Annotated in this window: 53 protein-coding genes, 1 other RNA gene and 1 pseudogene (1 of these 55 only partly in view); 33 read left to right on the forward strand and 22 right to left on the reverse strand. The window is 59.7% G+C overall.

What is annotated here, in order from left to right; all coding sequences use genetic code 11:
* Positions 1-7: 7 nt before the first annotated feature.
* From ACYZUD_RS25100 to ACYZUD_RS25115, 4 genes are read right to left on the reverse strand one after another with little or no spacing between them, the layout of a single operon-like run.
* Entirely contained in the window at positions 8-745 is a 738-nt protein-coding gene (locus tag ACYZUD_RS25100; RefSeq protein WP_462020623.1) for an amino acid ABC transporter ATP-binding protein, read from the reverse strand.
* Entirely contained in the window at positions 732-1,382 is a 651-nt protein-coding gene (locus ACYZUD_RS25105; protein ID WP_462020624.1) for an amino acid ABC transporter permease, read from the reverse strand. Before ACYZUD_RS25105 ends, ACYZUD_RS25100 begins: the two co-directional genes overlap by 14 nt.
* Positions 1,379-2,059: an amino acid ABC transporter permease gene (locus ACYZUD_RS25110; protein ID WP_462020625.1), complete on the reverse strand. Its 681-nt coding sequence runs from the start codon at positions 2,057-2,059 to the stop codon at positions 1,379-1,381. Before ACYZUD_RS25110 ends, ACYZUD_RS25105 begins: the two co-directional genes overlap by 4 nt.
* A gap of 21 nt (positions 2,060-2,080) precedes the next feature.
* Complete coding sequence (locus ACYZUD_RS25115; RefSeq protein WP_462020626.1) at positions 2,081-2,866, reverse strand: transporter substrate-binding domain-containing protein; 786 nt, start codon at positions 2,864-2,866, stop codon at positions 2,081-2,083.
* A 256-nt stretch (positions 2,867-3,122) separates the two neighbouring features.
* On the opposite strand from ACYZUD_RS25115, the gene ACYZUD_RS25120 reads away from it, so the two are divergent.
* The 6 genes from ACYZUD_RS25120 to ACYZUD_RS25145 all read left to right on the forward strand — a co-directional run bounded on the left by ACYZUD_RS25120 (position 3,123) and on the right by ACYZUD_RS25145 (position 9,265).
* Positions 3,123-3,830: a FadR/GntR family transcriptional regulator gene (locus ACYZUD_RS25120; RefSeq protein WP_462020627.1), complete on the forward strand. Its 708-nt coding sequence runs from the start codon at positions 3,123-3,125 to the stop codon at positions 3,828-3,830.
* Positions 3,831-3,950: 120 nt separating this feature from the next.
* Positions 3,951-4,280, forward strand: a complete 330-nt coding sequence (gene trxA, locus ACYZUD_RS25125) for a thioredoxin TrxA (protein WP_003206727.1) — start codon at positions 3,951-3,953, stop codon at positions 4,278-4,280.
* Between the two features lie 248 nt (positions 4,281-4,528).
* A complete protein-coding gene (gene rho / locus ACYZUD_RS25130) occupies positions 4,529-5,788 on the forward strand; it encodes a transcription termination factor Rho (RefSeq protein WP_007942421.1) in 1,260 nt (419 codons plus the stop codon).
* A gap of 141 nt (positions 5,789-5,929) precedes the next feature.
* Positions 5,930-7,396, forward strand: a complete 1,467-nt coding sequence (gene ubiD / locus ACYZUD_RS25135; protein WP_462020628.1) for a 4-hydroxy-3-polyprenylbenzoate decarboxylase — start codon at positions 5,930-5,932, stop codon at positions 7,394-7,396.
* Positions 7,396-8,364 (forward strand): CDP-6-deoxy-delta-3,4-glucoseen reductase, encoded by a 969-nt coding sequence (locus tag ACYZUD_RS25140; RefSeq protein ID WP_462020629.1) that lies wholly within the window; start codon positions 7,396-7,398, stop codon positions 8,362-8,364. Before ubiD ends, ACYZUD_RS25140 begins: the two co-directional genes overlap by 1 nt.
* A 232-nt stretch (positions 8,365-8,596) precedes the next feature.
* Positions 8,597-9,265, forward strand: a complete 669-nt coding sequence (locus ACYZUD_RS25145; protein ID WP_462020630.1) for a gamma-glutamylcyclotransferase — start codon at positions 8,597-8,599, stop codon at positions 9,263-9,265.
* Here the strand turns inward: ACYZUD_RS25145 and glpT are convergent.
* Positions 9,241-10,590, reverse strand: a complete 1,350-nt coding sequence (gene glpT, locus ACYZUD_RS25150) for a glycerol-3-phosphate transporter (RefSeq protein WP_462020631.1) — start codon at positions 10,588-10,590, stop codon at positions 9,241-9,243. The genes ACYZUD_RS25145 and glpT overlap by 25 nt on opposite strands.
* A 329-nt stretch (positions 10,591-10,919) precedes the next feature.
* On the opposite strand from glpT, the gene ACYZUD_RS25155 reads away from it, so the two are divergent.
* Positions 10,920-11,534, forward strand: coding sequence for an energy transducer TonB (locus ACYZUD_RS25155; RefSeq protein WP_462020632.1), 615 nt, complete (start codon positions 10,920-10,922; stop codon positions 11,532-11,534).
* Between the two features lie 45 nt (positions 11,535-11,579).
* On the opposite strand, the gene ACYZUD_RS25160 is transcribed toward ACYZUD_RS25155, so the two are convergent.
* Positions 11,580-12,557: an NADPH:quinone oxidoreductase family protein gene (locus tag ACYZUD_RS25160; RefSeq protein WP_462020633.1), complete on the reverse strand. Its 978-nt coding sequence runs from the start codon at positions 12,555-12,557 to the stop codon at positions 11,580-11,582.
* A gap of 150 nt (positions 12,558-12,707) precedes the next feature.
* Between ACYZUD_RS25160 and ACYZUD_RS25165 the strand changes: the two genes are divergently transcribed.
* Entirely contained in the window at positions 12,708-13,115 is a 408-nt protein-coding gene (locus ACYZUD_RS25165; RefSeq protein ID WP_462020634.1) for a flagellar basal body-associated protein FliL, read from the forward strand.
* A 42-nt stretch (positions 13,116-13,157) separates the two neighbouring features.
* Here ACYZUD_RS25165 and ACYZUD_RS25170 read toward each other — a convergent pair whose 3' ends face one another.
* From ACYZUD_RS25170 to ACYZUD_RS25185, 4 genes are all read right to left on the reverse strand, one after another.
* Positions 13,158-14,276: an ABC transporter permease gene (locus ACYZUD_RS25170; RefSeq protein WP_462020635.1), complete on the reverse strand. Its 1,119-nt coding sequence runs from the start codon at positions 14,274-14,276 to the stop codon at positions 13,158-13,160.
* Positions 14,276-16,999: a ribosome-associated ATPase/putative transporter RbbA gene (rbbA, locus tag ACYZUD_RS25175; protein ID WP_462020636.1), complete on the reverse strand. Its 2,724-nt coding sequence runs from the start codon at positions 16,997-16,999 to the stop codon at positions 14,276-14,278. Before rbbA ends, ACYZUD_RS25170 begins: the two co-directional genes overlap by 1 nt.
* A complete protein-coding gene (locus tag ACYZUD_RS25180) occupies positions 16,996-17,961 on the reverse strand; it encodes an HlyD family secretion protein (protein ID WP_462020637.1) in 966 nt (321 codons plus the stop codon). The genes rbbA and ACYZUD_RS25180 overlap by 4 nt, the downstream gene beginning before the upstream one ends.
* 132 nt (positions 17,962-18,093) lie before the next feature.
* Entirely contained in the window at positions 18,094-18,543 is a 450-nt protein-coding gene (locus ACYZUD_RS25185) for an EVE domain-containing protein (RefSeq protein WP_462020638.1), read from the reverse strand.
* A 201-nt stretch (positions 18,544-18,744) separates the two neighbouring features.
* Between ACYZUD_RS25185 and ACYZUD_RS25190 the strand changes: the two genes are divergently transcribed.
* Positions 18,745-18,894, forward strand: a complete 150-nt coding sequence (locus ACYZUD_RS25190) for a hypothetical protein (RefSeq protein ID WP_462020639.1) — start codon at positions 18,745-18,747, stop codon at positions 18,892-18,894.
* 34 nt (positions 18,895-18,928) lie between these two features.
* Here the strand turns inward: ACYZUD_RS25190 and ACYZUD_RS25195 are convergent, their stop codons facing one another.
* From ACYZUD_RS25195 to ACYZUD_RS25210, 4 genes are all read right to left on the reverse strand, one after another.
* Complete coding sequence (locus ACYZUD_RS25195; RefSeq protein WP_010465002.1) at positions 18,929-19,534, reverse strand: 5-formyltetrahydrofolate cyclo-ligase; 606 nt, start codon at positions 19,532-19,534, stop codon at positions 18,929-18,931.
* A gap of 86 nt (positions 19,535-19,620) precedes the next feature.
* Positions 19,621-19,799, reverse strand: a non-coding RNA gene (gene ssrS, locus ACYZUD_RS25200) — 6S RNA.
* Positions 19,800-19,829: 30 nt separating this feature from the next.
* Positions 19,830-20,147: a cell division protein ZapA gene (locus ACYZUD_RS25205; RefSeq protein WP_007942435.1), complete on the reverse strand. Its 318-nt coding sequence runs from the start codon at positions 20,145-20,147 to the stop codon at positions 19,830-19,832.
* A complete protein-coding gene (locus ACYZUD_RS25210) occupies positions 20,144-20,353 on the reverse strand; it encodes a TIGR02449 family protein (protein WP_169991256.1) in 210 nt (69 codons plus the stop codon). The genes ACYZUD_RS25205 and ACYZUD_RS25210 overlap by 4 nt, the downstream gene beginning before the upstream one ends.
* Positions 20,354-20,547: 194 nt before the next feature.
* On the opposite strand from ACYZUD_RS25210, the gene ACYZUD_RS25215 reads away from it, so the two are divergent.
* The 10 genes from ACYZUD_RS25215 to gcvP all read left to right on the forward strand — a co-directional run bounded on the left by ACYZUD_RS25215 (position 20,548) and on the right by gcvP (position 33,154).
* Positions 20,548-21,108, forward strand: a complete 561-nt coding sequence (locus tag ACYZUD_RS25215; RefSeq protein WP_462020640.1) for a YecA/YgfB family protein — start codon at positions 20,548-20,550, stop codon at positions 21,106-21,108.
* A gap of 27 nt (positions 21,109-21,135) precedes the next feature.
* Entirely contained in the window at positions 21,136-22,470 is a 1,335-nt protein-coding gene (pepP, locus tag ACYZUD_RS25220) for a Xaa-Pro aminopeptidase (protein WP_462020641.1), read from the forward strand.
* On the forward strand, positions 22,467-23,654 hold the full coding sequence (gene ubiH, locus ACYZUD_RS25225; protein WP_462020642.1) for a 2-octaprenyl-6-methoxyphenyl hydroxylase: 1,188 nt from the start codon (positions 22,467-22,469) through the stop codon (positions 23,652-23,654). The genes pepP and ubiH overlap by 4 nt, the downstream gene beginning before the upstream one ends.
* On the forward strand, positions 23,647-24,132 hold the full coding sequence (locus ACYZUD_RS25230) for a DUF4442 domain-containing protein (protein WP_462020643.1): 486 nt from the start codon (positions 23,647-23,649) through the stop codon (positions 24,130-24,132). Before ubiH ends, ACYZUD_RS25230 begins: the two co-directional genes overlap by 8 nt.
* A gap of 9 nt (positions 24,133-24,141) precedes the next feature.
* Positions 24,142-25,359, forward strand: a complete 1,218-nt coding sequence (locus ACYZUD_RS25235; protein WP_462025112.1) for a 2-octaprenyl-3-methyl-6-methoxy-1,4-benzoquinol hydroxylase — start codon at positions 24,142-24,144, stop codon at positions 25,357-25,359.
* A gap of 247 nt (positions 25,360-25,606) precedes the next feature.
* Complete coding sequence (locus ACYZUD_RS25240) at positions 25,607-26,611, forward strand: extracellular solute-binding protein (RefSeq protein ID WP_462020644.1); 1,005 nt, start codon at positions 25,607-25,609, stop codon at positions 26,609-26,611.
* A 156-nt stretch (positions 26,612-26,767) separates the two neighbouring features.
* Positions 26,768-28,384, forward strand: a complete 1,617-nt coding sequence (locus ACYZUD_RS25245; RefSeq protein ID WP_462020645.1) for an ABC transporter permease — start codon at positions 26,768-26,770, stop codon at positions 28,382-28,384.
* A gap of 156 nt (positions 28,385-28,540) precedes the next feature.
* Positions 28,541-29,623 carry a glycine cleavage system aminomethyltransferase GcvT gene (gene gcvT / locus ACYZUD_RS25250; RefSeq protein WP_462020646.1) on the forward strand — a complete coding sequence of 361 codons (1,083 nt, stop codon included), beginning with the start codon at positions 28,541-28,543 and terminating at the stop codon, positions 29,621-29,623.
* Between the two features lie 48 nt (positions 29,624-29,671).
* Positions 29,672-30,055, forward strand: coding sequence for a glycine cleavage system protein GcvH (gcvH, locus tag ACYZUD_RS25255; RefSeq protein ID WP_462020647.1), 384 nt, complete (start codon positions 29,672-29,674; stop codon positions 30,053-30,055).
* 225 nt (positions 30,056-30,280) lie between these two features.
* The gene (gcvP, locus tag ACYZUD_RS25260; protein WP_462020648.1) at positions 30,281-33,154 is read left to right on the forward strand and encodes an aminomethyl-transferring glycine dehydrogenase; all 2,874 of its coding nucleotides are present in this window, start codon (positions 30,281-30,283) and stop codon (positions 33,152-33,154) included.
* A 176-nt stretch (positions 33,155-33,330) separates the two neighbouring features.
* On the opposite strand, the gene ACYZUD_RS25265 is transcribed toward gcvP, so the two are convergent.
* From ACYZUD_RS25265 to ACYZUD_RS25275, 3 genes are all read right to left on the reverse strand, one after another.
* On the reverse strand, positions 33,331-33,648 hold the full coding sequence (locus ACYZUD_RS25265) for a DUF2388 domain-containing protein (protein WP_462020649.1): 318 nt from the start codon (positions 33,646-33,648) through the stop codon (positions 33,331-33,333).
* A gap of 84 nt (positions 33,649-33,732) precedes the next feature.
* On the reverse strand, positions 33,733-35,517 hold the full coding sequence (locus ACYZUD_RS25270) for a GspE/PulE family protein (protein WP_462020650.1): 1,785 nt from the start codon (positions 35,515-35,517) through the stop codon (positions 33,733-33,735).
* Positions 35,518-35,607: 90 nt separating this feature from the next.
* On the reverse strand, positions 35,608-35,946 hold the full coding sequence (locus tag ACYZUD_RS25275) for a hypothetical protein (RefSeq protein WP_462020651.1): 339 nt from the start codon (positions 35,944-35,946) through the stop codon (positions 35,608-35,610).
* A gap of 126 nt (positions 35,947-36,072) precedes the next feature.
* Here ACYZUD_RS25275 and ACYZUD_RS25280 point away from each other — a divergent pair, with 126 nt between their 5' ends.
* Entirely contained in the window at positions 36,073-36,537 is a 465-nt protein-coding gene (locus tag ACYZUD_RS25280) for an Lrp/AsnC family transcriptional regulator (RefSeq protein WP_046045137.1), read from the forward strand.
* Between the two features lie 120 nt (positions 36,538-36,657).
* On the opposite strand, the gene ACYZUD_RS25285 is transcribed toward ACYZUD_RS25280, so the two are convergent.
* Complete coding sequence (locus ACYZUD_RS25285; protein ID WP_462020652.1) at positions 36,658-38,025, reverse strand: CYTH domain-containing protein; 1,368 nt, start codon at positions 38,023-38,025, stop codon at positions 36,658-36,660.
* Between the two features lie 156 nt (positions 38,026-38,181).
* Between ACYZUD_RS25285 and argE the strand changes: the two genes are divergently transcribed.
* Positions 38,182-39,351: an acetylornithine deacetylase gene (argE, locus tag ACYZUD_RS25290; protein ID WP_462020653.1), complete on the forward strand. Its 1,170-nt coding sequence runs from the start codon at positions 38,182-38,184 to the stop codon at positions 39,349-39,351.
* Between the two features lie 265 nt (positions 39,352-39,616).
* Entirely contained in the window at positions 39,617-40,915 is a 1,299-nt protein-coding gene (gene argA, locus ACYZUD_RS25295; protein WP_462020654.1) for an amino-acid N-acetyltransferase, read from the forward strand.
* A gap of 116 nt (positions 40,916-41,031) precedes the next feature.
* Here the strand turns inward: argA and tauA are convergent, their stop codons facing one another.
* The gene (gene tauA / locus ACYZUD_RS25300; RefSeq protein WP_462020655.1) at positions 41,032-42,021 is read right to left on the reverse strand and encodes a taurine ABC transporter substrate-binding protein; all 990 of its coding nucleotides are present in this window, start codon (positions 42,019-42,021) and stop codon (positions 41,032-41,034) included.
* Positions 42,022-42,381: 360 nt separating this feature from the next.
* Between tauA and ACYZUD_RS25305 the strand changes: the two genes are divergently transcribed.
* From ACYZUD_RS25305 to ACYZUD_RS25345, 9 genes are all read left to right on the forward strand, one after another.
* Positions 42,382-43,722: an OprD family outer membrane porin gene (locus tag ACYZUD_RS25305; protein WP_462020656.1), complete on the forward strand. Its 1,341-nt coding sequence runs from the start codon at positions 42,382-42,384 to the stop codon at positions 43,720-43,722.
* A 459-nt stretch (positions 43,723-44,181) separates the two neighbouring features.
* Positions 44,182-45,546, forward strand: coding sequence for an OprD family porin (locus tag ACYZUD_RS25310; protein ID WP_462020657.1), 1,365 nt, complete (start codon positions 44,182-44,184; stop codon positions 45,544-45,546).
* A gap of 295 nt (positions 45,547-45,841) precedes the next feature.
* The gene (locus ACYZUD_RS25315; protein WP_462020658.1) at positions 45,842-46,480 is read left to right on the forward strand and encodes a peroxiredoxin; all 639 of its coding nucleotides are present in this window, start codon (positions 45,842-45,844) and stop codon (positions 46,478-46,480) included.
* Positions 46,481-46,763: 283 nt separating this feature from the next.
* Positions 46,764-47,357 (forward strand): NADPH-dependent FMN reductase, encoded by a 594-nt coding sequence (gene ssuE / locus ACYZUD_RS25320; protein WP_462020659.1) that lies wholly within the window; start codon positions 46,764-46,766, stop codon positions 47,355-47,357.
* Between the two features lie 101 nt (positions 47,358-47,458).
* A complete protein-coding gene (locus tag ACYZUD_RS25325; protein ID WP_462020660.1) occupies positions 47,459-48,424 on the forward strand; it encodes a sulfonate ABC transporter substrate-binding protein in 966 nt (321 codons plus the stop codon).
* A 25-nt stretch (positions 48,425-48,449) separates the two neighbouring features.
* A complete protein-coding gene (gene ssuD, locus ACYZUD_RS25330; RefSeq protein WP_462020661.1) occupies positions 48,450-49,598 on the forward strand; it encodes an FMNH2-dependent alkanesulfonate monooxygenase in 1,149 nt (382 codons plus the stop codon).
* Between the two features lie 8 nt (positions 49,599-49,606).
* On the forward strand, positions 49,607-50,389 hold the full coding sequence (ssuC, locus tag ACYZUD_RS25335) for an aliphatic sulfonate ABC transporter permease SsuC (RefSeq protein ID WP_462020662.1): 783 nt from the start codon (positions 49,607-49,609) through the stop codon (positions 50,387-50,389).
* Positions 50,386-51,192, forward strand: a complete 807-nt coding sequence (gene ssuB, locus ACYZUD_RS25340) for an aliphatic sulfonates ABC transporter ATP-binding protein (RefSeq protein WP_462020663.1) — start codon at positions 50,386-50,388, stop codon at positions 51,190-51,192. Before ssuC ends, ssuB begins: the two co-directional genes overlap by 4 nt.
* Before the next feature lie 30 nt (positions 51,193-51,222).
* Complete coding sequence (locus tag ACYZUD_RS25345; protein WP_003229256.1) at positions 51,223-51,438, forward strand: TOBE domain-containing protein; 216 nt, start codon at positions 51,223-51,225, stop codon at positions 51,436-51,438.
* Positions 51,439-51,623: 185 nt separating this feature from the next.
* Here the strand turns inward: ACYZUD_RS25345 and ACYZUD_RS25350 are convergent, their stop codons facing one another.
* The 3 genes from ACYZUD_RS25350 to ACYZUD_RS25360 form a co-directional block, all read right to left on the reverse strand.
* Positions 51,624-52,262 carry a TetR/AcrR family transcriptional regulator gene (locus ACYZUD_RS25350; RefSeq protein ID WP_462020664.1) on the reverse strand — a complete coding sequence of 213 codons (639 nt, stop codon included), beginning with the start codon at positions 52,260-52,262 and terminating at the stop codon, positions 51,624-51,626.
* Positions 52,263-52,354: 92 nt separating this feature from the next.
* A complete protein-coding gene (locus ACYZUD_RS25355; protein WP_462020665.1) occupies positions 52,355-53,107 on the reverse strand; it encodes a carbonic anhydrase in 753 nt (250 codons plus the stop codon).
* A 208-nt stretch (positions 53,108-53,315) separates the two neighbouring features.
* Positions 53,316-54,692 carry a glutamine synthetase family protein gene (locus ACYZUD_RS25360; protein WP_458508777.1) on the reverse strand — a complete coding sequence of 459 codons (1,377 nt, stop codon included), beginning with the start codon at positions 54,690-54,692 and terminating at the stop codon, positions 53,316-53,318.
* Between the two features lie 278 nt (positions 54,693-54,970).
* Between ACYZUD_RS25360 and ACYZUD_RS25365 the strand changes: the two are divergent.
* Both ACYZUD_RS25365 and ACYZUD_RS25370 read left to right on the forward strand, forming a co-directional pair.
* Positions 54,971-55,279 (forward strand): annotated as a pseudogene (locus ACYZUD_RS25365) (gamma-glutamyl-gamma-aminobutyrate hydrolase family protein); the annotation flags it as partial.
* 100 nt (positions 55,280-55,379) lie between these two features.
* Positions 55,380-56,288, forward strand: partial view of a glutamine synthetase family protein gene (locus tag ACYZUD_RS25370; protein ID WP_462020666.1) — the 5' portion only. 450 nt of this gene lie beyond the right edge of the window; the window shows 909 of its 1,359 coding nt (coding positions 1-909); it begins with the start codon at positions 55,380-55,382; its stop codon lies off the right edge, out of view.

Consider the following 56,288-nt stretch of genomic DNA (forward strand, 5'->3'; position numbering starts at 1 on the left):
GAGTCCGTTAGCCCGCCGCCTCTACCGTCCCGATGAAATTCGCCAGCTCCGCCGTCCGCGGGTTGGCAAACAGAACCTTCGGATCCCCCACCTCGTGCACCTTGCCCTGATGCATGAACACCAACTTGTCCCCAACCTCCCGGGCAAAGCGCATTTCATGGGTGACCATGATCAGCGTCATGCCTTCGCTGGCCAGTTGCCGAACCACGCTCAGCACTTCGTTGACCAGTTCCGGGTCCAGCGCCGACGTAATCTCGTCGCACAGCAAGACCTTTGGCGACATCGCCAAGGCGCGAGCAATCGCCACGCGTTGTTGCTGTCCGCCGGACAGCCGATCAGGGAAGGCATCGAACTTTTCCCCCAGTCCAACCCGCTCCAGCATTTTCCGCGCCAGCTCGGTGGCCTTGGCTTTCGGCACTTTCTGCACCACTTGCGGCGCGAGCATCACGTTCTCGCCGACCGTCAGGTGCGGGAACAGGTTGAACTGCTGGAACACCATCCCGACCTTCTGCCGCAGGCTGCGCAGGTCGGCGCGGGCGGCGTCGAGGTATTCGCCGTCGACTTCGATCACGCCGTCGTTGATCGATTCCAGGCCGTTGAGGGTGCGCAGCAAGGTGGATTTGCCCGAGCCGCTGCGGCCGATGATCGCCACCACCTGGCCTTCCTCGACGCTCAGGTCGATGCCTTTGAGTACATGGTGGTCGCCGTAATATTTATGCAGGGCCGAAATTCTAAGCAGAGGCATGCAGTCTCCTTTCCAGGTAGCGCGCACTGAGGGACAAGGGGTAGCAGAGCAGGAAGTAACCGAGGGCGACGAGGCCGTAGACCATGAACGGCTCGAAGGTCGCGTTGGCGAGCATACCGCCGGTCTTGGTCAGTTCGGTGAAACCGATGATCGAGGTGACGGCGGTGCCTTTGACCACTTGCACCGAGAAACCCACGGTCGGCGCCACGGCGATGCGCAGCGCTTGCGGCAGGATCACGTAGCGCAATTGCTCCAGCGGATTGAGCGCCAGGCTCGACGAGGCTTCCCACTGACCGTTGGGGATCGAGTCGACACAACCGCGCCAGATCTCCGCCAGGTAAGCGCTGGTGAACAGCGTCAGGGCAATCGCCGCCGCCATCCACGGCGAAATTTCCACACCGGCCAACGCCACGCCGAAGAACACCAGAAACAGCTGCATCAGCAGCGGCGTGCCCTGGAACAGTTCGATGTAGGTGCGGGCGAAACTGCGCGGCAGGGATTTTTTCGAAATGCGCATGACCATGATCAGCAAGCCGATCAGGCCCCCGCCAATGAAGGCCACCAGCGACAACGCCAATGTCCACTGCAGGCCAGTGAGCAGGTTGCGCACGATGTCCCAGAAGGTGAAATCGCTCATTGGCTGGTCCTTGCGCTGCTTCTTGATATAAACCGGCGGCCGATCCAGTTCAGCAACTGGCGGATCAGCAGCGCCATGCACAGGTAGATCAGCGTGGTCAGGGCGTAGGTTTCAAATGCGCGGAAGTTGCGCGACTGAATGAAGTTGGCGGCGAAGCTCAGCTCTTCGGTGGCGATTTGTGAACAGACCGCCGAGCCGAGCATGACGATGATGATCTGGCTGCTCAGCGCCGGCCAGACTTTGCCCAGCGCTGGCAGCAGGACCACGTGGCGGAAGGCTTCGAAGCGGGTCATCGCCAGGGCAGCTGCTGCTTCCAGCTGCCCGCGAGGGATCGCCTGGATGCCGGCGCGAATGATCTCGGTCGAATAGGCACCGAGGTTGATCACCATCGCCAGCACCGCCGCCTGCCATTCGGAAATCTGCACACCCAGCGATGGCAGGCCGAAGAAGATGAAAAACAACTGCACCAGGAATGGCGTGTTGCGGATCAACTCGACATAGACCCCGAAGATGCCGGCGAACGGGCGAATGTTCCACGCCCGCACCAGCGCCCCGATGATACCCAGACCCACCCCGAGCACCGCGCCGATAGCCGTCAGTTCAAGAGTGAACAGCGCACCGCGCAACAGCAGGTCGGTGTTTTGCACCACCGGAAGAAAGTCGAACTGATAGGCCATATTGAGTCTCCCCTGCGGCGATCAGAGATCGGCCGGCAGCGGCTCTTTGAGCCAGGTCTGGGAGTTCTTCTCCAGTGCGCCGTCGGTTTTGGCGGTGGCGAGGATCTGGTTGACCTTGCCCAGCAGCGCCGGCTCGTTCTTGTTCACGCCGACGTAGACCGGCGAGTCCTTGAGCTTCACTTTCAGTGCCGGCACGCGCTTCGGGTTTTTCTCGCTGATCGCGACCATCACCACGTTGCCGCTGGCGATCAGGTCGACTTGCCCGGCGAGGTAAGCGGCGATGGTCGAGTTGTTGTCTTCGAAGCGCTTGATGGTCACGCCTTCGGGAGCGACTTTGGTCAGCTCGATGTCTTCGATGGCGCCACGGGTGACGCTGATGGTTTTGCCCTTGAGGTCGTCCAGGCCTTTGATGTCGGCATCTGGTGGACCGAACACGGCGAGGTAGAACGGCGCGTAGGCGCTGGAGAAGTCGATGACTTTCTCACGCTCGGGGTTTTTGCCGAGGCTGGAGATCACCAGGTCCACCTTGCCGGTGGTCAGGAACGGGATGCGGTTGGTGCTGTTGACCGGCGTGAGTTCGAGTTTGACCTTGAGCTGGTCGGCCAGCAGTTTTGCGGTGTCGATATCGAGGCCGCGCGGCTTCATGTCAGGGCCGACCGAGCCGAATGGCGGGAAGTCCTGAGGCACGGCCACCTTGAGGACGCCGCGTTTGACCACATCCTCCAGACCGTCGGCGTGGGCGGGTGCCTGGCTCAGCATCAGGCTGGCAAACAGTGCGGTGAGAAGGGCGCTGTAACGCTTGGTCATGGCAAATCTCCGAATCGACGGGGAGTGATTTCTGCGATTCGACAGAGCACGGGCCGTGCCAATAATGGTTTTTGGGGGCCGCAGCCTGCGGTTTTGCTGGTGTTGTTCGGTCTTACTGGTCTGAACAGTCAGTCGGTGTTTCGCACCCCGATAGCGCATCGTTGATAATCACCGACCCCCCGTGGGGCACGACTTGCCGGGCGTCGCGAATAGCTTTACAACTAACCGCTCATTCGCCTGGTTTGTCTGAAAAACCATGAACTCGATCTCCCGAGCCGTACCTGAAGTGGCGCTGCAAGCCATCCGCAAATTGATCACCGAGCAAGGGTTCGGGCCGGGCGATGCGTTGCCCTCGCAACGGGACCTGGCCGTGCAATTGGGGGTCAGTCGGGCGTCGCTTCGCGAGGCGTTGTCGTCCTTGAGTGCGCTGGGCGTCATCAGCATCCAGCCGGGCAAGGGCGTGTTCGTGCAGTCGCCGGTGGATCTGCCGCGGGGTGATGCGGCGCTGAGTTGGCCGTTCGCGGCCCAGGCCTCTGCGCTGGACATCTTCCAGTTGCGCTATGCCCTGGAAGGCTTTGCGGCCGGTCTGGCGGCGGTGACCCTGAGTACCCACGAACTCGATGCTCTGGAGGACAACGTCGCCGCCATGCGCATCGAATTGAAGGCCGCTGACTTCGAGGCCGCGGCGCGACTGGACTTCGAATTTCACCGACGCATCCTGCTGGCCAGCGGCAATCAGGCGATGCTGAGCATCCTGACCGCCAGTGCCGACATTTTCCTGGAGAGTCAGAAGCTACCGTTCATCCGGGCCGAGCGGGCCATGGAAACCTGGCATGAGCACCGTAAAATCCTCCGTGCACTGGCCCGGCGCTCGTCCGGCGCGGCGCAAAAGGCGATGCACGAACATGTGCGCAATGCGGCCCTGCGCACCGGAATCGCATTCGTCGCTCCCGCCGCCTCGTGACTTGAGCTATACCCAAACTCATGGGCCACCATAGCGAGACTCAATCATCTGCGGCTTCCTGAACGCGGGAAGGGCGGCTATGATGGGCCACGTTTTTTTGCTTACAACCTGGAGACTTCCATGAGCAGCGATCTTATCAAACACGTTAGCGACGCTAGCTTCGAGGCCGACGTACTCAAGGCCGAAGGCGCTGTACTGGTCGACTACTGGGCTGAATGGTGCGGCCCTTGCAAAATGATCGCTCCTGTTCTGGACGAGATTGCCGAAACCTACAAAGGCAAGCTGACCGTTGCCAAACTGAACATCGACGAGAACCAGGAAACCCCGGCCAAGCATGGCGTGCGTGGTATCCCGACTCTGATGCTGTTCAAGAACGGCAACGTTGAAGCGACCAAGGTCGGCGCACTGTCGAAGTCGCAACTGGCTGCTTTCCTCGACGCCAACATCTAAGCGTCGTTATAAAGTGTCCGAAAAAGGCCCCGCACATTGCGGGGCCTTTTCGTTATTGAGGGCTAGACGCTCCGAAACTCAGGTGGTACATTCGGCCCCGCACTGGTTTCTCCACTGCCCCCTGCTAGCCGTCGCCGACGCACTCCTTTTCGAATAAGTACGCGATCCTGTCGCCTTCTCTGCGGCGCGGCCTCATTAAGCCAAAAGCTTAATTTCCCCCCCTCCATAAATGATTACGTCATTCCTATATGAATCTGACTGAACTCAAGCAAAAGCCGATTACCGAACTGCTCGAATTGGCCGAACAGATGGGCATAGAAAATATGGCCCGTTCGCGCAAGCAGGACGTGATTTTCTCCCTGCTCAAAAAGCACGCTAAAAGCGGCGAGGAAATCTCCGGTGATGGCGTGCTGGAGATTCTCCAGGACGGCTTCGGCTTCCTGCGCTCCGCTGACGCTTCCTATCTCGCCGGCCCGGACGATATCTACGTCTCGCCGAGCCAGATCCGTCGCTTCAACTTGCGCACCGGTGACACCATCGTTGGCAAGATCCGCCCTCCAAAGGAAGGCGAGCGTTATTTCGCGCTGCTCAAGGTCGACACGATCAACTACGATCGTCCCGAGAACGCGAAAAACAAGATTCTCTTCGAGAACCTGACCCCGCTGTTCCCGACCGTGCGCATGAAGATGGAAGCCGGCAACGGCTCCACCGAAGACTTGACCGGTCGTGTCATCGACCTGTGCGCCCCGATCGGCAAAGGCCAGCGCGGTTTGATCGTTGCACCGCCGAAAGCCGGTAAAACCATCATGCTGCAGAACATCGCAGCGAACATCGCACGTAACAATCCCGAAGTTCATCTGATCGTATTGCTGATCGACGAACGTCCGGAAGAAGTGACCGAAATGCAGCGCACCGTGCGCGGCGAAGTGGTTGCCTCGACGTTCGACGAGCCGCCAACCCGCCACGTGCAGGTTGCCGAAATGGTGATCGAGAAGGCCAAGCGCCTGGTCGAACACAAGAAAGACGTGGTGATCCTGCTCGACTCCATCACCCGTCTGGCTCGCGCCTACAACACCGTGATCCCAAGCTCCGGCAAAGTGCTCACCGGTGGTGTCGATGCCCACGCCCTGGAGAAACCGAAACGTTTCTTCGGCGCCGCGCGGAACATCGAAGAAGGCGGTTCGCTGACCATCATCGCCACCGCGCTGGTTGAAACCGGTTCGAAGATGGACGAAGTGATCTACGAAGAATTCAAAGGCACGGGCAACATGGAACTGCCGCTGGATCGTCGTATCGCTGAAAAACGCGTCTTCCCGGCCATCAACATCAACCGTTCCGGCACCCGCCGCGAAGAGTTGCTGACGGCCGACGACGAGTTGCAGCGCATGTGGATCCTGCGCAAGCTGCTGCACCCGATGGACGAAATCGCTGCCATCGAGTTCCTGGTCGACAAGCTCAAAACGACCAAGACCAACGATGAGTTCTTCCTGTCGATGAAACGCAAGTAAGTCGATCAGGCCAGCAAGAGCCGGGGAAACCCGGCTTTTTGCTATCTGATTTTTGATGAACCGCCAGTTCGTGGTTCTGAACAGAGGGGTTCGGCGCTAAACTGCCACCCCCGAACGGCACGGCCAACACGAGGCTCACGCATGCAGTATCGCGACTTGCGCGACTTTATCAGCGGCCTGGAACAGCGCGGCGAACTCAAGCGCATCCAGGTTCCGGTGTCCCCAGTGCTCGAAATGACCGAGGTCTGCGACCGCACTCTGCGCGCCAAAGGCCCGGCTCTGCTTTTCGAAAACCCTACGGGTTATGACATTCCAGTGCTCGGCAACCTGTTCGGCACCCCCGAGCGCGTGGCGCTGGGAATGGGCGCAGAAGCGGTGAGCGAGCTGCGCGAGATCGGCAAGTTGCTGGCGTTCCTCAAGGAGCCCGAGCCACCGAAAGGGTTGAAGGACGCCTGGTCCAAGCTGCCGATCTTCCGCAAGATCATCGCCATGGCGCCGAAAGTCGTGAAAGACGCGGTCTGCCAGGAAATGGTCATCGAAGGCGACGACGTCGACCTCGCGATGCTGCCGGTGCAGACCTGCTGGCCCGGCGACGTTGGCCCGCTGATCACCTGGGGCCTGACCGTCACCAAAGGCCCGAACAAGGATCGCCAGAACCTCGGCATCTATCGTCAGCAAGTAATTGGCCGCAACAAGGTCATCATGCGCTGGCTGAGCCACCGTGGCGGCGCGCTGGATTACCGCGAGTGGTGCGAGAAGCATCCTGGCCAACCGTTCCCGGTGTCCGTGGCATTGGGTGCTGACCCGGCGACTATCCTCGGCGCCGTGACGCCGGTGCCCGACAGCCTCTCTGAATACGCATTCGCCGGTCTGCTGCGCGGCAACCGCACCGAACTGGTGAAGTGCCGCGGCAACGACCTGCAAGTCCCAGCCACGGCCGAGATCATCCTCGAAGGCGTGATCCATCCGGGCGAGATGGCCGACGAAGGTCCGTACGGCGATCACACCGGTTACTACAATGAAGTCGACAGCTTCCCGGTGTTCACCGTCGAGCGCATTACCCACCGGATCAAACCGATCTACCACAGCACCTACACCGGCCGTCCGCCGGATGAGCCGGCGATTCTCGGCGTGGCGCTGAACGAAGTGTTCGTGCCGATCCTGCAGAAGCAGTTCCCGGAGATCACCGACTTCTACCTGCCGCCCGAAGGCTGCTCGTACCGCATGGCCATCGTGACCATGAAGAAGTCGTATCCCGGTCATGCCAAGCGGGTAATGCTCGGTGTCTGGTCGTTTTTGCGACAGTTCATGTACACCAAGTTCGTTATCGTCACTGACGACGACATCAACGCACGGGACTGGAACGACGTGATCTGGGCCATCACCACGCGCATGGACCCCAAGCGCGACACGGTGATGATCGACAACACGCCGATCGACTACCTCGACTTCGCTTCGCCGGTTTCCGGCCTGGGATCGAAGATGGGGCTCGATGCCACCCATAAATGGCCGGGCGAAACCACTCGCGAGTGGGGCCGGGTGATCGTCAAGGACGAAGCCGTCACCCAGCGGATCGATGCCATCTGGAATCAGTTAGGAATAGATTGATGCGTGTAACCTTGCAGCCCTCCGGAGCAGTGCTAGAGATTCTGCCCGGCGAGCGGATTCTCGATGGCGCGCGGCGTCTGGGTTATGAATGCCCGCAAAGCTGTCGCAATGGCAATTGCCACGTGTGCGCCGCGCTGTTGGTGGAAGGGCGAGTCGAACAGGCTGGCGATGTGCGCGACCATGGCGAGTTCTACACTTGCATAGCAGAGCCGCTGGAAGACTGCATCGTGCTGTGGGATGGCGTGCTCGCGCTGGGAGAATTGCCGGTGCGCAGCTTGTCGTGTCAGGTCATTGAGTGCAGGGACGTCGGCGGCGATACCTTTCGCGTGCGTCTGCGAGCACCGGCCGGCAAGCCGCCCCGCTATCACGCCGGTCAGTACCTGATGATCGAACGTGAGAATGGCGAGAAATCCGCGTTTTCCCTGGCCTCGGCACCGCATGGCGGGCGTGATCTGGAAATCCATGTACTGGCGCGTGAAAGCAGTGCGCTGAATCTCATCGACCAATTGCAGCGCATTTCAATGGTGCGAATCGAGATGCCGTTCGGCGATACCCACCTGGCAGAACTGCCGGATGGTCCGCTGGTGCTGATCGCCGCGGGCACCGGCATGGGCCAGATTCACAGCCTGATCGAACATTGCCGTGCCACGGGCTTCAAGCATCCTGTGCATTTGTATTGGGGTGTGCGTCGTCCGGAAGACTTTTATGGCATAGAGCATTGGGACGAGTGGGAGAAGCTGCCCAACCTGTTCCTGCATAAAGTCGTCAGCGATCAATGTGGCTGGCAGGGGCGCTGCGGCATGTTGCACGAGGCGGTGTGCGAGGACTTTCCTGAGCTGAAGTCCCTGCATGTCTACGCCAGTGGCTCTCCGGCGATGGTCTACGGCACGCTGGACGCACTGGTCGACGCGGGGATGGATGCGCACCAGATGCGCGCCGATGTGTTTGCCTATGCGCCACGATCTTGATCCGCGATTTTGATCCTCGATCTTGATCCGTGATTGATCGTTATAACTCTCTATATAGCCGATCGGTATTTATAAAATAATATAAATGCCGGTAGGTTATATGTCATTCAGACAGTAAGTTAAAAACTGTGCAATGGCACTTAAATTGCCTTAAAACATATGTGCCTTATTGTTACAGCGGTGCGTTCTATTTAGTAATTCTTTACCCGCGGGGAGCTGAACGCTATTCGCCATGAGTGCCATTGAGTCTGCTTTTTTGAATCTGGCTTACCCTCCGCGGCTCGATCTGGGGCCGCAGCTTACGCACGAACAATTGCTCAGCTCGATGCAGTCGACCATGGCGCGCCACAAGGGCGGGCCGGTCTGGCTGTTCGCTTACGGCTCGCTGATCTGGCGTCCTGAATGCGCAGCGGTGGAGCGTGTGCGCGGTCGTGTGCACGGCTACCATCGCGGTTTATACCTATGGTCCCATGAACATCGCGGCACACCCGAAGTGCCGGGGCTGGTGTTCGGCCTGGATCGCGGCGGCTCTTGCAGCGGGTTCGCTTATCGCTTGCCCGAAGAACAACTTGAAGCGTCTCTGTATGCCTTGTGGCAGCGCGAAATGCCATTTCCCTCCTATCGTCCACACTGGCTCAACTGCCGTCTCGAAGACGGAAGCCAGGTTCAGGCGTTGGGATTTGTTCTGGAGCGACATCTGCCCAGCTATGCCGGCAACTTGCCGGATCACGTCCTGAGCCACGTGTTCGAAAACGCTTGCGGGCGTTACGGCACTACTCGCGATTATGTCGAGCAGACCGCTCACGCCCTGCGTAGCCACGCCATGCCAGACCGGAATCTGGAGGCGCGGCTCAAACGTTGTAAATCAAAGTCTGATCAGGCGATCGCTTCGCGACTCTGACTGGCGACTTGCTTGTGCCACAGTGTTGGCGCAAGGAAGGCCATTGCCAGCAGGCATGCACCGATCAGCAGCACGAAACCGCCGTCCCAGCCGAAATGGTCCACGGTGTAGCCCATCGCTGCACTGGCCGCGACCGAACCACCCAGATAACCAAACAGACCCGTGAAGCCCGCAGCCGTACCGGCCGCTTTCTTCGGCGCCAGTTCCAACGCTTGCAAGCCGATCAGCATCACCGGGCCGTAGATCAGGAAGCCGATCGAGACGAGCGCGATCATGTCGACAGTCGGGTTGCCGGCCGGGTTGAGCCAATACACCAGCGTCGCCACGGTCACCAACGCCATGAACACCATGCCGGTCAGGCCACGGTTGCCACGGAAGATCTTGTCCGACATCCAGCCGCATAGCAGCGTGCCCGGAATACCCGCCCACTCGTAGAAGAAATACGCCCACGAGGTTTTATCCACGGTGAAGCCTTTGGCTTCCTTGAGGTAGGTCGGTGCCCAGTCCAGGACGCCGTAGCGCAGCAGGTAGACGAAGACGTTGGCCATGGCGATGTACCAGAGCATTTTGTTGCGCAGCACGTATTTGACGAAGATTTCCTTGGCGCTGAATTCTTCTTCGTGACTGGCGTCGTAGCCTTCCGGGTAGTCGTTCTTGTACTTCTCGATCGGCGGCAGGCCGACCGATTGCGGCGTGTCACGCATGGTGGCGAACGCAAATACCGCCACGGCCATCGCGACTGCCGCCGGCACGTAGAACGCTGCGTGCCAGTCATTGAACAGGCCCATGCCGAGCAGGAACAGCGGGCCGATCAGGCCGCCGCCAACGTTATGCGCCACGTTCCACAAGGACACCACGCCACCGCGTTCCTTCTGCGACCACCAGTGGACCATGGTCCGTCCACTCGGCGGCCAACCCATGCCTTGGGCCCAGCCGTTGATAAACAGCAGGATGAACATGATGGTCACGCTGGACGTTGCCCAAGGCGCAAAACCGAAAATGAACATCACACCGGCCGATACCAACAGGCCGAACGGCAGGAAGAAGCGCGGGTTGGAACGGTCGGAAACAATGCCCATCAGGAACTTGGACAAGCCGTAGGCGATGGCAATCGCCGACAACGCCAGGCCCAACTCACCGCGGGTGTAACCCTCGTCGATCAGGTAGGGCATGGCCAGGGAGAAGTTCTTGCGCAGCAGGTAATAACCCGCGTAGCCAATGAATATACCGGCGAAGATCTGCCAGCGATGGCGTCGGTAGGTGCTGTCTATTTTTTCTTCAGGCAATGGAGCCTGATGTGCGGCAGGACGAAAGAAAGCAAACATTCAAGAGCTCCAGATTTCTTGTTTTGACTGCGGATGCGAATGTTACAGTTTCGTTACCGAAAATAGCACCGGTTCGCATCGACCAAACAGCGGAAATATTGGAGATTGCATGTTCTTTTACGAACATGTCGCTCAGGTATAAGTGAAGGACGTTGTGGGAAACGTTACCTCGCAATCCTTTGTGCCGCATTTCTGTCCGGAGTAGGACGGGGCTTTGGGAAATCTCCTGCGTCTAAAGGGGAAGTCGTGACGTTATGTAAAAAGTCATCGAGCTTTAACCTTTGTGTTGTTGCCAGATTTGGCTTTTCAGTCACGAAGGGGTGGGGTTTATGCGGTGGTTTACGTTGGTTGTTTTGTGCGTGATGTGCAGCAGCGTCAGCGCTGGGGCGGTGTTCCTGATTCCTGCCGACAATCCCAAGCCGACGTATCCACGGGCACTTTACCGGGCCGGCATCACGGGAGAAGTTCGGGTAAGTTTAATAGTCCACGCTGATGGATCGGTCAGCAAGGTGGTTACTCCAGAAGATGCTCATCCCGAGCTTGCCGAAGCCTCCCGGTCTGCGGTCAGCCAGTGGCGATTCCAGCCATGGGAAATCAGCATCGAACGGCCGGAGCAAGTCGATGTAGTCGCGCCCTTGGTTTTCCGTCTGGACGATACCCCGCCCATTCACGCCAACGAAGAGTTGAAAAAGTTGCGTTGTGCCGACGTCAGTCGGGTGGCGCAGCATTATGCGGATTTCTCGTGGGTGGATTTGCCGGTTTTCAGTTGGACCCGCAGTTATCTGACCCACTCCATTTCGCCCACGCAATTACCCGAGGCGAAACGCCTGGCGCTCATCGCTAAACTCAATAAAAGTGTTCCTTCGATCGTGCGTAGCTGCAATACACATTCTGTGAGTCGGTTTGTGCGTTTCCTACCCAAGGAAATACGCGAATTGCTTTAACGGTAAATGGAGGCGCGACCATGTATGGCCGCGCTCCTTTTGCATTCAGCGAACCTGCACCACAACCTTCCCGACTGCCTTGCGCTGCCCAAGATCGTTGATCGCCTGCGCCGCGTTGCTCAGCGGATATACCTGCGACACCAGCGGCTTCAACTTGCCCTCGGCGAACCAGCCAAACAACTGCTGGAAGTTCGCCGCGTTGTCCTGAGGTTGGCGCTGGGCAAACGAGCCCCAGAACACGCCGACCACCGCCGCGCCCTTGAGCAGTGCCAGGTTCACCGGCAATTCGGGGATGCGCCCGCTGGCGAAACCGACCACCAGCAGGCGGCCGTTCCAGGCGATGGCGCGGATGGCCTGGTCGAACAGGTCGCCACCCACCGGATCGTAGATCACGTCGGCGCCCTGGCCGTCGGTCAGGCGTTTGATTTCGTCCTTGAGGCTGGTTTCGCTGTAGTTGATCAGCTCATCGGCGCCGGCAGCCTTGGCCACCGCAAGTTTTTCGGCGCTGCTGGCGGCGGCGATCACGCGGGCGCCCATGGCTTTACCTATTTCCACGGCGGCCAGGCCGACACCGCCGGAAGCACCGAGCACCAGCAGGGTTTCACCCGGTTGCAGATTGCCCCGTTGCTTGAGCGCATGCATCGAGGTGCCGTAGGTCATGCTGAATGCAGCCGCGGTGTTGAAGTCCATGGACGGCGGGATCGGCAGCACGTTGTAGCCTGGCACCGCGACCTGTTCGGCAAAGCTGCCCCAACCGGTGAGGGCCATGACCCGGTCACCGACTTTCAGATGGCTGACCTTTTCGCCCACTGCGCTGACCACGCCAGCCGCTTCGCCACCCGGCGAAAACGGGAAGGGCGGCTTGAACTGGTATTTGCCCTCGATGATCAGCGTGTCCGGGAAATTCACCCCGGCGGCGTGCACGTCCAGCAGGATTTCATTCTTCTTCGCGACAGGACTGGCGACCTCTTCCAGCACCAGTGATTCGGCAGGGCCGAAGGCTTTGCACAGCACGGCTTTCATCAGGGCTATTCCTTTGGGAGTGATGGCCGATAAGTGTAGGTGTGTGAGTCGACGGGTCAACGAGCATGCCCCGCCCTGATAGTCAGCCATAAGCTTGTGCTTGCGCGGCGGGTCGTTATGCTAGGCCGCAAACCGGATAAGGAGCGAATTGTGAAAGCGTGGATCATGTTGTTGCTGGCCCTGTCTCTGCCTGTGGCAGCAGTGGCTGAAGAAGCCAAAGAAGGTGAGGCCCCGAAGGTCAACTACATCACCTTGAGCCCGCCGTTCGTGGGCAACTACGGGTTGGACGGCACCTCGAAGCTCAAGGTCTACAAGGCCGATGTGGCGTTACGGGTGACCGGGGAAGAGGCGACCAAACTGGTGAAGGCCAACGAGCCGTTGATCCGTAATCAGCTGGTGGCGCTGTTTGCGCAGCAGACCACCGAGGCGATGAACAACGTCGAAGCCAAGGAAAAACTGCGTCAGGAAGCCTTGAAGCAGACCCAGCAAATCATGAACGACGAAACCGGCAAGCCGGTGGTAGAGGATCTGTTGTTCAACAACCTGATCATCCAGTAAGGCTTTTGCTGTCTGGGTAGGCCTGGCCTGCATCGCGGTTGTTCACGACGCCAGGCTCTTGCGAAAACGCATCAGCGCAATCGCGAAGAACAGCAGGCCGATGGCCGTGAGTGCCAGCAAGTCTGGCCAGACAACGTTGATGCCGGCGTCGCGAAACAATATCGCGGCGCTCAGGCTGACGAAGTGGGTCGACGGCGAGCCCTGCATCACCCATTGCAGCCATTGCGGCATGCTGTCCAGCGGTGTGCTGCCGCCGGACAGCAGCAACATCGGGATGATCACCGGAATCGCCAGCAGACCGAATTGTGGCGTTGAGCGAGCCAGGGTGGCGAGGAAGATCCCCAGCGCCGTGCTGGCGAACAGATAAACTGCCGTCACCAGCAAAAACAGGGGCAGGGATCCGGCCAGTGGCACACCCAGTGCGCCTTTGACGATCACCTCCAGCGACAGCCAGGTGCACAGCACCACGACCAGCATGTTGCTCCAGATTTTCGCCAGCATGATTTCCAGCGCCGTCAGCGGTAGTACCAGCAAATGATCGAGTGTGCCGTGTTCGCGTTCCCGCAGCAGCGCCGTGCCGGTCAGGATGATGGCGAGGATGGTGATGTTGTTGACGATCTGAATCACCGCCAGAAACCAGCCGCCTTCCAGATTGGTGTTGAACAGGGCGCGGGTGGTCAGCAGCGCTGGCGCTTTACTCGTCACATCGCTCTGGCCGCTGTAATTCAATAACTCTCGCTGGAAAATCCGCCCGATATAACCCGCGCCCATGAACGCCTGGCTCATGGCGGTGGCGTCGACATTGACTTGCACGGCGGGCTGACGACCGGCCAGCAAATCTGCCTGAAAATTCGCCGGCACATTGATGACAAAAGTGTACTGACCACTGTCCATCACCTGGTCCAGTTGCCCATAAGGCAGCAAGGCCGGGCGTTGGAATTCCGGTGGTTGCAGCGCCTGCGCCAGTTGTCGTGACAGATGGCTGTGATCTTCGTCCACGATGGCCACGCTGGCGTTGTGCACGCCAATCACCGAGCCTGCGGCGGGCATGTAGATCGCCACCGTAAAGGCGTAGAAGAGGAACAGCAGCAGGACGCTGTCATGCCGCAGACTGGTGAGTTCCTTGAGGCCAAGGCGCAGGATGTGAGCGAGCTTGTGCATCAGACCTCCTGCTTTTTCAGCATGACCAGGCTGAGCCCGGTGAACCCGAGGAAGAACCCGAACAGCGCCAGGCATTGCGGCCAAAGCTGTCGTATATCCAGGGCCTTGGTGAAGGTGCCTACGGCGATATCGAGAAAGTGGCCCGCCGGGAACAGCATGCCCATTACGGATGCCGCGCCGTCCAGGGACGAGCGCGGCACGATCAGCCCAGAAAACTGGATGGTCGGGAGGCTGGTGATGATCATGGTGCCCAGGATGGCGGCGATTTGGGTTCGGGTGAACGCCGAGATCAACAGGCCCATGCTGGTCGTCGCCAGCACATAAAGTAGCCCGCCGAAGGTCAGGGTCAGGAAGCTGCCCTTGAACGGCACACCGAACAGCCAGCGGTTCATGGCGACCAGCACCGCGAGGTTGATCAGGCTGACTGCCAGATACGGCGCCTGTTTGCCCAGCAGGAATTCGAGACGGGTCAGCGGCGTGGCGTAGAAGTTGGTGATTGAGCCCAGTTCTTTTTCCCGCACGATGCCTAGCGCCGTCAGCATGGCCGGGATGAACGCCAGGATCAGCGCCATGACGCCGGGGCCGATGGCGTTGACGCTGACCACGTCCTGGTTGTAGCGGAAACGGGTTTCCAGTCTGGCGGCTGCTGGCCGGTTCAACGCGGGGCTGCTCTGTTCGGCCAGTTGTTCAATGTTGGCCTGGTGCACGGCCTCCACGTAATTGCGGCTGGTCTCGGCGCGAAACGGCATGCCGCCATCGAGCCAGGCCGCCACGGCCGGTTGGCGCCCGGCGTACAGGTCACGGCCAAAACCCGGTGGGATCTCCAGCGCCAGTTTGATTTCCGAGCGCTGCAGGCGGCGATGCAGCTCTTTTGCGTCGCGGATGGGCGGTTGTTCGTCAAAGTAACGAGAGCCGCGAAAGGCTTCCAGATACGCGCGGCTCTGCGGCGTCTGATCCTGGTCGTAGACGGCAAAGGCGAGTTTCTCCACGTCGAGGGAAATGCCGTAGCCGAAGATCACCATCATGAAAATTGCCCCGAGCAAGGCAAACGCCATCCGCACTTTGTCGCGCAGCAGTTCCTTGCCTTCACGGCTCGCCACCGCCAACAGACGCCCGAGGCTGAAGCCGCGATCTTTCATGGGATTGGCCGGCATGACAGGCGGATTTTCAGATTCTTGAGGTTTGGGAGTTTCAGCGGTGTCCTGGGCCTGCTCCAGGCAGGTGACGAATGCAGCTTCCAGCGTTTCGCCCTTGAACTGCTGTTGCAGCGCTGCCGGTGTATCACAGGCCAGCACCTTGCCCGCGTGCATCAGCGAGATGCGATCACAGCGCTGGGCTTCGTTCATGAAGTGGGTGGACAGGAAGATGGTCACGCCTTGCTCGCGGGACAATTCGATCAGCAGGCGCCAGAAATCGTCCCGTGCCGCCGGGTCGACGCCGGAAGTCGGTTCGTCGAGGATCAACACTTCCGGGCGATGCAGCACCGCAACTGCCAAGGACAGCCGCTGACGCAAACCCAAGGGCAACGCCCCGGACTGCTGATCGGCGACGCTACCCAGATTGAAGCGCTGGATCAGCTCGTCGATGCGTTGTGCGCTGTCGGTCTTGGGCAAATCGAACAGCCGTGCGTGCAAGTCCAGGTTCTGCCGCACGCTGAGTTCGCCATACAGCGAAAAGCTCTGGGACATAAAACCGACCCGTTTGCGGGTGGCCAGGTCCTTGGCATTCACCGGGTTGCCAAGCAGCGTGGCGCGGCCTTCGCTGGCGGGCATCAACCCGGTGAGGACTTTCATGGTGGTGGTTTTGCCGCAGCCGTTGGAACCAAGAAAGCCAAAAATTTCGCCGCGACCGATGGCAAAGCTGACCTTGTCCACCGCCGTAAAGTCGCCGAAACGTAGCGTCAGGTCGTGGGCTTCGATGGCGATATCGGTGTTGGTGCCGGTTTGGGGTGGGATCACCAGCGGCTGATTGTCGTGACTGCTGTCGCCCTGAAAGTGGGTGAAGGCTTCGTCGAGTTTGCCGCTTGGGGTTACGGCGGCCAGTTCGTGGCTCAATCCGGTGGCAATCAGTTTGCCGCCGTCGAGCATCAGGCAATGCTCGAATTGCTCGGCCTCTTCCATATAGGCGGTGGCGACCAGCAGTGTCAGTTGCGGGCGCTGGCGCCGCACATCGTCGACCAGTTCCCAGAAGCGCCGACGGGACAAGGGGTCGACGCCGGTGGTCGGCTCATCGAGGATCAGCAGATCCGGTTCGTGGATTAACGCGCAGCACAGGCCCAGCTTCTGTTTCATGCCGCCGGACAGCTTGCCGGCCGGGCGGTCGGCAAATCGCAACAGGTCGGTGGCCAGCAACAGGCTGTGCATGCGCTGATCGCATTCGGTTTTCGACAGGCCGAACAGAGTGGCGAAAAAATGGATGTTCTCGCTGATCGACAACTCGGGGTAGAGGTTGCCGCCCAGGCCTTGGGGCATGAACGCGATGCGGGCATAGAGAGTTTTGCGATGGCGGCGATCCTGGATCGAGCCGCCGAGCACTTCCAGTTGACCTTGCTGAAGCGTCTTTACCCCGGCGATCAGCCCCAGCAGGCTCGATTTCCCGGCGCCATCGGGCCCGATCAACCCGCAGCGGGTACCGGCGGGCAGGTTGAACGTGATGTCACTCAGCGCCTGTTGTTTGCCGTAGCGATGATTGATGCCGGTCGCTTGAACCGCCAGGCCCGTCATTGCAGATTGGCCGGCCAGCCAATGGGGGCGGTGCGCACATACCCGGCGCCGGGCATGCCGGGTTTGGCCTGGGGCAGGGCGCTTGGGTCGGTCAGGCGCAACTTGACGCGGAACACCAGTTTTTGTCGCTCGTCGCGTGTCTCGACTTCTTTGGGAGTGAACTGCGATTTGGCCGCCACGAAGCTGATTTTTGCCGGCAGCGGGTGGTCGGGCAGGGCATCGAGCAAAATCCGCGCTTCATCGCCCACCGCCAGGCGCCCGGTCACGGAAGTTGGGAGGTAGAGGTTCATATATTGGTCGTTCGGGTCGATCAGCAGCAATACGCGTCCGCCGGCACCCAACACTTCGCCGGGCTCGGCCATGCGCAACTGGATGACTCCGTCGATGGGGGCCCGCAAGCTGCTGTCGTCGATTTCGCTGGTCAACTGGGCGACTTGCGCCTGAGCCGCGCCAATGGTGGCGGCGACGGCGGAAACCTGAGCGCGCGCCGCGGCGACAGCGGCATTACCTGTGCCGGTACGGGCCTGCTGTTGATCGATGATCTGGCCACTCACGAAACCGTGCTTGAACAGCGCCTGGGAACGTTTGAGTTCCTGTTGGGCGAGCAGTTGCTCGCTCTGGCGCAGTTGCACATTTGCTTCTGCGGCGGCGAGGTTTTCCCGGGCGCGCAACACTTCGGCTTCGGCCTGGTTGCGCTGGGCTTCAAGGGTGCGGGTGTCCATGCGGGCCAGCAATTGACCCTTGGTCACCTTGTCACCTTCGTCCACCAGGACTTCAGCCAACCGACCGGGTGTCTTGCTGGCTATCTGCACTTCGGTCGCTTCGAGGCGGCCATTGCCGACATACAAGCCTTCGGGCAGGCGGTTACTCAATGACTTCCAGTAACCAAAGCCACCGGCGGCCAGCAGCAAGACCACCAGAGACCCGGCGAATAAAAGCGAGGAACGGCTGTGTGTTGACATGGAGGCATCCTGCGGTTGTAGCGTCCTAGTCTGACGATTCAAGCGTTTGTGCAGCTTGATGTCAGTCAACTGAGGAACAAGCCTAACGCGATTGGCGGTGTAATTGCGGATGACTGAGCGGTTCTGCACTATTTAGCGCAGATCGAGCACCGCCGCCCACTGCTCGGCCGTCACCGGCATCACCGATAATCGACTGCCCTTCTGCACCAGCGGCATCTCTGCCAGCGCTGTCTGCTGTTTCAGATAATCCAGCTTAAGCACTTTGGAAAACGTCTCGACATGCGCGACATCAATCGCGGTCCAGGCGTTTTTCTCTGCTGTGGCCTTCGGATCGTAGTAATGACTCTCAGGTTCCAGTGCCGTCGGGTCCGGATACGCGGATTCGACAATCTTTCCGATCCCGGCAATTCCGGGCTCAGGGCAGCTGGAGTGGTAGAAGAAAAACTCGTCGCCCACCGCCATGGCGCGCAGAAAATTACGCGCCTGGTAGTTGCGAACCCCATCCCAGCGCGCTTTGCCAAGCTTCTCCAGATCTTTGATCGAGAGTTCGTCGGGCTCGGATTTCATCAGCCAATAGGCCATGGTTTTTGCTCCTTGCGAGGGGAGTGGGAAAGTTGTCCGGCAATTTTATGACAAACCGACGGTCGGTTGACGCCAGCGTTTGCGTGTCGGTTCACGTTGTCGCAAAATGCCGGCCTTCTAAGCTTGACGCTGCTGCACGGCCTACACCTACAACGGAAACCGCTGCTGTCATCGTGTTGATGTGCCTTTGGGGGGCAATCGATGAAACGCAAACCGGATTTACTATGGATTTTGGTTATTTTGTTCGGCCTCGGCGTCGTGACCACCGGCTATGCCCAAAGCCTGTGGGCCAACAAGACCGATGCGCCGATCGAGATCGCGCAGCAACAGCCGTCGGCCCTCAAGCGCTGAGTCAGTCTTCCGACGCCGCTGATGACAGTGGCGTCTAGCCTGCGAAATACCACGCCTTGTCCGTCACCGTTCCCTGCAACGGCACATCCCAGCTCGCCTGAGCCAGTCGCTCTACCTTCTGACATTCATGGGCCAGCCCCAACAGCGTCGGCTTGCGCCAGTTTTTGCGCCGCGCCAGGTACGCCAGGCTTCGATCGTAGAAACCGCCGCCCATGCCCAGGCGTCCGCCAACATCGTCAAACCCTACCAACGGCAACAGCACCAGATCCAGCGCCCAGACTTTGCGTTGCCGGGCGAGGTTGTGCCTGGGTTCGAGAATACGGAAACGGTTGGGTTTCAGTTTTTCGCCAGGGCGAATTCGCTGGAACACCATTTTGGTTCGCGGCCAGGCACTGAGTACCGGCAGATAGGTGGCCTTGCCCCGACGTTGAGCGGCACGCAGCAGCAGGCGCGGATCGATTTCACCGTCGGTGGGCAGATAAAGAGAGATGTGTTTTGCCCGGCGGAACAGCGGTTGCTGCGCCAATTGCTTGTACAGCCCGCGAGCCGCCTGGCGCTGTTGACTGGGTGTCAGTGCGCGGCGGGCCTTGCGCAGCATGCGTCGAAGTTGCGGGCGGGGCAGCAGCGCAGGTTCGGTCATGAATTCGGGCTTCGGCAGTGCGGGTACACAAAGCGTACCCGTAAAAAAGCCGATGCCGGTATTTAAACCGGCATCGGACTGGAATCAGGCTCCCCGGATGAACCGCTGCTGACTTAGCCCTTGAACCCGAAAGTTCAAGGTGGAAGATGCAGTAGGCTTTAAGGCTTTCCGTCTAGCGGACATGCACACCAGCCCAACGTGCAACTTCCAGGGTAGTGCGAATCGGCTCAGGGACGTGGTCAACTGGCAAGCACCCCAGGGAGTGCTGCGAGTATAACCCAAGCGGTCCGACGAATCAGCCCTTGGTGACGTCCGGATCGGTGGCGAGCACCAGATCGACGCGGTCCAGCAGGTCGCGAACCTGCTCGCGGGTCGAGCCGCTGGCCTGTACATCCGGGCGTTCTTCCTTGTGCAGAAGATCATGGGTGATGTTCAGCGCGGCCATCACGGCGATGCGATCGGCGCCGATGACTTTGCCGCTGCTGCGGATTTCGCGCATCTTGCCGTCCAGGTAACGGGCGGCGCTCACCAGGTTACTGCGCTCTTCCTGGGGGCAGATGATCGAATATTCTTTGTCGAGGATCTGCACGGTAACGCTATTGCTTGAACTCATGAGTCTTGCTCCAGGGCCTTGAGGCGCGAAATCATCGATTCGACCTTACGCCGTGCGATTTCGTTCTTTTCAATGAGGTGCGCGCGTTCCTCGCGCCAGGTCTTTTCCTGAGCTAATAGGAGTCCGTTTTGGCTCTTTAGTTGCTCGACACGGGCAATTAGCAGTTCGAGTCTGGCCATCAGCGCTTGCAGGTCGGTGTCTTCCATTGTCTTCACTGTCTGATGGGTGTTGGGCTGTAGGAGCGAGCTTGCTCGCGATGAGCCCAAGAATGCCGCAGGGTGTCAGGTACCCAGCGTTATCGTTGGCGACCATCGCGAGCAAGCTCGCTCCTACAGGGGTAGTCGATGTAGGATACAAGGCCTTCATTCTAGACATAGCGCCGTCTGGCGCCTAGCTGCCCATGCCCATTCAGAATTCCCCGTACCAAGCCTTCGCCACCCTGCTGACTTCCAGCGGTCATAACGTCTCGCCTGCTGAACTGCATGGCCTGCTGCTCGGTCGCAGTTGCGCCGGTGCCGGCTTCGATGCCGAAGGCTGGCTGGTTGATGCCGCCGAACTGCTCGAAGGCGAGCCGCAAGACAACGTCCGCAATGCCTTGATCGGCCTGCAAGAGATGGTCAAGGGCGAGCTGACCGGCGACGACGTGACCGTCGTTCTGCTGCTGCCGACCGATGACGAGCCGCTGGCTGACCGTGCCGCTGCACTGGGCCAATGGTGCCAGGGCTTTCTCAGCGGTTTCGGCCTGAACTGCCGCGATAGCAGCATGCTGAGCACCGAGGCCACCGAAGTGCTGCAAGACCTGGCGGCCATCGCCCAGGTGCAAGACGCGCTGGAAGAGTCCGACGACGGCGAAAGCGACTACATGGAAGTGATGGAGTACCTGCGCGTCGCGCCGCTGCTGCTGTTCTCCGAAACCAAGAAGCCGGACGCACAGGCTGCCGCCAAACCGTCGTTGCATTAATCGCAAGCCAGGGAAAGCCATCTGCCCATGATTCATATCCCGAAATCGGAATACAGCCGTCGCCGCAAGGCCCTGATGGCGCAGATGGAACCCAACAGCATCGCCATTCTGCCCGCCGCCGCGGTTGCCATCCGCAATCGCGACGTCGAGCACGTCTACCGTCAGGACAGCGACTTCCAGTACCTCAGCGGCTTCCCCGAGCCTCAGGCCGTTATCGTCCTGATGCCCGGTCGCGAACATGGCGAGTACGTGCTGTTCTGCCGTGAACGCAACGCCGAACGAGAATTGTGGGACGGCCTGCGTGCCGGCCAGGAAGGCGCGATCCGTGATTTCGGCGCCGACGACGCCTTCCCGATCACCGACATCGACGACATCCTGCCGGGCCTGATCGAAGGCCGCGACCGGGTCTATTCGGCAATGGGCAGCAACCCGGAATTCGATCGGCACCTGATGGACTGGATCAACGTGATCCGTTCCAAGGCGCACCTCGGCGCCCAGCCGCCGAACGAATTCGTTGCCCTGGATCATCTGCTTCACGACATGCGCCTGTATAAATCGGCGGCAGAAGTGAAGGTGATGCGCGAAGCCGCACGGATTTCCGCCCAGGCGCATATCCGCGCGATGCAGGCCAGCCGGGCCGGGCTGCATGAGTTCAGCCTCGAAGCCGAGCTTGATTACGAATTCCGCAAGGGCGGGGCGAAAATGCCGGCCTACGGTTCGATCGTCGCCGCCGGGCGCAACAGTTGCATCCTGCATTACCAGCAGAATGACGCGGTGCTCAAGGACGGTGATCTGGTGCTGATCGATGCCGGTTGCGAAATCGACTGCTACGCCAGCGACATCACCCGCACCTGGCCGGTCAACGGCAAGTATTCAGCGGAACAGAAGGCAATCTACGAGCTGGTGCTGGCTTCGCAGGAAGCGGCATTCGCCGAAATCGCCCCGAACAAACACTGGAATCAGGCCCACGAAGCCACGGTCCGGGTGATTACTGCCGGTCTGGTGAAACTGGGCCTGTTGCAGGGCAACGTCGACGAGCTGATCGCGAACGAAGCCTATAAGGCGTTTTACATGCACCGCGCCGGTCACTGGCTGGGCATGGATGTGCATGACGTCGGCGAGTACAAGGTCGGCGGCGAATGGCGCGTGCTGGAAGTCGGCATGGCGCTGACCGTGGAGCCGGGCATTTACATCGCGCCGGATAACCAGAACGTAGCGAAGAAATGGCGCGGCATTGGCGTGCGCATCGAGGACGACGTAGTGGTCACTAAAACCGGCTGTGAAATCCTGACCAAAGGCGTGCCGAAAACGGTCGCCGAAATCGAGGCCTTGATGGCCGCTGCACGGACTCAAGCGGCATGAGTCGAGTCAATCTGGCAATCATCGGTGGCGGGTTGGTTGGCGCCAGTCTGGCGTTGGCGTTGCAGGCCGGGGCCAAGGCCCGAGGCTGGAAGATCGTCCTGATCGAGCCGTTTGCCCCTGGCGACAGCTACCAACCGAGCTACGACGCCCGTTCTTCGGCGCTGTCCTATGGTGCCAAGCAGATTTATCAACGGTTGGGTGTGTGGCAGGAAATCTCCCGTCGCGCCGAGCCGATCAAGCAGATTCATGTCTCCGACCGTGGACGTTTCTCCACCGCGCGCCTGTCGGCGATGGAAGAGGGCGTTCCGGCGCTGGGTTACGTGGTGGAAAACGCCTGGCTCGGCCAATGCCTCTGGCAAGGCCTGGACAAGGACGTGGTCACCTGGCGTTGCCCGGCGGAAGTCACCCGCATGGACCCGCTGACCGATGGCTATCGCCTGACCCTCAACGATGAAACCACCCTGGAATGCGACCTCGCGGTGCTCGCTGATGGCGGCCGCTCCGGCCTGCGCGAGCAACTGGGGATTGGCATCAAAAAACGCCCGTACAACCAGAGCGCGCTGATCGCCAACATCACGCCGAGCGAAGCGCACAACGGCATGGCTTTCGAGCGTTTTACCGACGACGGCCCGATGGCCTTGCTGCCGTTGCCGGACAACCGCTGCGCCCTGGTCTGGACCCGGCAGGGGATGGACGCGCAACGGCTGGCGGCCCTCGACGAGCGAAGCTTTCTCAGTGAGTTGCAGGGCGTGTTCGGCTATCGACTCGGCACCTTGAAGCAGGTGGGTGCACGGCATCTTTATCCGCTGTCGCTGATCGAAGCTGAAGAGCAAGTGCGTCCGCATCTGGCGATTCTCGGCAACGCGGCTCACAGCCTGCATCCGATTGCCGGCCAGGGATTCAACCTGTCCCTGCGCGATGCCCAGGCGTTGGCGGATGCCTTGCTGGCCAGCGAAACAGCTCCCGGTGATTTCGCGACCTTGCAGGCCTACCGCGAGCGCCAGCGTCTGGATCAGAACCTGACCGTGGGGTTCTCCGATCAGGTCACTCGATTGTTCGGCAGCACCCAGCCGCTGGTGTCCCTGGGCCGCAACATCGGCCTGCTCGGCCTCGATCTGCTGCCGCCAGCCAAACGCTGGTTCGCCCGGCAGGCCATGGGGCTGGGTACGCGTCCCGATGCTTAAGTGGCTGACCCGCCAGTTCGGCAAGGCGCGACTGATGCGCTGGATGATGAGCTTCTACCCACCGTACCTCGGTGCCGGTGTTCGGGTGCAGCACATCGCCGATGATTTCCGTGAAGTCCGGGTGTCCATGGGCCTGGGCTGGTACAACCGCAATTACGTCGGCACCCAGTTCGGTGGCAGCCTGTATTCGATGGTCGATCCGTTCTACATGCTGATGCTGATGGAAAACCTCGGACGTCATTACATTGTCTGGGACAAAGCAGCGGACATCGATTTCATCGCGCCGGGCAAAGGTCCGGTGTTCGCCCGCTTCAGCATCGACGATACCTTGCTCGACGAGATCCGCCGGCAGACAGCGAACGGCGAAAAATACCTGCCGCAGTTGCAGGTCGACATTCACGACGGCGCCGGCACCTTGGTGGCGCGGGTCGAGAAAACCCTTTACGTGCGGCTCAAGCCGCAAGCGAGACAGGCTTAAAGCATGGAAATGCGCGCAGATCTGCTGATTGTCGGGGCCGGAATGGTCGGTAGCGCCCTGGCGCTGGCGTTGCAGGACAGCGGGATGGAAGTCCTGCTGCTGGACGGCAGCCCGCTGAGCGTCAAACCCTTCGATGCTCAAGCTTCGTTCGAACCGCGAGTGAGCGCCCTGTCGGCCGCCAGCCAGCGGATTCTTGAGCGTTTGGGCGTCTGGGACGGCATCGCCAACCGGCGCAGCAGCCCTTACACCGACATGCAGGTCTGGGATGGCAGTGGCACCGGGCAGATCCGTTTCTCGGCGGCCAGCGTGCATGCCGACGTGCTGGGGCATATCGTCGAGAACCGCGTGGTTCAGGATGCCTTGCTCGACCGCTTGCACAGCTGCGACCTCGGGATGCTGGCCAATGCGCGTCTGGAACAAATGCGCCGCTCCGGCGACGACTGGCTGCTGACCCTGGCCGATGGCCGGACGTTGCGCGCACCGCTGGTGATCGCGGCGGATGGGGCCAACTCGGCAGTGCGGCGCCTGACTGGCGTTGCGACTCGCGAGTGGGATTACATGCATCACGCGATCGTCACCAGCGTGCGCAGCTCCCAACCTCATCAAATGACTGCATGGCAGCGTTTCACCGACAACGGTCCACTGGCGTTTCTGCCGCTGGTGCGCGACGGTCAGCAGGAGTGGTGTTCGATCGTCTGGTCGACCATCCCGACTGAAGCCGAACGCCTGATGGCGCTGGACGACGAAGGTTTCTGCCAGGAGCTGGAGAGGGCCTTCGAAGGCCGACTCGGCACGGTGCTCAGCGCCGACCCGCGACTTTGCGTGCCGTTGCGTCAGCGCCATGCCAAGCGTTATGTGGCTGAAGGCCTGGCGCTGATCGGCGATGCGGCCCACACCATTCACCCGTTGGCCGGGCAGGGCGTGAACCTCGGTTTCCTCGATGCCGCCGTGCTGGCCGAAGTGTTGTTGCAAGCGGCGGCGCGTGGCGAGCGGTTGGCGGATACGAAAGTCCTGAGTCGTTACGAGCGTCGGCGCATGCCGCATAACCTGGCATTGATGGCGGCGATGGAGGGCTTCGAGCGGCTGTTCCAGGCCGATCCGTTGCCGGTGCGCTGGTTGCGTAATGCCGGGTTGAAGATGGTCGACCAGATGCCTGAGGCCAAGGCGTTGTTCGTGCGTGAAGCGCTGGGGTTGACCGGGGATTTGCCGGCGTTGGCCAAGGCCTGACATTTTTGTTGGGGCTGATTGCCCCATCGCGAGCAAGCTCGCTCCCACAGTAGATCTCCAGTGTTCACAAATCATGTGTTCACAGATCACCCCTGTGGGAGCGAGCCTGCTCGTGATGGGGCCAGTACATTCAATGTTGAATTCAGTTGTGCAACATCTGGTAACTCCTCCACAAACTGTTCGATTGAGAAGGTAAATGTGAGTCCTTATCATTTAGCCTCTATTTTTCAATCGAGGGACCGCTCCCATGTTGGCACCGAAGCGTCTACTGACTGCACTGGCCCTGACCCTGATTGGCAGCACCACCGCCCAGGCCGCCGATGAGGTGGTGGTTTACTCCTCGCGTATCGACGAGCTGATCAAGCCGGTCTTTGATGCCTACACCGCGAAAACCGGTGTGCAGGTGAAGTTCATCACCGACAAGGAAGCACCGCTGATGCAGCGCATCAAGGCCGAGGGCGAGAACGCCACCGCCGACCTGCTGCTGACCGTAGATGCCGGCAACCTCTGGCAGGCCGAGCAGATGGGCATCCTGCAACCGTTCACCTCGAAAACCATCGACGCCAACATTCCGCTGCAATACCGCGCGTCTTCTCACGCCTGGACCGGCCTGAGTCTGCGGGCCCGGACCATCGCCTACTCCACCGATCGGGTGAAGCCGGGTGAGCTGACCACTTACGAAGGCCTGGCCGACAAGAACTGGGAAGGTCGCCTGTGTCTGCGCACGGCGAAGAAGGTCTATAACCAGTCCCTGACCGCCACGATGATCGAAGTCCACGGCGCCGACAAAACCGAGAAGATCCTCAAGGGCTGGGTCAACAACCTGTCCACCGACGTGTTCTCCGACGATGTCGCGGTGCTGGAAGCGATCAACGCTGGCCAGTGCGACGTCGGCATCGTCAACACCTACTACTACGGTCGCCTGCACAAACAGAAACCTGACCTGGCGGTGAAGCTGTTCTGGCCGAACCAGGGTGACCGTGGCGTACACGTTAACCTGTCGGGCATCGGCCTGACCAAACACGCCCCGCATCCGGAAGCGGCCAAGGCCCTGGTGGAGTGGATGACCACGCCTGAGGCGCAGAAAATCTTCGCTGACGTGAACCAGGAATTCCCGGCCAACCCTGCAGTGCAGCCGTCCGCGGAAGTCGCAGCCTGGGGCAAGTTCGTCGCCGATACGTTGCCTGTGGAAGTCGCCGGCAAACGTCAGGCTGAAGCAATTCGCATGATGGATCGGGCTGGCTGGAACTGAGCCTGCTGTTCTAAAGAGCAAAAGATCGCAGCCTCGTTTCACTCGACAGCTCCTACATGGGTACGCCATCCCAATGTAGGAGCTGTCGAGTGAAACGAGGCTGCGATCTTTTTGCGTTTTCCCTACACTTCACGATTTGCCTGCGAGAGACCTTCCTTGGCCCACCCCGCCCAACGCCGCTGGTATCCCCTGGTCTTCGCCATCGCTGCGCTGGTCCTGTTGCCCCTCAGCGTTTTGCTGTTGTCATGGCAAACCATCGATCAACAGATCTGGTCCCACCTGTGGGAGACCCAGATGCCGCGGCTGCTGGGCAATACGCTCACCTTGGTTATCGGCGTCGGCATCGGCGTAACGCTGCTGGGCGTAAGCCTGGCCTGGCTTACCAGCCTCTGCGAGTTCCCCGGACGACGCTGGCTGGACTGGGCGTTGATGCTGCCGTTCGCCATTCCCGCCTACGTGCTGGCATTCGTCTTCGTCGGGCTGCTGGATTTCGCGGGTCCTGTGCAAACCCTGCTCCGTGAATGGTTCGGCACAGGAGTGAGGTTGCCGCGGGTGCGTTCCACCGGTGGGGTGATTCTGGTCCTGGTGCTGGTCTTCTATCCCTACGTTTACCTGTTGGCGCGCACCGCGTTCCTGGCTCAGGGCAAAGGCCTGATGGAAGCGGCGCGAGTCCTAGGGCAATCCCCGTGGCAGGCGTTCTGGCGAGTCGCCTTGCCGATGGCTCGCCCGGCCATCGGCGCCGGCGTCGCGCTGGCACTGATGGAAACCCTGGCGGATTTCGGTGCGGTGTCGGTGTTCAACTTTGACACGTTAACCACCGCCATCTACAAGACCTGGTACGGCTTTTTCAGCCTCTCCACCGCTGCGCAACTGGCCTCTCTGTTGCTGCTGGTGGTGATGCTGGTGTTGTACGGTGAGCGCCGTGCGCGCGGGGCCAACCGGGCGAGCAACGAACGACCACGGGTCAAGGCGCTGTATCACCTGCGCGGCTTCAAAGCGCTGGCGGCGATGAGTTGGTGCGGTCTGGTATTCGCCTGCGCCTTCGTCATTCCGATGCTGCAACTGGTGGTGTGGTTCTGGCAGCGTGGGCGTTTCGATCTGGATGAGCGTTACGCCGGGCTGATCGTCCATACCTTGTACCTGGGCGGCATGGCGGCGTTGATCACCGTCAGCGTTGCCCTGGTGCTGGCGTTTGCCCGGCGCCTGGCGCCGACCCGGGCGATTCGTTCCGGTGTCAGTCTGGCCAATCTTGGCTACGCCTTGCCGGGTTCGGTGCTGGCGGTGTCGATCATGCTGGCGTTCAGTTATCTGGATCGCGAACTGGTCATACCGTTGTCGGGTTGGCTCGGTGGCGCGGGCAAGCCATTGCTGCTGGGCAGTCTGTCGGCATTGTTGCTGGCCTATCTGGTGCGTTTCATCGCGGTGGCTTACGGGCCGCTGGAAAGCAGCCTGGCGCGAATACGGCCCTCTTTGCCCGAAGCGGCACGTAGCCTTGGCGTCAGTGGGCCACGACTGTTTTTCAAAGTGTATCTGCCGTTATTGCTGCCCGGCACGTTGAGTGCCGCGTTGCTGGTGTTCGTCGACGTGCTCAAGGAAATGCCCGCGACCCTGCTGATGCGCCCGTTTGGCTGGGACACGCTGGCAGTGCGCATCTTCGAAATGACCAGCGAAGGCGAATGGGCGAGGGCTTCGTTGCCGGCGTTGACCCTGGTTCTGGTGGGGCTATTACCGGTCATCGGATTGATTCGACGTTCAGCGCATCGAAACGCCTAGGTGTCAGTCCTACACCTTGAGGCTACAATGCGCGGCATTCGGTGCGGTCCGTCCTACAGACCAGGTAGCTGAAATCGGCTGAAAGCCTTTTATTTCAAGGCTTTCACTCGACGCAGCACCCGCCCGCACCTTCGCCACGCCCGGAAGGAGAAACCCATGGGACAGCGTACGCCTCTGTACGACCTTCATCTCGCACTTGGTGCGAAGATGGTCGATTTTGGCGGTTGGGATATGCCATTGCATTACGGTTCGCAGGTCGAGGAACACCATCAGGTGCGCCGCGATTGCGGGGTGTTCGATGTATCCCACATGACCGTGATCGATGTCAGCGGCCCCCAGGCAAAGGCCTGGCTCCAGCATTTGCTGGCCAATGACGTCGAACGTCTGCACAGCACCGGCCGTGCCTTGTACAGCACCATGCTCAACGAGCACGCAGGCATCGTCGACGACATGATCGTCTACCGCCTCGAGGACGCCTATCGCCTGGTGGTCAACGCCTCCACCCGCGATCAGGACCTGGCCTGGATGCAGGCGCATCTCGGTGGCTTCGATGTGCAGCTCAACGAGCGCTCCGAGCTGGCGATGCTGGCCATTCAAGGTCCTCAGGCCCGGCACAAGATTGCTGAGCTGGTGACACAGTCCCGCAGCAATCTGATCCAGCTACTCAAGCCTTTCGAAGGCCAGGCCGACGGTGACTGGTTCATCGCCCGCACCGGTTACACCGGCGAAGACGGTCTTGAAATCATTCTGCCGGCCAATCAGGCGCCGGGATTCTTTAACGACCTGGTGGGCGCGGGCATCTCGCCAATTGGCCTCGGGGCGCGGGATACCCTGCGCGTCGAAGCGGGCATGAACCTCTACGGCCAGGACATTCATCAGGACGTTTCGCCGCTGGCCTCCAACATGGCCTGGAGTATTGCGTGGGAACCGGCCACTCGTCAGTTCATCGGTCGCACTGCCCTGGAAGCCGAGCGGGATGGCGGCGTACAGCACAAACTGGTGGGTCTGGTCCTTGAGGAACGCGGGGTTTTGCGCGCTCATCAAGTGGTCCGTATCGCCGATGTTGGCGAAGGGGAGATCACCAGTGGTAGTTTCTCTCCTACGCTTAGCAAGTCGATTGCACTGGCGCGCGTGCCGATGGCGACTGCCGACCGCGCAGAAGTGGAAATCCGTGGCAAGTGGTACCCGGTCCGAGTGGTCAAACCGACCTTCGTACGCCATGGCAAAACCTTGATCTAACCTTTTCTGGCGGGCAACGACCGCTGACATTTTTTGAGGACACAGAACATGAGCGATATCCCTGCCGACCTGCGTTTTGCCGAAAGTCACGAATGGGCGCGTCTGGAAGCTGATGGCACCGTCACCGTGGGCATCAGCGATCACGCTCAGGAAGCCCTGGGTGACGTGGTGTTTGTTGAGCTGACCGAAGTCGGAAAAGTCTTCGCTGCCGGCGATCAATCCGGTGTGGTCGAGTCGGTTAAAGCGGCTTCGGACATCTATTCCCCGATTGCCGGTGAAGTGATCGCAATCAACGAAGACCTGAGCGGTTCGCCTGAACTGCTTAACACCGACCCGTACGGCGCGTGGATTTTCAAACTCAAGCCAAGCAACACCGCTGACCTGGAAAAGCTGCTTGATGCGGCGGGCTACAAGGCCGCTATCGGCGAGTAAGCCTTAAGCGTTACTCCCAAAGCCCCGACTTGTCGGGGCTTTTTCATGGGTGAAACAAAGATCAAAAGATCGCAGCCTTCGGCAGCTCCTACATTGAATGCGATCCCCTGTAGGAGCTGCCGAAGGCTGCGATCTTTTGATCTTCAAGGGCACTGCGGCAGTGGCTGCTATGCTGGTTTGACCGTGTTGCATCGACGCTGAGCGCCAGCCAAGAGAGAGCCCGTCATGTCCCAGTTGCCGTCCTTGAGCCAGTTACGCGACCCCAATGCCTTTCTACGCCGCCACCTGGGGCCCGATGCCGCGGAGCAGCAGGCGATGCTCGACAGCCTCGGCCTCGGCAGCCGGGTCGAGCTGATCGAGCAGACGGTGCCGCCGGGCATTCGCCTGAACCGCGCGCTGGACCTGCCGCCGGCCCTCGACGAAGAAGCTGCGCTCGCCAAACTCCGGGGTTACGCCGAGCAAAACCAGGTCTGGACCAGCCTGATCGGCATGGGCTACCACGGCACCCTCACGCCGAACGTCATCCTGCGCAACATGCTGGAAAATCCCGGTTGGTACACCGCCTACACGCCCTATCAACCGGAAATCGCCCAAGGACGGCTCGAAGCGCTGCTGAACTTCCAGCAATTGACCATCGACCTGACCGGCCTGGAACTGGCCAATGCTTCGTTGCTGGATGAAGCGACCGCGGCGGCGGAAGCCATGGCGCTGGCCAAACGTGTCGCCAAGTCCAAAAGCAATCTGTTCTTCGTCGATGAAAACTGTCATCCGCAAACCATTTCCGTGGTGCAGACCCGAGCCGAGGGGTTCGGCTTCGAACTGATCATCGACACTGTGGATAACTTGAAGCAGCACCAGGTGTTCGGCGCACTGCTGCAATATCCCGACACCCACGGTGAAATCCGCGATCTTCGTCCGTTGATCGATCACCTGCATGCACAACAAGCCCTGGCCTGCGTCGCCACCGATCTGTTGAGCCTGCTGTTGCTGACACCGCCGGGGGAACTGGGCGCCGACGTGGTGTTCGGCTCATCCCAGCGATTTGGCGTGCCCATGGGTTATGGCGGCCCGCATGCGGCTTTTTTTGCCAGTCGCGACGAGTACAAGCGGGCGATTCCCGGCCGGATCATCGGCGTCTCAAAAGATGCCCGCGGCAATGTTGCCCTGCGCATGGCCCTGCAAACCCGCGAGCAACACATCCGTCGGGAGAAGGCCAACTCGAACATCTGCACCGCGCAGGTGCTGCTGGCCAACATCGCCAGTTTCTACGCGGTCTACCACGGTCCGGAAGGGCTGAAGCGAGTTGCCCAACGGGTTCACCGACTGACTGGCATCCTCGCTGCGGGCCTTGAACGCCACGGCATCACTCGCCTCAACAAACATTTTTTCGACACGCTGACGCTGGAAGTGGGTGGCACTCAGACTGCAATCATCGAAAGCGCCCAGGCAGCGCAGATCAACCTGCGCATTCTCGGGCGCGGGCAGTTGGGCCTGAGCCTCGACGAAACCTCTGACGAAACCACCGTGGCGAAGTTGTTCGATGTGTTTCTCGGTGCCGATCATGGGCTCAACGTCGACGAACTGGATGCCGAAACCCTGCCTTCCGGCATTCCCGGCGGGCTGCTGCGAACCTCGCCCTACTTGCGTCACCCGGTATTCAACGCTCATCACAGCGAAACCGAGATGCTGCGTTACCTTAAACAACTGGAGAACAAGGACCTTGCCCTCAACCAGTCAATGATCCCGCTGGGCTCCTGCACTATGAAGCTCAACGCCACCAGCGAGATGATCCCCATCACCTGGCCGCAGTTCGCCAACCTGCACCCGTTCGTGCCGAAAGAGCAGGCAGTGGGCTATTCGCTGATGATCGAGGAACTGGAGCGCTGGCTCTGCGCGATCACCGGTTTCGATGCGATCTGCATGCAACCCAATTCCGGTGCCCAAGGCGAATACGCCGGGTTGCTGGCGATCCGCAAATATCACGAGAGCCGTCACCAAGGCGCTCGGGATATCTGTCTGATCCCGTCCTCGGCCCATGGCACCAACCCGGCTTCGGCGCAAATGGCCGGAATGCGGGTGGTGATTGTCGAGTGTGACGAGGCGGGTAACGTCGATCTGGACGACCTGAAAGCCAAAGCCGCTGAGGCCGGAGACAAACTTGCCTGCCTGATGGCGACTTATCCTTCGACCCACGGCGTGTACGAGGAAGGCATCAGCGAGATTTGTGAAGTTATCCACAGCCACGGCGGTCAGGTGTACATGGATGGCGCCAATCTCAATGCGCAGGTTGGACTGGCGCGGCCGGCGGACATTGGCGCCGACGTGTCCCACATGAACCTGCACAAGACATTCTGTATTCCCCATGGCGGGGGCGGGCCGGGCATGGGGCCAATTGGTGTGCGGGCGCATCTGGCGCCATTCGTGGCCAATCACCCGGTGGTGGCGATTGAAGGACCATTGCCGCAGAACGGCGCAGTCAGCGCGGCGCCTTGGGGCAGCGCGAGCATTCTGCCGATCAGCTGGATGTACATCGCGATGATGGGGCCGCAATTGGCGGACGCCAGCGAGGTGGCGATCCTCGCCGCGAATTACCTGGCGCAGCATTTGTCCGGTGCGTTCCCGGTGCTCTACACCGGACGCAACGAGCGGGTGGCGCACGAATGCATTCTCGACCTGCGGCCACTCAAGGCGCTGACCGGGATCAGCGAAGAGGACGTGGCCAAGCGCCTGATGGACTACGGCTTCCATGCGCCGACCATGTCATTTCCGGTGCCGGGGACGTTGATGGTCGAACCGACCGAAAGTGAGTCGAAGGCAGAGCTGGACCGTTTTATCGGGGCGATGCTGAGCATTCGCGCGGAAATCACCGAGGTGCAGAACGGCAACTGGCCGGCCGAGGACAATCCGCTGAAACGTTCGCCGCACACACTGGCCGACATCACCGGGGTTTGGGAGCGGCCTTACAGTATCGAGCAGGCGGTGACACCGGATGCGCATACCAAGGCCCATAAGTATTGGCCGGTGGTGAATCGTGTCGATAACGTCTACGGCGACCGGAACCTGTTCTGCGCCTGTGTACCTGTGGACGATTACCGCTGAAACACCACAACACACATAACTCCTGTGGGAGCGAGCCTGCTCGCGATAGCGGTGTAACAGTCGCGGATGATGTCGACTGATCCACCGCTATCGCGAGCAGGCTCGCTCCCACAGGAGTTTGTGTCGGGCAAAAAAATGCCGCTCATGTGAGCGGCATTTTTGTTCAGCTGTAAAACTTATTCCGAAGCGACGGCATTCTTCGCCAGGATCGCATTCGCCAGCTCCATGTCCGTAGCCTGCAAGCCCGGGTTGTCGGCGCGGACTTTCTGCATCGCCGCTTCCAGGTACGGGCCGCGGATGCCGCCGTCACTGGCGACGAAGCTGCCGGCATCGTCCTGGGCGGCAATGATCAGCTTGTGATCCTTGAACGTCAGGTAAGTCGAGCCGGTGGTTGCGCCGGAGGAGATGACGTTACGCCAAAAGCCATCGGCCATCGCCGAACCGACGGGAAGGGACAACAAGGCGATGGTAGCGACAGCAAGTTTGAGACGCATGATGGGTGACTCCACTGGGTTAACTACGGGGTTTGATTGCCAATGGCCCTGTCGAGTTCCATCACGATTTTTTTCCCCTGCAGGCTATTTCTGCTCGCTCTGCGGCGTCACCCGCAATACCTCCTCGATCGTCGTCAAACCCGCCGCCACTTTCTGCGCCCCCGACAGCCGCAGACTGCGCATGCCTTCCTTGAATGCCTGGCGGCGTACCGCGAGCAAATCCGTATCCGGGCTGATCAGCGCTTTGACGCCGTCAGTCAACTGCATGATTTCGTAGACCCCGGCGCGCCCGCGATAGCCGGTGTCGCGGCACTCCAGGCAGCCAACGGCGCGTTGTGCGTTGTTCGGCAACGGTGCCTGCCAGGGCCGGGTCAAGGTTTGCCAGTCTTCTTCGCCCAAGGTCAGCGGTGCCTTGCAGTGGGGGCACAAGGTGCGGACCAGACGCTGGGCCATGACGCCGAGCACCGTGGCCTTGATCAGGTAATGCGGCACGCCGAGTTCCAGCAGGCGGCTGATGGCGCTGGGCGCATCGTTGGTGTGCAGCGTCGACAAGACCAGGTGACCGGTGAGCGCGGCCTGAATGGCCATCTCGGCAGTTTCGAGGTCGCGGATCTCACCGATCATGATGATGTCCGGATCTTGCCGCATCAGCGCGCGCACGCCGGCGGCGAAGGTCAGGTCGATGTTGTGTTGCACCTGCATCTGGTTGAAGGCTGGCTCGACCATTTCGATTGGGTCTTCGATGGTGCAGAGGTTGACCTCTGGCGTCGCCAGCTTCTTCAGGGTGGTGTAGAGCGTGGTGGTTTTGCCCGACCCGGTCGGCCCGGTGACGAGGATGATGCCGTTGGGTTGGCTCGTCATGTCCTGCCAGCGGCGCAGGTCTTCGGCGGAAAACCCCAACTGGTCGAAATCCTTGAGCAGCACTTCCGGATCGAAGATCCGCATGACCATTTTTTCGCCGAAGGCTGTCGGCAATGTCGACAGCCGCAACTCGACTTCGCCGCCGTCCGGGGTCTTGGTCTTCACCCGGCCGTCCTGGGGTTTGCGCTTTTCTGCGACGTTCATCCGCCCAAGGCTTTTCAGGCGACTGACGATCGCCATGGTCACCTGCGGCGGGAATTGGTAGACGTTGTGCAGTACGCCATCGATGCGAAAGCGCACCGTGCCTTGCTCGCGCCGGGGTTCGATGTGGATATCGCTGGCCCGCTGCTGGAACGCGTACTGGAACAGCCAGTCGACGATGTTGACGATGTGCGCGTCGTTGGCGTCCGGTTCCTGGTCGCTGGCACCGAGGTTGAGCAGTTGTTCGAAGTTGCCCAGGGTGTTCGTCTGCTGGTCGGCGTTTGTTGCACCGCTGACTGATTTGGCGAGGCGGAAAAACTCCACGCTGAAGCGCTGGATGTCCACCGGGTTGGCCACCACGCGCTTGATCGGCAGCTTCAACACGTGGGTCAGATCGGCTTCCCAGCCGTTGACGTAAGGCTGGGCGCTGGCCACGGTCACCGCGTCACGGTCGATGGACACCGCGAGAATCTTGTGGCGCTGGGCGAAGGCGTAGGACATCAGCGGGGTAATGGCCGCGACGTTGATTTTCAGCGGATCGATGCGCAAGTAAGGCTGACCGGCCTGCTGCGACAGCCACAGGGTCAGGCTTTCCAGGTCGAGGTGTTTGCCGGGACGGCTGAGGTCGTCCAGGTGTTGGCTGGCGATGAATTCCAATGGATGCATCTGGCCATTGGCGGCGTGGCGGCGTCGGGCATTGAGCGCGTGCTCGGCCGAGTCCTGGCTGATGAAGCCCTGGGCGACCAACTCACGCAGTAACTCGTTGAGATCCAGCCAGCGGTCCTGAATGGCAAGTTGAACGGACATGCGGGCTCCTCGTGAACAACAGTTCGCAAAGGATAGTCGCGGACCCACCGACCGTTGGGCCACTACCCGACGAAGCCGTGTCGAGTTTTTTCAGCTCGCCGCCTGAGCCGCTTCGACCCAAGCAGAATCAGCCGCTTGCAGTTCCACCGAGCAGACGCTGATCAGGTTACGTAATTTTTCTGCAATCACTTGGGCACGGTGCCAGCTCAGGCCGTCCATGACGATGTCGATCGACAGCAGATCGTCGATCCGCTGCACGTTGACCTGTTGCGGCGTCAGGAACTGCAAGGCAAACAGGTTGAGCGCACGGCACAGCAGGTCCGGTTCGGCCTCGGCCAGCAGTTGATAGTGAACGCGGCAGTGGGCGTTGCTGACGTTCCAGACATCGGCGCGGGTGTGCGGGGTGTTCACTGCTTCTAGATGCGGCATGCTCGGTCTCCAAAATCACTGGAGGAATTTTTACATTCAGTGCCGGGCATTTCTTATCTATGATTGGGCTTAATGGCGACTTATCGAATTGATCGATTCGAAAAACTATAAATTTAGGGTTTTTCTATGCATAGCGAGCTGGATGGCTACGACCGCAAGATTCTCGCGTTGCTACAAGAGGACGCTTCACTGTCCAGTGCGCAGATCGCCGAACAGGTGGGGCTCTCGCAGTCGCCGTGCTGGCGGCGGATTCAGCGGATGAAGGAGGAGGGGATCATTCGCGGTCAGGTGACGCTGCTTGATCGGAAGAAAATCGGCTTGAACACGCAGATCTTCGCCGAAATCAAGCTCAACGCGCATGGGCGTTCGAACTTCACCGAGTTCACCGAGGCGATTCGCGGGTTTCCCGAAGTGCTGGAGTGTTATGTGCTGATGGGGTCGGTGGATTTCTTGCTGCGGATTGTGACGGCGGATATTGAAGCGTATGAACGCTTCTTCTTCGAGAAGCTGTCGATGGTGCCGGGGATTCAGGAGGTGAACTCGATCGTGGCGTTGTCGGAGATCAAGTCCACGACGAGTTTGCCAGTCTGACGCTTTGCGGTGTAAGGGCTGGCCCCATCGCGAGCAGGCTCGCTCCCACATTTGATCTCTGGTGTTCCATGTGTTTACAGAAGATCCAGTGTGGGAGCGAGCCTGCTCGCGATAGCGGTATTACATACGCAGCAGCATCTTCCAGGCACGATTCTGATACACCGCAATCGCCTGCTGCTTGCGCGCGTCCAGGGATTCATCGGTGATCGGCTCGTTGGCCAGTTGCGCGAGTTTGTTCAGTTCACCGTACAGGCGATCCATTTCCGGGATGTCCAGCACGTTGCGGGCGTGGTGCATCCAGGCCTGGATACGCTCGATGCGCGGCAGTTGCTCGGCCAGGTCTTCCGGCTGTTGCTGATATCGCTGCAATTGCAGTGAGTTGGCTTCTTCGCCCAGCAGGCGCGGCAGCCAGCTGCCCAGTTGCGCAGCGCCCTGGCGATTGCCACGGACGTTACGATCGGCAGCCCAGGTGCGGGCGAGCAACCAGCGCGAAGTGTTCAGGGAGAACAGGCCCCAACGTGGATCTTCCAGTTCTTCGAGGAACTGTTCCGGCGCGGCCTTGCGCACGTCTTCATCGTCCAGACCGGCTTGCACCAGTGGGCGCCAGTCTTCGAGCAAGGCATCCAGCGCGACCCGCAGATCGTGAGTCGACTGACGCGGAGCGGCCTGACCCAGGCTGCTGAGCAGCGCGCGCAGTTCGGCCAGGTTTTCGACCCAGTCCTGCAACAGGCGCCAGTGGCCATTGAAGCGATACTGCTCGGCCAGACGCTGGCTGCTGCCCAGCAAGTGCCAGCTCAGGGCGGCGAACGCGTCATCCAGCGGCATTTCAGTGGTGATCTGCGGCGCCGGCAGGCTCAGCGAGTAGCTGTTGGCGTCGTACAAACGATAACCGCGCTCGGCCTTGCTGATGTCACAGGGCATCAAGGGCAGGGTTGCGGCCAGTTCGGCGGCCAGTTCCAACAGAGCCGCCGGCTCGCCTTCGCGCAATTCCAGCTCCAGCTCGCAGATTTCTTCTTTCTGCTTGCCGACCACCACGTGGCCCAGGTCCAGCGCGGCTTCGATGACCACTTTGGTCTTGCCACGACCCCAGGCGATTTCGGCGCGTTCGCGGACGAAATCGGTGGTGAAGATGGCTTTCAGGGTTTTCTTGTCCAGCTCGGCCAGCTCTTCTGGCCAGCATTCGCCGTCGAGTTTCTTCACATCGAGCTTGGCTTTGGGCAGGTTCCAGTCGTATTCGTTACGCTCGGACAAACCGGCGACGCTCTGGCCACGGGTCTTGAGGGTCTGAATCACTTCTTCGCCGTCGCGGCGCAAGCGCAGGGCAACCTTGGCGCGGGCCAGGTCGCGCTCAGGCGTGTCGAAGTACTGGTTCATCAGTTCACGGCGTTCCCAGCCACTTTTGTTGCGTTTTTTCAGTAACGGGTGCTCGCGCAGGGCGGCGAGGGTTTCGCGGCTGACGCGGAGTTTGATTTCGGTTTCTTTCTGCATGGCCGGAAAATCCAGGATCGGGAGCGCAGCCGGGGGAATGTGTGGCTGCCAAGGTCGTGCAGTGTACAGGACTGTCTGTCACTACGCGCCGCGACGGTTTATTCCTGTCGCCGGATGGTTCTATGATGGACTTCAATCCGGGAGTTGGAGTCAGCGATGCCTTTGCCGTCCATGAAAGATCAGTTCGCTGCGCTGATCGCCGCACCGTCTGTCAGCTGTACCCAACCCAGCCTCGATCAATCCAACCGTCCGGTGATCGACTTGCTGGCGACGTGGCTTGGGGACTTGGGTTTTGCCTGCGACATTCAGCAGGTCAGCCCCGGCAAATTCAACCTGCTCGCCAGTTTCGGTTCCGGCCCCGGTGGCTTGGTGCTGGCCGGTCATAGTGACACCGTGCCGTTCGACGGCGCGCTATGGCAGACCGATCCACTGAAGCTGACCGAAGTCGACGGTCGTTGGGTCGGCCTGGGCAGTTGCGACATGAAGGGTTTTTTCGCCCTGGTCATCGAAGCCGTCGTGCCCTTGCTCGACCGACCGTTCAAACAACCGCTGCTGATCCTCGCCACCTGCGATGAAGAGAGTTCGATGTCCGGTGCACGCGCACTGGCCGCAGCCGGACGGCCATTGGGTCGTGCGGCGGTCATCGGCGAGCCGACCGGGCTCAAGCCGATCCGCATGCACAAAGGCATCATGATGGAGCGCATCGATATCCTCGGTCAGAGCGGCCACTCCTCGGACCCAAGCCTGGGCCATAGCGCCCTCGAAGCCATGCACGACGCCATTGGCGAACTGCGCGGTTTGCGCCTGCTCTGGCAACGCGAGTTCCGTAATCCGCAATTCAGCGTGCCTCAACCCACGATGAATTTCGGCTGCATCCATGGCGGCGATAATCCCAATCGCATCTGTGGCCAGTGTTCCCTGGAGTTTGACCTGCGACCGTTGCCGGGCATGGATCCCAAAGCCCTGCGCGCAGAGATTTTGAAAAGGCTCAGGCCGGTTGCCGAACGGCATCAGGTGAAGATCGATTACGCGCCGTTGTTCCCCGAAGTGCCGCCCTTCGAGCAAGCGGAGGATGCGGAATTGGTCCGGGTCGCCGAAAGGCTCACCGGCCATCGCGCCGAAGCAGTGGCGTTCGGCACCGAAGCGCCTTATCTTCAGCGTCTTGGTTGCGAAACACTGGTGCTCGGCCCTGGCGATATCGCCTGTGCCCACCAACCGGGGGAGTACCTCGAAATGTCACGTTTGCAGCCTACCGTGCATCTATTACGTCAACTGATTGAACATTACTGCCTGACACCGGCCAAAACGCCAATGCCGGTCAGTTGAGTACCATCCATGTGGGAGCGAGCCTGCTCGCGAAAGCAGAGTGTCAGTCGAAACTGATGTGTCTGACACGCCACCTTCGCGAGCAGGCTCGCTTCCACAAGGTCTGTGCTTTGACTGGCAAGCCTTGTAAATTGCCGGTGTCCCAACCCGTATTCATGAGGAGAGCGCGCGTGTCGCCAAGCCTGTTCCGACGATAACCATCAGCCCGTTGTGTATTTACTGTTTCGCCCATTTTTTGGCTGCTATTTATTACAGGCCCAGGTTCATGCCCGAATACGTCAATTGGCTTCGTCACGCTTCGCCTTACATCAACGCCCACCGGGACTGCACCTTCGTCGTCATGCTGCCCGGCGACGGCGTGGAACACCCAAACTTCGGCAATATCGTCCACGACCTGGTGCTGTTGCACAGCCTTGGCGTGCGACTGGTGCTGGTTCACGGTTCCCGTCCGCAAATTGAAACCCGCCTGGCTGCGCGCGGCCTGACCCCGCATTACCACCACGGGATGCGCATCACCGATGCGGCGACCCTTGAGTGTGTGATCGATGCGGTTGGCCAACTGCGCATCGCCATCGAAGCGCGGTTGTCCATGGACATGGCCTCGTCACCGATGCAGGGCTCGCGCCTGCGCGTAGCCAGCGGCAACCTGGTGACGGCGCGCCCGATCGGTGTGCTGGAGGGCGTCGACTATCACCACACCGGCGAAGTGCGCCGGGTCGACCGCAAGGGCATCAATCGCCTGCTGGACGAGCGCTCGATCGTGCTGCTGTCGCCGCTGGGTTACTCGCCGACCGGTGAGATTTTCAACCTGGCCTGCGAAGACGTCGCCACCCGCGCGGCCATCGACCTTGGGGCGGACAAACTGCTGCTGTTCGGTGCGGATCCGGGTTTGATCGATGAAAACGGCCGTCTGGTTCGCGAACTGCGTCCGCAACAAGTGCCGGCGCATTTGCAGCGTCTGGGCAGCAACTATCAAGCTGAGCTGCTGGATGCGGCGGCCGAGGCCTGCCGTGGTGGCGTGGCGCGCAGTCATATCGTCAGCTATGCCGAAAACGGCGCGCTGTTGACCGAACTCTTTACCCGGGACGGCGGCGGTACGCTGGTGGCCCAGGAGCAATTCGAAATTGTGCGCGAAGCCGCCATCGAAGATGTCGGTGGTTTGCTGGATTTGATCAGTCCGTTGGAAGAGCAGGGGATTCTGGTGCGTCGTTCCCGCGAGGTGCTGGAGCGTGAGATCGAGCAATTCAGCGTGGTTGAACGCGAAGGCATGATCATCGCCTGTGCGGCGTTGTATCAGATTGCCGATTCGGATGCGGGGGAGTTGGCGTGTCTGGCGGTGAACCCGGAGTACCGCCATGGCGGTCGTGGGGATGAACTGCTGGAGCGGATCGAAACCCGCGCGCGGGCTCAGGGGTTGAAAACCTTGTTCGTCCTCACCACCCGGACCGCTCACTGGTTCCGTGAGCGGGGTTTTGTGCCGAGCAGTGTTGAGCGCCTGCCGTCGGCCCGGGCGTCGCTGTACAACTATCAGCGAAACTCGAAGATCTTCGAAAAAGCCCTATAATCAAGGTGCCCCTGTAGGAGCTGCCGCAGGCTGCGATCTTTTGATCTTCCGGCAATAGAGAGATGCCAAAAAGTCAAAAGATCGCAGCCTGCGGCAGCTCCTACACGGATATTGCGTTACTCCTGCACGAACTTCGCGCTGACATACGGCGAATAATCCGACAGCACCGTCTCCACCTTCCCTTGCTCCTTCAAGAACTTCGCCGTCTCGCCAATCGCCTTGGCCGTGCCGCCGTCCAACAGCGCGGTGGACTGTTGAGCCTTGGCGTCCGGGAAGGTGGAACCGGCCAGCAACTCCGGCACATCGGCGGCATTGGCACCGGTCAATTTGGCGATTTTCTGGACCGGTACCGAATCGGCGGTCCAGCTGTCTTTATGGGCGGCATAGTCGGCGAACGAGTCCAGGGTCACCTTGGCGAACTTGGCCACAACCTCCGGATGCTTTTCGGCGTAATCCTTGCGCGCAACCCAGACCTCGAAGGTCGGGGCTCCCCATTGGCCGACCTGTGCGGCGTCGGTCAAGGTCTTGCCAGTCTTGCGAATTTCTCCCAGGGCGGGTGACCAGACAAACGCGCCATCAATGTCGCCACGCTTCCAGGCTGCGGCGATTTCCGCCGGTTGCAGGTTCACCACTTTGACTTTCGAGGCGTCCAGGCCCCAGTGTTTCAGGGCGCCGAGCAAGCTGTAATGAGAGGTGGAAACGAACGGCGTGGCGATGGTCTTGCCGATCAGATCTTCCGGTTTATTGATGCCACTGCCGTTGCGCACCACCAAGGCTTCGGCGGCGTTGATCTGGGCAGAAACGATAAACGCGACGATCGGCAAATTGCGCGAGGCGGCCGCTGCCAGCGGGCTTGAGCCGAGGTTGCCGATCTGCACGTCGCCGGAGGCAATCGCTGTAACCACTTCCGGGCCGCTATTGAAACGACGCCAGTCAATTTTCTGGCCAATGGTTTTCTCGTACAGTCCATCGGCCTGGGGGACTTTGCTGGGGTCGATGCCGGTTTGATAACCCACGGTGAGGGTTGCGGCATGGGCGGTAAAGGAAATGGCGAGCGATACACAAACTGTAACAAATGGGCCGGATAGTGCGCGCTTGGTCGTCATGAAACCGCCTCTCGATGGAGATTATTTACGAGTTTCGACAAAGCTAATCGATCTAAAAAATAGCTAATAAATACTATTTAGGAATTAGCTTATGTGTGGGCCGCTCTATTCCGCGGTAGACAAGAAAATGAGCTTAATTCCTAAAAGGTATGAAAAAAGAATCGACTAATTCTTTTTAGGTTTATGGCGAAAACATGGGCCTGCAGGGACCAAATCAACGGGGATTAGACCATGGTCGTAGACATACAAAGTTACGATTGACTTGTGGGTCACTGTCTGGCGCTAATCGCGCATCTTAGGATCCGAGGCGATTGATCTCGGGCCAGGAATACAAGAATTAGAAACGAGAGGAGCAAAACAATGAACAAGTCCACCTTGGCCCTGGCCCTGGCCCTGGCCGTGGCCGTAGGGGTTTTGGCGCAGCAGGCAGGCGCCGCCGGTTTCATCGAAGACAGCAAGGCTTCCGTCAGCTCACGTACCTTTTACTACAGAGCTGATACCCGCGAAGGCACTGCAAACGATCAAGAAGAATCCGCCGAAGGTCTGCGATTCGACTACCTCTCGGGTTACACACAGGGTGTTGTCGGTTTTGGTATCGACCTGCAGGCGTTGGTCGGTATTCACCTTGACGGCGGCAAAGGTCACCACCCTGACAACAACAGCTTCTACCCGAGTGACACCGACGGTTCGGCAGTCAGTTCGTGGAGCCGTGTAGGCGGGAACGTCAAGGTGCGCCTCTCCAAGACTGAATTGCGGCTGGGCAGTGCCCTGGCACCGCAACTTCCAATTCTGGTGGCGAACGACAGCCGCGTCCTGCCGGCGACCTACGATGGTGGCATCGTCACTTCCAAGGAAATCGATAACTTTACCTTTGTTGCCGGTCAACTCGAGCACTCTGCCGGTCGCGCAACGAGCAACAGTACCGGTCTGGCCGTTAACGGCGGCACCCAGGACAGCAACCAGTTCCGTTTTGGCGGTGTTGACTGGAAGGCCACCAAGGACCTGACGCTGCAGGCTTACCACTCCGAGCTGCAGGACTACTACAAACAGAACTTCTTCGGTCTGATACATGTTCTGCCGATCACTGAGGGCCAGTCCTTCAAGACGGACCTGCGTTATTTCGACAGCAGCTCTGACGGCAAGAACGGCACGACCGGCTACATGTTCAACAACAACGGCGGCTACGCCAAAACTCTGGGTGAAGTCGACAACACCACCTGGAGTGCGATGTTCACCTATACCCTGGGTGCCAACGCCTTCCTGGTTGGCCATCAGCGTGTCAGTGATGACGGCGGTTTCGTTTACCTGAACCAAGGCAGTGTGGTTGATGGCCGGGGTCGAAACGAAGGCAATGGCGGCCCGAGCTTCTATCTGTTCACCGATAGCGTGATCAACGGTTTCGTTCGTGCAGGTGAGAACACTACGTTCGGTCAATACACCTATGACTTCGCTTCGCTCGGCGCACCGGGCCTGAAGGCGTCGGTTTCGTACCTGCGCGGTACGGACATCAAGGCTACCAACGGTGTTGGTAAAGACCAGACCGAGTGGGAACGCGACCTGCGTGTGGATTACGTGATTCAAACCGGCGCGCTTAAAGGGTTCGGTACGACTCTGCGTACTGGTACTTACCGTGGCGACACCAACATCGCGGCTCAAGACCAGACCCGTCTGATCTTCAACTACACCTACCAGTTCTTGTAAGTACTGGCAAAAAGCCCCGCCTGATGGCGGGGCTTTTTTTCGGGTTTTTTTTGATATTCCAAAAATATCGCTATACGTAATTTTTTATTCTTTTTAGCTTTTATTCCAAGCGCTTAAAGTGTGCCTCAGGCGCTCCTCGCAGCAGCACGAGGAACCTGAACCCAACTCAATACCCGCGATTTAGACGCTTCAGGAATTGGTTTACGTGCCGATACCCAGTGTCCAGACGCAGAGGAATAACACGAAGGTATATTCCTTAATGGCATGAAAAAGAATGAAATAAATCTTTTTAGGTTTACCATGCGCGCCCAAATCAGTGGGGGCAGACCTCGGCTGTAAACGCACAAGGTCAGGTTGACCTGTGAATCACGGTTGGGCGCTAACCGCGCGTTCAAGGATCCGGGGCATTCGACTCTGGACCAGAAGCACAAAGAATTAAAAAACGATAGGAGCGAAACAATGAACAAGTCCACCTTGGCCCTGGCTATGGCCGTAGGGGTTTTGGCGCAGCAGGCAGGCGCCGCCGGTTTCATCGAAGACAGCAAGGCTACACTGGGGCTGCGTAACTTCTATATCAACTCGGATAACCGCAACGGTACTGCCGATCCAAGCCGCAACGAAGAATGGGGCCAAGGCTTCGATCTGCGTTTCATCTCCGGTTACACTCAGGGCACTGTCGGCTTCGGTATTGATGCGATTGGGCTGCTGGGCGTGCGTCTGGATTCGGGTGGCGGTACCAATGGCGCCACCGCAGCCACTGCGACCAACTACGGTTCCTATGGCGGCACGGTTTTCCCAAGCAAATCCAATGGCGAAGCCGTTGATAACTTCTCCAGCCTGGGTCTGACGGCCAAAGCCAAGATCTCCCAGACTGAACTGAAGCTCGGCACCCTGCAGCCGAAAAACCCGGTGATCGTGACCAACGACGGTCGTCTGCTGCCACAAACCTGGCAGGGTGGCCAGATCACTTCCGGCGAGATCAAGGACCTGACGCTTGTCGGAGGTCAGATCGAAGCAGTGAAAGGTCGTAACTCGAGCAACAACGAGCAACTGTCGATCGGTGGCGCTAACGGCCGTACCGCAAATGGTCGCGACAGCAACAAGTTCATCTACGCCGGTGGTGACTACAAAATCACCAAAGACCTGACTGCCCAGTACTACTACGGCAACTTGGAAGACTTCTACAAGCAACACTTCCTGGGTCTGGTTCACAACTGGGCAATCGGCCCGGGCGTACTGAAGTCCGATTTGCGTTACTTCAACAGCTCCGATGACGGTGCTAACGGTCACGATCCGCTGTATTACAGCTCCGGCAACTATCAGGGTTTCACTGCCGGTCGCGGTAAAGTCGACAACAACCTGTACAGCGGCTTGTTCCTGTACTCCGTTGCCGGTCACACCTTCGGTGGCGGCTATCAGGTCAGCAACGGCAGCAGCGACTTCCCTTGGCTGAACCAGGGCGACGGTTCGTCGAACTACACCATCACCGACATGCAGATCCAGAAGTTCGGCCGTGCTGGCGAGCGTACCTGGCAAGCTCGCTACTCGTATGACTTCGCCAAAGTCGGCCTGCCTGGCCTGACCGCCGGTTTGGTTTACCTGCGTGGTGACAATGTAGACACCGTCCGCAACGGCACCACGCCAGCGGGCAACGGTCGCTCTGAATGGGAACGCGATCTGACTGTCGGCTACGTCGTACCGGAAGGCCCGCTGAAAAACGTGGGCTTCATGTGGAAAAACGCTTCGTGGCGAACCGACATCCCGGGTCAACGCGACCAGGACGAAAACCGCCTGATCCTCAGCTACTCGATCCCGCTGTTGTAATAGCGCTCGCGTAACTGAAGTAAAAAAAGCCCCGCCCGGCATCACGCCGGGCGGGGCTTTTGCGTTTTCAAGGCGGGGTCACCCCCGTAATCCCGCCTCGAAATTTCCCCTCTTTTGCAGCAACTCAAGGCCTTCTCGAACCTTGTGAGCGATAGTCGTCCCGATGGTTGTCGAGGTCCAGTGAACAGATTTTTAATATTCACTTTAGATCTAAATAAATCGATATTTATTCTTTTTAACAGATAAAAAATACAGGCACAGTTGAGCTCAACAAGCACTCACCAGGAGCAGCACCATGAGCCTCAGACTTGGCGATATCGCCCCCGACTTTGAACAGGATTCCAGCGCCGGCCCCCTCCGTTTCCACGAATGGCTGGGCGATAGCTGGGGCGTGCTGTTTTCCCATCCGGCGGACTTCACGCCGGTGTGCACCACTGAACTGGGCTTTACCGCCAAGCTCAAGGATGAATTCGCCCAGCGCGGAGTCAAGGCCATTGCCTTGTCCGTGGACCCGGTGGACTCGCACCACAAGTGGATCGAGGACATCAACGAAACCCAGAACACGATCGTCAATTTCCCGATTCTGGCCGACGCCGATCGCAAGGTTTCGGACCTCTATGACCTGATCCACCCCAATGCCAATGACACCTTGACCGTGCGTTCGCTGTTCGTGATCGACCCGAACAAAAAGGTACGGCTGACCATCACCTACCCGGCGAGCACTGGCCGTAACTTCCATGAAATCCTGCGGGTGATCGACTCGCTGCAACTCACCGACAACTACAAAGTGGCCACCCCGGCCAACTGGCAGGACGGTGAAGACGTGGTGATCGTGCCGTCGCTCAAGGACGAAGAAGAAATCAAGAAACGTTTTCCCAAGGGTTATCGCGCAGTGAAGCCGTACCTGCGCCTGACGCCACAACCTAATCGTTAAAATCAAAAGATCGCAGCCTTCGGCAGCTCCTACGGGTGTACGTCGATCCATGTAGGAGCTGCCGCAGGCTGCGATCTTTTCGACGTATCCATAAAGCAGGGGATTTCAGGCCGTTTCGATGGCCTGTTTTTTTTGCCTGGAGGAAGTGACTTCATATAGCTCTAAAATGCATAACCAAATGAATAAATATGATTTATGGATATATAAATCACCTGTTAAGGTCTCTCCACCAAAGCGAGATCGCAAACCGCGAATCGCCAACACCGTTCAAGGAATCGTCTGAATGCTGGTCGTCTCACTCGGTGGCAGTCCCAGCCAACGCTCCCGTTCCGGGGTGCTGCTGGAGCACTCCCAACGCTGGTTGCAAGATCAAGGTGTGGAAGTGGTGAGTTATCAGATACGGGACTTCCCGGCTGAAGACCTGCTGCACGCACGCTTCGACAGCCCGAAGGTGATTGACCTGCTGCAACAGATTGAAAACGCCGATGGCCTGCTGATCGCCACGCCGGTCTACAAGGCGTCGTTCTCCGGCGCGCTGAAGACCGTGCTGGACTTGCTGCCCGAACGCGCCCTGGCCCACAAGGTGGTGTTGCCAATGGCAACCGGCGGCAGCATCGCCCACATGCTCGCGGTGGATTACGCGCTCAAGCCGGTGCTGTCAGCGTTGAAGGCCCAGGAAATGCTCCACGGGATTTTCGCCGTAGACAGCCAGATCGCTTACGGCGAAGGCAGCGCCCAGGCGCAGTTGGCACCCGAGCTGGAACAACGATTGAGTGAATCGCTGGAACTGTTTTTCAGCGCCATGGCCCGACGGCCCAGGCCGATCGATCCGAACCTGTTGAACGAACGTTTGTTGAGTGCTCGCTGGAGCATTTAAGCCAGCACTTAAGCCACACCTGAATTTGAAGTACTCACCTTACTCAGCCGCCAACGGCCAAGCAGGTGCAGCCAAAACCCAACTGCAAAAAGGAGAGCGCTATGCGCACTGTCATTTTGCGTCGTGGTCTGGTCGCTCTGTTTGCTGCGGCTGTGTCCTTCGGCGCCATTACTCAAGCCCAAGCCGAAACCCTTCGGATCGGTTATCAAAAGTACGGCACTTTGGTGCTGCTCAAAGCCAAAGGCACACTCGAAAAACGCCTCGCCGCCCAAGGTGTGGACGTTCAATGGACTGAATTCCCCGGCGGCCCGCAACTGCTTGAAGGCCTGAACGTCGGCTCCATCGACTTCGGCGTGACTGGCGAAACCCCACCGGTATTCGCTCAAGCAGCCGGCGCCGATCTGCTTTACGTCGCCTACGAGCCGCCAGCGCCGCATAGCGAAGCGATCCTGGTGCCGAAGGACTCGCCGATCAAATCGGTGAAGGAGCTCAAGGGCAAGAAAGTCGTGCTCAACAAAGGCTCCAACGTGCACTACCTGCTGGTTCGTGCGCTGGAAGACGCTGGCCTCAAATACACCGACATCCAGACCGTATTCCTGCCGCCTGCCGATGCCCGCGCTGCGTTCGAGCGTGGCAGTGTCGATGCCTGGGTGATCTGGGATCCGTACCAGGCTGCCGCCGAACAGCAACTGCAAGCGCGCACCCTGCGCGATGGCCAGGGCATCGTCGACAACCATCAGTTCTATTTGGCAACCAAACCCTATGCACAGAAAAATCCCGAGGTGATCAAGACCCTCGTGGAAGAAGTGCGTGCAGTCGGCGAATGGTCCAAAGCCAATCCTGAAGACGTGACCAAACAGGTTTCGCCACTGCTCGGCCTGCCGGCGGACATCACCCTGACTTCGGTGAAACGCCAGGGCTACGGCGCGCTGTTCCTGACCCCTGACGTGGTCGCTGCGCAGCAGAAAATCGCCGACAGCTTCTATCAGCTCAAGCTGATTCCGAAACAGCTGAGCATCAAAGACGTGATCTGGACGCCACCGGCAGCCGTTGCCAAAGCGCAGTAATTCGATTCCCTAAGGAGACCACTCCATGAGCCTCAATATCTTCTGGTTCCTGCCTACCCACGGTGACGGCCATTACCTTGGCACCGCCGAAGGCGCTCGCGCCGTCGACCATGGTTACCTGCAGCAAATCGCACAAGCGGCGGATCGCCTGGGTTTCGGCGGGGTGCTTATTCCTACCGGTCGCTCTTGCGAAGACTCGTGGCTGGTGGCGGCGTCGCTGATCCCCGTGACCCAGCGGTTGAAGTTTCTTGTCGCCCTGCGCCCCGGGATCATTTCCCCGACGGTGGCAGCGCGTCAGGCGGCAACGCTGGATCGGTTGTCCGGCGGTCGTGCGCTGTTCAACCTGGTGACCGGTGGTGATCCGGAAGAATTGGCCGGTGACGGTTTGTTCCTGACTCACGAAGAACGCTATCAAGCCTCGGTGGAATTCACCCGCATCTGGCGCCGCGTGCTGGAAGGCGAAACCGTTGATTACGACGGTCAGCACATCAGCGTGAAGGGCGCCAAACTGCTCTATCCACCGATTCAGCAACCGCGTCCGCCGCTGTACTTCGGCGGCTCTTCGGAGGCGGCGCAGGATCTGGCCGCTGAACAAGTGGAAATGGTCCTGACCTGGGGCGAACCCCCTGCAGCCGTTGCCGAGAAGATTGAACAAGTGCGCGCCAAAGCCGCGAAGCTCGGTCGCACCGTGCGCTTCGGCATTCGTTTGCACGTGATCGTTCGCGAAACCAATGCCGAGGCCTGGCAAGCGGCGGATCGACTGATCTCTCACCTCGACGACGACACCATCGCTCGTGCCCAGGCTTCTCTGGCGCGCTTCGATTCCGTCGGCCAGCAACGCATGGCGGCATTGCACGGCGGCAGTCGCGACAACCTGGAAGTCAGCCCCAACCTGTGGGCCGGTGTTGGCCTGGTGCGCGGCGGTGCCGGTACGGCGTTGGTCGGTGACGGTCCGACGGTGGCTGCCCGCGTGAAGGAATACGCGGACCTGGGCATCGATACGTTCATCTTCTCCGGTTATCCACATCTGGAAGAGTCGTACCGCGTTGCCGAGTTGTTGTTCCCGCACCTGGACATCGAGCGTCCGCCGCTGCCGCAAGGCGCCAATTACGTCAGCCCTTTTGGTGAGATGGTTGCCAACGACATTCTACCCAAAGCCGCGTCCCAGAGCTGAGGCGCGCCATGAAGAGAATTATCCACAACCTGGCGCCCTGGGCGTTGCCGGTTTTGCTGGTGGTGGTGTGGCAGTTGTCGGTGTCGGCGGGCTGGTTGTCGACGCGGATTCTGCCGGCACCCATCGCCGTCATCGAAGCCGGCGTGAGCCTGGTGCGCAGTGGCGAAATCTGGACTCACCTGGCGATCAGCGGCTGGCGTGCAGCACTGGGTTTCACCATCGGCGGCGGTATCGGCCTGACCCTGGGCTTCATCACCGGCCTGTCGAAGTGGGGCGAACGCCTGCTCGACAGTTCGGTGCAGATGATCCGTAACGTGCCGCACCTGGCGCTTATCCCGCTGGTGATTTTGTGGTTCGGCATCGATGAGTCGGCGAAGATTTTTCTGGTGGCATTGGGCACGTTGTTCCCGATCTACCTCAACACGTACCACGGCATTCGCAACGTCGACCCGGCGCTGGTAGAGATGGCCCGCAGTTATGGCTTGTCCGGTTTCAGCCTGTTCCGTCAGGTGATTCTGCCGGGTGCGCTGCCTTCGATTCTGGTGGGTGTGCGCTTCGCACTGGGCTTTATGTGGCTGACGTTGATCGTCGCTGAAACGATCTCGGCCAGTTCCGGCATCGGCTACCTGGCGATGAATGCCCGGGAGTTTTTGCAGACCGACGTGGTGGTGCTGGCGATCCTGATGTACGCAGTGCTCGGCAAACTCGCCGACCTCGCGGCCCGTGGACTTGAACGTGTGTGGCTGCGCTGGCACCCGGCCTATCAGGTTGCCAAAGGAGGTGCCGCATGACCGCTCAACAACCTCCACGCCTGCTACGCGGTATTCCGCTGGTGGTGCGCAAGCTGCAAAAAACCTTTGGTTCGCGGCAGGTCCTGCGTGAAGTCGATCTGCACATTCCCGCGGGCCAGTTCGTTGCGGTGGTCGGACGCAGCGGGTGCGGCAAAAGTACATTGCTGCGACTGCTCGCCGGTCTCGACAAACCCACGGGCGGTGAATTGCTCGCCGGTGCCGCGCCGCTGAGCGAGGCACGGGAAGACACCCGGCTGATGTTTCAGGAAGCGCGTCTGCTGCCCTGGAAAAAGGTCATCGACAACGTCGGCCTCGGGCTCAAGGGCAACTGGCGTGCGCAAGCGCTGGAAGCGTTGGAATCGGTTGGCCTGGCGGATCGCGCCAACGAGTGGCCAGCGGCCTTGTCCGGTGGGCAGAAGCAACGCGTGGCCCTGGCCCGCGCGCTGATCCACCAACCGCGCTTGTTGTTGCTGGACGAACCGCTGGGCGCACTGGACGCACTGACCCGAATTGAAATGCAGCAACTGATCGAGCGGCTCTGGCAGAAGCACGGTTTTACTGTGTTGCTGGTAACCCACGACGTCAGCGAAGCGGTGGCGATTGCCGATCGGGTAATCCTGATCGAGGAGGGCGAAGTCGGCCTGGACCTGCACGTGGAACTGCCGCGCCCTCGGGTTCGTGGCTCCCATCGGCTGGCGGCGCTGGAGACCGAAGTCCTCAACCGCGTGCTGTCGCTCCCCGGCGAGCCGCCGGAACCGGAACCTGTTTCACCATTGCCTACGCAATTGCGTTGGGCTCAATAACTCAAACCTCCAACGACGGGAATCAACATCATGACTATCAAAGCCATCAACGTTCGCAACCAGTTCAAAGGCTCGATCAAGGAAATCGTGCTGGGTGACGTGCTGTCGGAAATCGACGTACAGACCGCTTCCGGCATCGTGACGTCGGTGATCACCACTCGCTCGGTGAAAGAGCTGGAACTGGTGGTTGGCAGCGAAGTGATCGCGTTTGTGAAATCCACCGAGGTGTCGATCGCCAAGTTGTAAGCGCGTGCACTGCACCCAACCCCGAAGGGTTTGAACCCTTCGGGGTTTTTTATGCGTGTGAATAAATGAGTTCGGCGGCGCGGCCATCGCGAGCAGGCTCGCTCCCACATTGATCGTGTGATCGACATAGATCAAATGTGGGAGCGAGCCTGCTCGCGATGAGGCCCGAGAAGCCTACAAAGAAATCAGATTGGAATAACTCGTTTGTGCAAATACGGCGGTAGATACAGGCCCAGATAGGCATCAAACACCCGCATCCCTTCTTCCGCCATGCGCGGGGTGATCTGCCCGTGTTGTTGCACCGAGCGCGCATAGACGCGATCGCCAAGCTCCATGGCCAGCGCAAACACATCGACGTCGGTTGGCAGCTTCGGCAGTTCGAAGTGGTGGTCGAAGAGCTTGTGCATCAGGTCGCCCAGTTCGATGTCGTGCTGACGATCGGCCTGGGTGACTTCGGTCAGGCCGTGTTGGGCAAGGATCAGCTGCCGGGCGGCGGCATCTTCGCCGTAGATGTCGAGCATGCGTTGCTCCACCAGGCGCGACAGGTCGCGCCAACCGCTGAGAGCGTCGTGGTCGATGGGCGCTTGCAGGCAGGCGCGGAACGCGGCGTGGACGTCGGCCGTCAGGGCTTCCAGCAGCGCCGGGACGCTGGCGAAGAAGTGGTAGACGGAGGAGGGCGGAATCTCGGCGCGTTCGGCGACGCTGTAGATCGACAGGCTGGCCACACCCTCAGCCGCCAGCAGCGTGCGGGCGGCATCGAGTATCGAATCGATCCGGGCCTGGCTGCGGGCGCGGGGTTTGCGAATAGGGGCGGGGCGCGTCATTGGAGTCTCCTGCAAGGGCCGCGGGCATTGTACGAGGCGCCTTGCACATTGTCTGTACGGAGACTGCGGCCCAAGTTGCCTGTCTGGGCCGTTTAACCGCCGACTTGTATGCTACGACCATTCAAGGGTTGAATCGGGCGTGCGTTCATCGGGTACAACGCCTGGAAAGCCTGTAGTTGTGCTGGGGATAGTTGCACCACTGTGGAAAGCACATGCCAGCGCACGCCTTCGGCACACGGTGGAGTTGTCAGAGATCCCGTGTAGGAGTAGTAGCTACGGGTTGTAGGCAAAAGATCGGCAACGTTTAACGTATCCAGGGTCGCTACGCCGCCCGCTTCCTTGGGCATGGCTGCCAGGATCGGCTCCAGCACCGGGTTGTGTGCACCCTCTTCAAACAGCAGTGCAACCACCGCGAGTTCGCCCCCCGTGTTGCGGTGAACCAGATGTGCGTTTAGAGGGTAGGTACGACCCTTTATTTTTTCTTCGCCAGGCGTATGGAAGTGCATTTGCACGAACGTGTAGTCGCCAGAGGCCAGGGTGATACTGCCAGCGTCTGCTGCCGATACCTGGACGGTATGACCATTGTTCAGGACTGCAACGGTGCTCGGCTGATATGTGAAAGCCAGTGGCGTAAGTTCAACCTTGAGCGCGTCGCGAATATCGATTGGCGACTGCGCTTTGCCGGACGAGCAGAGTTCATATTCGCTGTTCAATTCGCTCCAGTTTTCCGGGCCGGTGGGCGCGTTATAGCTCCAGGCAGCGGGTTGTCCTGTAGTTGCCCAAGCTGTTGCGCACAAACCGGAAATGATCATGGTAATGGCTGCGCCAAGTAGTTGTTTTTTCATGGTCGTCGCTCTCAACACTCTGGTAGGAATACCGGACAAATCCCGGCATTCCTGAGTGTGTGTTTGCGGCTTTGTTATCTATGTAGGTTGCATCTGCCGTTTCCGTAAGATCGTTCCTAGTCGGTGGTAGGGGGCTCGCAACAAATGGCGAGTACAAAAAAAACGCCGCAAGCGGTAAGGCCAGCGGCGTTTCATTTGCTGCAACCGCTTACACGGTATGCAGGTACCAGTTGTACTCGAGGTCGGAGATGGAGTGTTCGAACTCCTCCAGCTCGCTCTCTTTACAGGCAACGAAGATATCGATGTATTTCGGATCGATGTACTTGGCCATGACTTCGCTGTCGTCCAGCTCGCGCAATGCATCGCGCAGGTTGTTTGGCAGGCTTTGCTCGTTCTGCTCGTAGGAGTTGCCTTCCACGGGCGCGCCCGGCTCGATCTTGTTGGTCAGACCGTGATGCACGCCTGCCAGGACCGAAGCCATCAGCAGATACGGGTTGGCATCGGCGCCGGCAACGCGGTGTTCCAGACGGACCGCGTCGGCGGAACCGGTCGGCACACGCACCGCAACAGTCCGGTTGTCCAGACCCCAGCACGGGGCGTTCGGCACGTAGAACTGTGCGCCGAAACGACGGTAGGAGTTGACGTTCGGGCAGAGGAAAGCCATCTGCGCCGGTAGGGTCTCGAGCACACCGCCGATCGCGTGACGCAGTGCGGCGTTCTGCTCGGGATCCTCGCTGGCAAAAATGTTTTTGCCATCTTTATCAAGAATCGAGATGTGGACGTGCAGACCGTTGCCCGCCTGGCCCGGATACGGCTTGGCCATGAAGGTGGTGTCCATCTCATGGTCGTAGGCGATGTTCTTGATCAGGCGCTTGAGCAGGACCGCGTAGTCGCAGGCCTTGATCGGGTCGGCCACGTGGTGCAGGTTCACTTCGAACTGCGCCGGGGCACTTTCCTTGACGATCGCGTCGGCCGGGATGCCTTGCTCTTTCGCACCTTCCAGAATGTCCTGGAGGCAGTCGACGTATTCGTCGAGGTCGTCGATCAGGTAGACCTGTGTCGAGTGCGGGCGTTTGCCGGAGATCGGCGAGCGCGGTGGTTGCGGGCGACCGTTCACGTTCTCCTGGTCGATCAGGTAGAACTCCAGTTCGAACGCGGCGCAGATGGTCAGGCCCATCTCGTCGAATTTGGTAACAACTTGACGCAGCACTTCACGGGGATCCGCGAAGAAAGGTTCACCTTCGAGTTCGTGCATGGTCATTAACAGCTGCGCGGTAGGGCGCTTCTGCCAAGGCTCGTTGCACAGGGTGTCAGGGATTGGATAGCAGATTCGGTCAGCATCGCCGATGTCCAGGCCCAGGCCGGTGCTTTCCACCGTCGAGCCATTGATATCCAGAGCAAATAGAGAGGCCGGCAGGTTGATGCCTTTCTCGTAAACCTTGTGGAGGCTGGTGCGTTCAATGCGCTTGCCGCGCACCACACCATTCATATCCGCAATCAGAAGGTCAACGTACAGAACCTCAGGATGTTCCTTAAGGAACGCGTTCGCTTCGTTAAGCTGAACGGCACGCGGGGGTACCGACATGATGCAACACCTTTGTTGTTAAAAATATCAATCATTGATCTCTTCGGATTCCAGTCAACCCGAACGGCATGCCGAAGTCAAGCGAGGCCTTTTTTGCCCTAAAAAAGCGCCTGTGGGGCTTTTTTGAGGCACTTTGGGGCGTTTTTATGCCTTTGAGCGCTTTGCCGCCCGCGGGCTTGAGCGGGCCGTGTTGTATTTTTTACGGGGGTGTTGTGTAAAAAAATGAACAAGGCTAAGCTCGATTCAAACCCATAACAGCAATAATACCGGGGTGCTTCATGTCTCGCCTGCCGTTAATCGGCGTCACCGCCTGCTCAACGCAGATCGGTCTGTATGCTAATCACATCAGTGGCGATCCGTACGTTCACGCTGAGGCTTGCGTTGCCAACGGCGTGCCGTCGACTCTTCCTTCCCGACTGGCACCGTCCGATATTCTGGACGGTCTGGACGACATTCTCTTTACCGGCTCTCATCTCAATATAGAACCGTTTCACTATGGCAGCCCGGCCAATGCGTCGGGCCCTGCTCATGATTCTGCACGCACAACTACTCTGTTGTTGACCCACGCCATTGCCCGGGCGGGTATTTGTGCGCGGCAATTGCAGTGGCAATCTGTACCAAGCGACGCCGATGCGTCAAACAACGCCTGACTTATAAGAGTCAGGAAACTCAGCCTAAGAGGCATTTATGAGTAACAACCTCGACCAGCTCACCGATTGGTTGAAAGACCACAAGATCACAGAAGTCGAATGCATGATCGCCGACTTGACCGGGATCACCCGGGGCAAGATTTCGCCGACCAACAAGTTCATTGCCGAAAAAGGCATGCGCCTGCCCGAGAGCGTTCTGTTGCAGACCGTGACCGGCGACTATGTCGAAGACGACATCTATTACGAACTGCTCGACCCGGCCGACATCGACATGATCTGCCGCCCCGACCAGAACGCGGTGTTCCTTGTGCCCTGGGCCATCGAGCCTACCGCGCAGGTGATCCACGACACCTACGACAAGCAAGGCAACCCGATCGAGCTATCGCCGCGCAACGTGCTCAAGAAGGTTCTGAAACTCTATTCCGACAAGGGCTGGCAGCCCATCGTGGCGCCGGAAATGGAGTTCTACCTGACCAAGCGCAGCGACGATCCGGATTACCCGCTGCAACCGCCAATCGGGCGCTCCGGTCGTCCTGAAATCGGTCGCCAGTCGTTCTCCATTGAAGCGGCGAACGAATTCGATCCGCTGTTCGAAGACGTCTACGACTGGTGTGAATTGCAGGAGCTGGACCTCGACACGCTGATCCACGAGGACGGCACGGCACAGATGGAAATCAACTTCCGTCATGGCGATGCCCTGTCCCTGGCCGACCAGATCCTGGTGTTCAAGCGCACTATGCGCGAAGCCGCGCTCAAGCACGACGTGGCGGCAACCTTCATGGCCAAGCCCATGACCGGCGAGCCGGGCAGCGCCATGCACTTGCACCAGAGCATCATTGACATCGAAACCGGCAAGAACGTCTTCTCCAATGATGACGGGACCATGAGCCAACTGTTCCTGCACCACATCGGTGGTTTGCAGAAACTGATCCCCGAGCTGTTGCCG

The sequence above is a fragment of the Pseudomonas sp. XS1P51 genome, from assembly GCF_054897845.1.

Bases quoted from the DNA above. Each gene is read 5' to 3' on its own strand.
- ACYZUD_RS25100 (WP_462020623.1), bottom strand. From the start codon at position 745: ATGCCTCTGCTTAGAATTTCGGCCCTGCATAAATATTACGGCGACCAC.
- ACYZUD_RS25105 (WP_462020624.1), bottom strand. From the start codon at position 1,382: ATGAGCGATTTCACCTTCTGGGACATCGTGCGCAACCTGCTCACTGGC.
- ACYZUD_RS25110 (WP_462020625.1), bottom strand. From the start codon at position 2,059: ATGGCCTATCAGTTCGACTTTCTTCCGGTGGTGCAAAACACCGACCTG.
- ACYZUD_RS25115 (WP_462020626.1), bottom strand. From the start codon at position 2,866: ATGACCAAGCGTTACAGCGCCCTTCTCACCGCACTGTTTGCCAGCCTG.
- ACYZUD_RS25120 (WP_462020627.1), top strand. From the start codon at position 3,123: ATGAACTCGATCTCCCGAGCCGTACCTGAAGTGGCGCTGCAAGCCATC.
- trxA (WP_003206727.1), top strand. From the start codon at position 3,951: ATGAGCAGCGATCTTATCAAACACGTTAGCGACGCTAGCTTCGAGGCC.
- rho (WP_007942421.1), top strand. From the start codon at position 4,529: ATGAATCTGACTGAACTCAAGCAAAAGCCGATTACCGAACTGCTCGAA.
- ubiD (WP_462020628.1), top strand. From the start codon at position 5,930: ATGCAGTATCGCGACTTGCGCGACTTTATCAGCGGCCTGGAACAGCGC.
- ACYZUD_RS25140 (WP_462020629.1), top strand. From the start codon at position 7,396: ATGCGTGTAACCTTGCAGCCCTCCGGAGCAGTGCTAGAGATTCTGCCC.
- ACYZUD_RS25145 (WP_462020630.1), top strand. From the start codon at position 8,597: ATGAGTGCCATTGAGTCTGCTTTTTTGAATCTGGCTTACCCTCCGCGG.
- glpT (WP_462020631.1), bottom strand. From the start codon at position 10,590: ATGTTTGCTTTCTTTCGTCCTGCCGCACATCAGGCTCCATTGCCTGAA.
- ACYZUD_RS25155 (WP_462020632.1), top strand. From the start codon at position 10,920: ATGCGGTGGTTTACGTTGGTTGTTTTGTGCGTGATGTGCAGCAGCGTC.
- ACYZUD_RS25160 (WP_462020633.1), bottom strand. From the start codon at position 12,557: ATGAAAGCCGTGCTGTGCAAAGCCTTCGGCCCTGCCGAATCACTGGTG.
- ACYZUD_RS25170 (WP_462020635.1), bottom strand. From the start codon at position 14,276: ATGCACAAGCTCGCTCACATCCTGCGCCTTGGCCTCAAGGAACTCACC.
- rbbA (WP_462020636.1), bottom strand. From the start codon at position 16,999: ATGACGGGCCTGGCGGTTCAAGCGACCGGCATCAATCATCGCTACGGC.
- ACYZUD_RS25180 (WP_462020637.1), bottom strand. From the start codon at position 17,961: ATGTCAACACACAGCCGTTCCTCGCTTTTATTCGCCGGGTCTCTGGTG.
- ACYZUD_RS25185 (WP_462020638.1), bottom strand. From the start codon at position 18,543: ATGGCCTATTGGCTGATGAAATCCGAGCCCGACGAACTCTCGATCAAA.
- ACYZUD_RS25190 (WP_462020639.1), top strand. From the start codon at position 18,745: ATGAAACGCAAACCGGATTTACTATGGATTTTGGTTATTTTGTTCGGC.
- ACYZUD_RS25195 (WP_010465002.1), bottom strand. From the start codon at position 19,534: ATGACCGAACCTGCGCTGCTGCCCCGCCCGCAACTTCGACGCATGCTG.
- ACYZUD_RS25205 (WP_007942435.1), bottom strand. From the start codon at position 20,147: ATGAGTTCAAGCAATAGCGTTACCGTGCAGATCCTCGACAAAGAATAT.
- ACYZUD_RS25210 (WP_169991256.1), bottom strand. From the start codon at position 20,353: ATGGAAGACACCGACCTGCAAGCGCTGATGGCCAGACTCGAACTGCTA.
- ACYZUD_RS25215 (WP_462020640.1), top strand. From the start codon at position 20,548: ATGCCCATTCAGAATTCCCCGTACCAAGCCTTCGCCACCCTGCTGACT.
- pepP (WP_462020641.1), top strand. From the start codon at position 21,136: ATGATTCATATCCCGAAATCGGAATACAGCCGTCGCCGCAAGGCCCTG.
- ubiH (WP_462020642.1), top strand. From the start codon at position 22,467: ATGAGTCGAGTCAATCTGGCAATCATCGGTGGCGGGTTGGTTGGCGCC.
- ACYZUD_RS25230 (WP_462020643.1), top strand. From the start codon at position 23,647: ATGCTTAAGTGGCTGACCCGCCAGTTCGGCAAGGCGCGACTGATGCGC.
- ACYZUD_RS25235 (WP_462025112.1), top strand. From the start codon at position 24,142: ATGCGCGCAGATCTGCTGATTGTCGGGGCCGGAATGGTCGGTAGCGCC.
- ACYZUD_RS25240 (WP_462020644.1), top strand. From the start codon at position 25,607: ATGTTGGCACCGAAGCGTCTACTGACTGCACTGGCCCTGACCCTGATT.
- gcvT (WP_462020646.1), top strand. From the start codon at position 28,541: ATGGGACAGCGTACGCCTCTGTACGACCTTCATCTCGCACTTGGTGCG.
- gcvH (WP_462020647.1), top strand. From the start codon at position 29,672: ATGAGCGATATCCCTGCCGACCTGCGTTTTGCCGAAAGTCACGAATGG.
- gcvP (WP_462020648.1), top strand. From the start codon at position 30,281: ATGTCCCAGTTGCCGTCCTTGAGCCAGTTACGCGACCCCAATGCCTTT.
- ACYZUD_RS25265 (WP_462020649.1), bottom strand. From the start codon at position 33,648: ATGCGTCTCAAACTTGCTGTCGCTACCATCGCCTTGTTGTCCCTTCCC.
- ACYZUD_RS25270 (WP_462020650.1), bottom strand. From the start codon at position 35,517: ATGTCCGTTCAACTTGCCATTCAGGACCGCTGGCTGGATCTCAACGAG.
- ACYZUD_RS25275 (WP_462020651.1), bottom strand. From the start codon at position 35,946: ATGCCGCATCTAGAAGCAGTGAACACCCCGCACACCCGCGCCGATGTC.
- ACYZUD_RS25280 (WP_046045137.1), top strand. From the start codon at position 36,073: ATGCATAGCGAGCTGGATGGCTACGACCGCAAGATTCTCGCGTTGCTA.
- ACYZUD_RS25285 (WP_462020652.1), bottom strand. From the start codon at position 38,025: ATGCAGAAAGAAACCGAAATCAAACTCCGCGTCAGCCGCGAAACCCTC.
- argE (WP_462020653.1), top strand. From the start codon at position 38,182: ATGCCTTTGCCGTCCATGAAAGATCAGTTCGCTGCGCTGATCGCCGCA.
- argA (WP_462020654.1), top strand. From the start codon at position 39,617: ATGCCCGAATACGTCAATTGGCTTCGTCACGCTTCGCCTTACATCAAC.
- tauA (WP_462020655.1), bottom strand. From the start codon at position 42,021: ATGACGACCAAGCGCGCACTATCCGGCCCATTTGTTACAGTTTGTGTA.
- ACYZUD_RS25305 (WP_462020656.1), top strand. From the start codon at position 42,382: ATGAACAAGTCCACCTTGGCCCTGGCCCTGGCCCTGGCCGTGGCCGTA.
- ACYZUD_RS25310 (WP_462020657.1), top strand. From the start codon at position 44,182: ATGAACAAGTCCACCTTGGCCCTGGCTATGGCCGTAGGGGTTTTGGCG.
- ACYZUD_RS25315 (WP_462020658.1), top strand. From the start codon at position 45,842: ATGAGCCTCAGACTTGGCGATATCGCCCCCGACTTTGAACAGGATTCC.
- ssuE (WP_462020659.1), top strand. From the start codon at position 46,764: ATGCTGGTCGTCTCACTCGGTGGCAGTCCCAGCCAACGCTCCCGTTCC.
- ACYZUD_RS25325 (WP_462020660.1), top strand. From the start codon at position 47,459: ATGCGCACTGTCATTTTGCGTCGTGGTCTGGTCGCTCTGTTTGCTGCG.
- ssuD (WP_462020661.1), top strand. From the start codon at position 48,450: ATGAGCCTCAATATCTTCTGGTTCCTGCCTACCCACGGTGACGGCCAT.
- ssuC (WP_462020662.1), top strand. From the start codon at position 49,607: ATGAAGAGAATTATCCACAACCTGGCGCCCTGGGCGTTGCCGGTTTTG.
- ssuB (WP_462020663.1), top strand. From the start codon at position 50,386: ATGACCGCTCAACAACCTCCACGCCTGCTACGCGGTATTCCGCTGGTG.
- ACYZUD_RS25345 (WP_003229256.1), top strand. From the start codon at position 51,223: ATGACTATCAAAGCCATCAACGTTCGCAACCAGTTCAAAGGCTCGATC.
- ACYZUD_RS25350 (WP_462020664.1), bottom strand. From the start codon at position 52,262: ATGACGCGCCCCGCCCCTATTCGCAAACCCCGCGCCCGCAGCCAGGCC.
- ACYZUD_RS25355 (WP_462020665.1), bottom strand. From the start codon at position 53,107: ATGAAAAAACAACTACTTGGCGCAGCCATTACCATGATCATTTCCGGT.
- ACYZUD_RS25360 (WP_458508777.1), bottom strand. From the start codon at position 54,692: ATGTCGGTACCCCCGCGTGCCGTTCAGCTTAACGAAGCGAACGCGTTC.